Origin of the sequence: Streptomyces sp. NBC_01077, from assembly GCF_045162855.1 — a bacterium.
Classification (GTDB): domain Bacteria; phylum Actinomycetota; class Actinomycetes; order Streptomycetales; family Streptomycetaceae; genus Streptomyces.
The window spans coordinates 2,752,733-2,809,551 of record NZ_CP108669.1; the positions used below are offsets into that span (position 1 = coordinate 2,752,733).

48 protein-coding genes and 1 riboswitch (1 of these 49 cut by a window edge) are annotated in these 56,819 nt (G+C 73.9%); of the genes, 30 read left to right on the forward strand and 18 right to left on the reverse strand.

Features of this window, described 5'->3' with window-relative positions; all coding sequences use genetic code 11:
- Positions 1 to 18 precede the first annotated feature (18 nt).
- On the reverse strand, positions 19 to 1,146 hold the full coding sequence (locus OG462_RS12290) for an alpha/beta hydrolase (protein ID WP_406057275.1): 1,128 nt from the start codon (positions 1,144 to 1,146) through the stop codon (positions 19 to 21).
- Between the two features lie 419 nt (positions 1,147 to 1,565).
- On the opposite strand from OG462_RS12290, the gene OG462_RS12295 reads away from it, so the two are divergent.
- The 7 genes from OG462_RS12295 to OG462_RS12325 all read left to right on the forward strand — a co-directional run bounded on the left by OG462_RS12295 (position 1,566) and on the right by OG462_RS12325 (position 10,071).
- Positions 1,566 to 2,834, forward strand: coding sequence for an anion permease (locus OG462_RS12295; RefSeq protein WP_406057277.1), 1,269 nt, complete (start codon positions 1,566 to 1,568; stop codon positions 2,832 to 2,834).
- A 12-nt stretch (positions 2,835 to 2,846) separates the two neighbouring features.
- Positions 2,847 to 3,068 (forward strand): hypothetical protein, encoded by a 222-nt coding sequence (locus OG462_RS12300; protein ID WP_406057279.1) that lies wholly within the window; start codon positions 2,847 to 2,849, stop codon positions 3,066 to 3,068.
- A 146-nt stretch (positions 3,069 to 3,214) separates the two neighbouring features.
- A riboswitch (cobalamin riboswitch) is annotated at positions 3,215 to 3,347 on the forward strand.
- 33 nt (positions 3,348 to 3,380) lie between these two features.
- Positions 3,381 to 4,364, forward strand: a complete 984-nt coding sequence (locus OG462_RS12305; RefSeq protein ID WP_406057281.1) for a cobalamin biosynthesis protein — start codon at positions 3,381 to 3,383, stop codon at positions 4,362 to 4,364.
- Entirely contained in the window at positions 4,361 to 5,869 is a 1,509-nt protein-coding gene (locus OG462_RS12310) for a cobyric acid synthase (RefSeq protein ID WP_406057283.1), read from the forward strand. The genes OG462_RS12305 and OG462_RS12310 overlap by 4 nt, the downstream gene beginning before the upstream one ends.
- A gap of 199 nt (positions 5,870 to 6,068) precedes the next feature.
- Positions 6,069 to 8,114, forward strand: a complete 2,046-nt coding sequence (locus tag OG462_RS12315) for a putative cobaltochelatase (protein ID WP_406057285.1) — start codon at positions 6,069 to 6,071, stop codon at positions 8,112 to 8,114.
- Positions 8,114 to 8,722, forward strand: coding sequence for a cob(I)yrinic acid a,c-diamide adenosyltransferase (gene cobO, locus OG462_RS12320; protein ID WP_317594120.1), 609 nt, complete (start codon positions 8,114 to 8,116; stop codon positions 8,720 to 8,722). The genes OG462_RS12315 and cobO overlap by 1 nt, the downstream gene beginning before the upstream one ends.
- The gene (locus OG462_RS12325) at positions 8,716 to 10,071 is read left to right on the forward strand and encodes a cobyrinate a,c-diamide synthase (protein WP_406057287.1); all 1,356 of its coding nucleotides are present in this window, start codon (positions 8,716 to 8,718) and stop codon (positions 10,069 to 10,071) included. Before cobO ends, OG462_RS12325 begins: the two co-directional genes overlap by 7 nt.
- Before the next feature lie 2 nt (positions 10,072 to 10,073).
- Here the strand turns inward: OG462_RS12325 and OG462_RS12330 are convergent, their stop codons facing one another.
- On the reverse strand, positions 10,074 to 10,802 hold the full coding sequence (locus tag OG462_RS12330; RefSeq protein ID WP_406057289.1) for a ZIP family metal transporter: 729 nt from the start codon (positions 10,800 to 10,802) through the stop codon (positions 10,074 to 10,076).
- A 21-nt stretch (positions 10,803 to 10,823) separates the two neighbouring features.
- Between OG462_RS12330 and cobC the strand changes: the two genes are divergently transcribed.
- Positions 10,824 to 12,500 carry an Rv2231c family pyridoxal phosphate-dependent protein CobC gene (gene cobC, locus OG462_RS12335; RefSeq protein WP_406057291.1) on the forward strand — a complete coding sequence of 559 codons (1,677 nt, stop codon included), beginning with the start codon at positions 10,824 to 10,826 and terminating at the stop codon, positions 12,498 to 12,500.
- Positions 12,501 to 12,648: 148 nt separating this feature from the next.
- On the opposite strand, the gene OG462_RS12340 is transcribed toward cobC, so the two are convergent.
- Together OG462_RS12340 and OG462_RS12345 are read right to left on the reverse strand one after the other, a co-directional pair.
- Positions 12,649 to 13,659, reverse strand: coding sequence for an SCO1860 family LAETG-anchored protein (locus OG462_RS12340; protein ID WP_406057293.1), 1,011 nt, complete (start codon positions 13,657 to 13,659; stop codon positions 12,649 to 12,651).
- Positions 13,660 to 13,970: 311 nt separating this feature from the next.
- Positions 13,971 to 14,690 (reverse strand): siderophore-interacting protein, encoded by a 720-nt coding sequence (locus tag OG462_RS12345; protein WP_406057295.1) that lies wholly within the window; start codon positions 14,688 to 14,690, stop codon positions 13,971 to 13,973.
- A 103-nt stretch (positions 14,691 to 14,793) separates the two neighbouring features.
- Between OG462_RS12345 and OG462_RS12350 the strand changes: the two genes are divergently transcribed.
- Both OG462_RS12350 and OG462_RS12355 read left to right on the forward strand, forming a co-directional pair.
- Entirely contained in the window at positions 14,794 to 16,935 is a 2,142-nt protein-coding gene (locus OG462_RS12350; RefSeq protein WP_406057296.1) for a penicillin acylase family protein, read from the forward strand.
- Entirely contained in the window at positions 16,932 to 17,501 is a 570-nt protein-coding gene (locus OG462_RS12355) for a GNAT family N-acetyltransferase (protein WP_406057298.1), read from the forward strand. Before OG462_RS12350 ends, OG462_RS12355 begins: the two co-directional genes overlap by 4 nt.
- A 108-nt stretch (positions 17,502 to 17,609) precedes the next feature.
- On the opposite strand, the gene OG462_RS12360 is transcribed toward OG462_RS12355, so the two are convergent.
- Positions 17,610 to 18,695, reverse strand: coding sequence for an amidohydrolase family protein (locus tag OG462_RS12360; protein ID WP_406057300.1), 1,086 nt, complete (start codon positions 18,693 to 18,695; stop codon positions 17,610 to 17,612).
- Positions 18,696 to 18,759: 64 nt separating this feature from the next.
- Positions 18,760 to 20,304, reverse strand: a complete 1,545-nt coding sequence (locus OG462_RS12365) for an FG-GAP repeat protein (protein ID WP_406057301.1) — start codon at positions 20,302 to 20,304, stop codon at positions 18,760 to 18,762.
- Positions 20,305 to 20,530: 226 nt separating this feature from the next.
- Between OG462_RS12365 and OG462_RS12370 the strand changes: the two genes are divergently transcribed.
- Positions 20,531 to 21,631 (forward strand): pyridoxal-phosphate-dependent aminotransferase family protein, encoded by a 1,101-nt coding sequence (locus OG462_RS12370; RefSeq protein ID WP_406066489.1) that lies wholly within the window; start codon positions 20,531 to 20,533, stop codon positions 21,629 to 21,631.
- Between the two features lie 79 nt (positions 21,632 to 21,710).
- Here OG462_RS12370 and OG462_RS12375 read toward each other — a convergent pair whose 3' ends face one another.
- Positions 21,711 to 22,778, reverse strand: coding sequence for an alkene reductase (locus tag OG462_RS12375; RefSeq protein ID WP_406057303.1), 1,068 nt, complete (start codon positions 22,776 to 22,778; stop codon positions 21,711 to 21,713).
- A gap of 116 nt (positions 22,779 to 22,894) precedes the next feature.
- On the opposite strand from OG462_RS12375, the gene OG462_RS12380 reads away from it, so the two are divergent.
- Positions 22,895 to 23,449, forward strand: a complete 555-nt coding sequence (locus OG462_RS12380) for a MarR family winged helix-turn-helix transcriptional regulator (RefSeq protein WP_406057305.1) — start codon at positions 22,895 to 22,897, stop codon at positions 23,447 to 23,449.
- Positions 23,450 to 23,474: 25 nt separating this feature from the next.
- On the opposite strand, the gene OG462_RS12385 is transcribed toward OG462_RS12380, so the two are convergent.
- From OG462_RS12385 to OG462_RS12400, 4 genes are all read right to left on the reverse strand, one after another.
- Positions 23,475 to 24,533, reverse strand: a complete 1,059-nt coding sequence (locus OG462_RS12385) for an aminotransferase class V-fold PLP-dependent enzyme (protein ID WP_406057306.1) — start codon at positions 24,531 to 24,533, stop codon at positions 23,475 to 23,477.
- A gap of 209 nt (positions 24,534 to 24,742) precedes the next feature.
- Positions 24,743 to 25,450: a DsbA family oxidoreductase gene (locus OG462_RS12390; RefSeq protein ID WP_406057308.1), complete on the reverse strand. Its 708-nt coding sequence runs from the start codon at positions 25,448 to 25,450 to the stop codon at positions 24,743 to 24,745.
- Between the two features lie 63 nt (positions 25,451 to 25,513).
- Positions 25,514 to 25,990: a GNAT family N-acetyltransferase gene (locus tag OG462_RS12395; protein ID WP_406057310.1), complete on the reverse strand. Its 477-nt coding sequence runs from the start codon at positions 25,988 to 25,990 to the stop codon at positions 25,514 to 25,516.
- Between the two features lie 6 nt (positions 25,991 to 25,996).
- Positions 25,997 to 27,013, reverse strand: coding sequence for a GlxA family transcriptional regulator (locus OG462_RS12400; RefSeq protein WP_406057311.1), 1,017 nt, complete (start codon positions 27,011 to 27,013; stop codon positions 25,997 to 25,999).
- Positions 27,014 to 27,085: 72 nt separating this feature from the next.
- On the opposite strand from OG462_RS12400, the gene OG462_RS12405 reads away from it, so the two are divergent.
- Positions 27,086 to 28,459 carry an MFS transporter gene (locus OG462_RS12405; RefSeq protein WP_406057313.1) on the forward strand — a complete coding sequence of 458 codons (1,374 nt, stop codon included), beginning with the start codon at positions 27,086 to 27,088 and terminating at the stop codon, positions 28,457 to 28,459.
- Positions 28,460 to 28,469: 10 nt separating this feature from the next.
- Here OG462_RS12405 and OG462_RS12410 read toward each other — a convergent pair whose 3' ends face one another.
- Positions 28,470 to 29,381 carry an AraC family transcriptional regulator gene (locus tag OG462_RS12410; RefSeq protein ID WP_406066491.1) on the reverse strand — a complete coding sequence of 304 codons (912 nt, stop codon included), beginning with the start codon at positions 29,379 to 29,381 and terminating at the stop codon, positions 28,470 to 28,472.
- A 100-nt stretch (positions 29,382 to 29,481) separates the two neighbouring features.
- Here OG462_RS12410 and OG462_RS12415 point away from each other — a divergent pair, with 100 nt between their 5' ends.
- Complete coding sequence (locus OG462_RS12415) at positions 29,482 to 30,501, forward strand: zinc-dependent alcohol dehydrogenase family protein (protein WP_406057315.1); 1,020 nt, start codon at positions 29,482 to 29,484, stop codon at positions 30,499 to 30,501.
- Positions 30,502 to 30,577: 76 nt separating this feature from the next.
- Here the strand turns inward: OG462_RS12415 and OG462_RS12420 are convergent, their stop codons facing one another.
- Positions 30,578 to 32,080, reverse strand: coding sequence for an aldehyde dehydrogenase (NADP(+)) (locus OG462_RS12420; protein ID WP_406057317.1), 1,503 nt, complete (start codon positions 32,078 to 32,080; stop codon positions 30,578 to 30,580).
- 149 nt (positions 32,081 to 32,229) lie between these two features.
- On the opposite strand from OG462_RS12420, the gene OG462_RS12425 reads away from it, so the two are divergent.
- Entirely contained in the window at positions 32,230 to 33,000 is a 771-nt protein-coding gene (locus OG462_RS12425) for an IclR family transcriptional regulator (RefSeq protein WP_266890473.1), read from the forward strand.
- Between the two features lie 17 nt (positions 33,001 to 33,017).
- Here OG462_RS12425 and OG462_RS12430 read toward each other — a convergent pair whose 3' ends face one another.
- Entirely contained in the window at positions 33,018 to 33,515 is a 498-nt protein-coding gene (locus OG462_RS12430) for a cupin domain-containing protein (protein WP_406057319.1), read from the reverse strand.
- A gap of 187 nt (positions 33,516 to 33,702) precedes the next feature.
- Between OG462_RS12430 and OG462_RS12435 the strand changes: the two genes are divergently transcribed.
- From OG462_RS12435 to OG462_RS12485, 11 genes are all read left to right on the forward strand, one after another.
- The gene (locus OG462_RS12435) at positions 33,703 to 34,698 is read left to right on the forward strand and encodes a hypothetical protein (RefSeq protein ID WP_406057321.1); all 996 of its coding nucleotides are present in this window, start codon (positions 33,703 to 33,705) and stop codon (positions 34,696 to 34,698) included.
- Positions 34,695 to 35,963, forward strand: coding sequence for a sensor histidine kinase (locus tag OG462_RS12440; protein WP_406057323.1), 1,269 nt, complete (start codon positions 34,695 to 34,697; stop codon positions 35,961 to 35,963). Before OG462_RS12435 ends, OG462_RS12440 begins: the two co-directional genes overlap by 4 nt.
- Positions 35,960 to 36,622, forward strand: coding sequence for a response regulator (locus OG462_RS12445; RefSeq protein WP_406057325.1), 663 nt, complete (start codon positions 35,960 to 35,962; stop codon positions 36,620 to 36,622). The genes OG462_RS12440 and OG462_RS12445 overlap by 4 nt, the downstream gene beginning before the upstream one ends.
- A gap of 112 nt (positions 36,623 to 36,734) precedes the next feature.
- Complete coding sequence (locus OG462_RS12450) at positions 36,735 to 38,183, forward strand: peptidoglycan D,D-transpeptidase FtsI family protein (protein ID WP_406057327.1); 1,449 nt, start codon at positions 36,735 to 36,737, stop codon at positions 38,181 to 38,183.
- A 234-nt stretch (positions 38,184 to 38,417) separates the two neighbouring features.
- On the forward strand, positions 38,418 to 38,825 hold the full coding sequence (locus OG462_RS12455) for a hypothetical protein (protein ID WP_406066493.1): 408 nt from the start codon (positions 38,418 to 38,420) through the stop codon (positions 38,823 to 38,825).
- Entirely contained in the window at positions 38,822 to 40,780 is a 1,959-nt protein-coding gene (locus OG462_RS12460; RefSeq protein ID WP_406057329.1) for a hypothetical protein, read from the forward strand. Before OG462_RS12455 ends, OG462_RS12460 begins: the two co-directional genes overlap by 4 nt.
- 34 nt (positions 40,781 to 40,814) lie before the next feature.
- Positions 40,815 to 42,050 carry an MFS transporter gene (locus OG462_RS12465; RefSeq protein WP_406066495.1) on the forward strand — a complete coding sequence of 412 codons (1,236 nt, stop codon included), beginning with the start codon at positions 40,815 to 40,817 and terminating at the stop codon, positions 42,048 to 42,050.
- 102 nt (positions 42,051 to 42,152) lie between these two features.
- Positions 42,153 to 44,219, forward strand: coding sequence for a SpoIIE family protein phosphatase (locus OG462_RS12470; RefSeq protein ID WP_406057331.1), 2,067 nt, complete (start codon positions 42,153 to 42,155; stop codon positions 44,217 to 44,219).
- Entirely contained in the window at positions 44,216 to 47,002 is a 2,787-nt protein-coding gene (locus tag OG462_RS12475) for a SpoIIE family protein phosphatase (RefSeq protein WP_406057333.1), read from the forward strand. Before OG462_RS12470 ends, OG462_RS12475 begins: the two co-directional genes overlap by 4 nt.
- A gap of 75 nt (positions 47,003 to 47,077) precedes the next feature.
- Positions 47,078 to 48,367 (forward strand): amidohydrolase, encoded by a 1,290-nt coding sequence (locus tag OG462_RS12480; protein WP_406066497.1) that lies wholly within the window; start codon positions 47,078 to 47,080, stop codon positions 48,365 to 48,367.
- Positions 48,368 to 48,537: 170 nt separating this feature from the next.
- The gene (locus OG462_RS12485; protein ID WP_406057335.1) at positions 48,538 to 49,269 is read left to right on the forward strand and encodes a GntR family transcriptional regulator; all 732 of its coding nucleotides are present in this window, start codon (positions 48,538 to 48,540) and stop codon (positions 49,267 to 49,269) included.
- Here OG462_RS12485 and OG462_RS12490 read toward each other — a convergent pair.
- The gene (locus tag OG462_RS12490) at positions 49,266 to 50,408 is read right to left on the reverse strand and encodes a hypothetical protein (RefSeq protein WP_406066499.1); all 1,143 of its coding nucleotides are present in this window, start codon (positions 50,406 to 50,408) and stop codon (positions 49,266 to 49,268) included. The genes OG462_RS12485 and OG462_RS12490 overlap by 4 nt on opposite strands.
- 23 nt (positions 50,409 to 50,431) lie before the next feature.
- A complete protein-coding gene (locus OG462_RS12495) occupies positions 50,432 to 51,364 on the reverse strand; it encodes a 5-dehydro-4-deoxyglucarate dehydratase (RefSeq protein ID WP_406057337.1) in 933 nt (310 codons plus the stop codon).
- 260 nt (positions 51,365 to 51,624) lie between these two features.
- Here OG462_RS12495 and OG462_RS12500 point away from each other — a divergent pair, with 260 nt between their 5' ends.
- Positions 51,625 to 52,434, forward strand: a complete 810-nt coding sequence (locus OG462_RS12500; protein ID WP_406057339.1) for an NAD-dependent epimerase/dehydratase family protein — start codon at positions 51,625 to 51,627, stop codon at positions 52,432 to 52,434.
- A 129-nt stretch (positions 52,435 to 52,563) separates the two neighbouring features.
- Positions 52,564 to 53,334: an SDR family oxidoreductase gene (locus OG462_RS12505; protein WP_406066501.1), complete on the forward strand. Its 771-nt coding sequence runs from the start codon at positions 52,564 to 52,566 to the stop codon at positions 53,332 to 53,334.
- Positions 53,335 to 53,599: 265 nt separating this feature from the next.
- Here the strand turns inward: OG462_RS12505 and OG462_RS12510 are convergent, their stop codons facing one another.
- A complete protein-coding gene (locus OG462_RS12510; RefSeq protein WP_406057340.1) occupies positions 53,600 to 54,574 on the reverse strand; it encodes an AraC family transcriptional regulator in 975 nt (324 codons plus the stop codon).
- Positions 54,575 to 54,683: 109 nt separating this feature from the next.
- Between OG462_RS12510 and OG462_RS12515 the strand changes: the two genes are divergently transcribed.
- Positions 54,684 to 54,923 (forward strand): hypothetical protein, encoded by a 240-nt coding sequence (locus tag OG462_RS12515; RefSeq protein WP_406057341.1) that lies wholly within the window; start codon positions 54,684 to 54,686, stop codon positions 54,921 to 54,923.
- Positions 54,924 to 54,959: 36 nt separating this feature from the next.
- Positions 54,960 to 56,189, forward strand: coding sequence for a TerD family protein (locus tag OG462_RS12520; RefSeq protein WP_406057343.1), 1,230 nt, complete (start codon positions 54,960 to 54,962; stop codon positions 56,187 to 56,189).
- A 21-nt stretch (positions 56,190 to 56,210) separates the two neighbouring features.
- Here the strand turns inward: OG462_RS12520 and OG462_RS12525 are convergent, their stop codons facing one another.
- Positions 56,211 to 56,819: the 3' portion of a 1-aminocyclopropane-1-carboxylate deaminase gene (locus tag OG462_RS12525; protein ID WP_406057345.1), read on the reverse strand. The gene runs 411 nt beyond the window's last position; only the last 609 of its 1,020 coding nucleotides appear in the window; its start codon lies beyond the right edge, outside the window; the stop codon is at positions 56,211 to 56,213.

Below are 56,819 nucleotides of genomic sequence, written 5' to 3' on the forward strand. Positions count from 1 at the left end.
GGCGCCCCCTGCGGGGCCCTAGAGGAGCGGGGTGAGGAAGCGGCGCAGGGCCTCCTCGTAGCGGACCGGGTCGGCGTTCCACATCGACGCGTGCGGTGCGTGCCGCACGGTCTGGAGGGTGACCAGGCCGGGGCGGCGGGCGGCGAGTTCGACGGACGGCTCGTAGGGGGCGATGGTGTCGTCGGGCCCGTGGAAGAGGAGGACGGGGACGCGCAGGGCCTCCGGTGCGGAGGCGGCCCGGAGCAGGTCGCCGTGCGGTCCGGTCCTGCCCTGGGCGGCGCGGACGGCGAGCGGGAGCAGGGGGCCGGGGACGTGGTGGGCCGCGGCGAGGTTGCGGAGGGTGGCCTCCCAGTCCAGGACCGGCGAGTCGAGGACGAGGCCGCTGATCCGGTCGCGCACCCCCGACTCGGCGGCGGCGCGCAGGGCCATCGAGGCCCCGGTCCCCCAGCCGTGCAGCACGACCTTGGCGGCGCCCCGGTGGACGGCGTAGCGGATGGCGGCGTCGACGTCGCGCCATTCGGAGTCGCCGAGGTGGGCGAGACCGTCCGGGGAGGCGGGTGCTCCCTCGTCGCCGCGGTAGGCGGGGACGAGGACGGGGATCTTGCGGCGGTTGTAGAAGGAGACGAGGTTCAGCGGGTGCTCGCGGGTGGTGCCGAGGCCGTGCAGGGCGATCACCCAGGTGGTGCGGGGAGCTGCCACCAGCCAGGCCGGCAGGGGGCCGAGCTCGCCGGGGATCTCGACGTCCTCATGGGCGAGCCCGAGGGCGCTGATCGGCGTGCCGATGTGCAGCTGGGGGGTGAGGCGGACGCGGGTGCCGGGGCCGAGCACCCCGCGCTCGACCCGTTCGAGGCGCCGGACGACGGTGTCGGCGGTGTGCGGGACCCGGTCGAGGACGGGGCCGACGACGGCGTGCTGGCCGTGGCCCTCCATCCCGTACGTACCGGGGCGCAGCGAGGCGAGGCTGCGGGTGAGGGTGATCCGCTCAGGGCCCGTGACGTGCACGGTGAGTTTGGGATCTCCGGGCAGGGGACGTCCGGACGGCGCCCTGAGGGCGACGTCGCTGGCGTACCGGCCGACCGCGAACGCGGCCGCGCCGACACCGAGCAGGGTGGTGACGGCCGCTGCCGTCGCTGTAGCCGGGCGCACGTTCCCAGTCTCGGCAGGGTGGGGACGGACTGCCACCGGTGGGACCCGTACGGCCCCGGACGGGAGGTCGGACAGGAGGGTACGGACGGCTCCTGCACCCGAGGCCTCCGGGGCACTCCTGCGCACTCCGCGGAGTGACGTGGGTCTCGTCCGCGGGGTCCCCCGGTCGGATGGTTCCGTCCAGGGAGCGGAACCGGGTGGCGGAGGAGGAACCGGGGCAGGTCGCATGTGCCCGGTGTTGGCCGGTATTACCCGAGGTTGCGGGGTGCCCGCATCGTGGACAGTTCGCGTGCCGGGACCACAAGCGGAATCTGTTGACACCGGTTCGGGACACCACACCGCCCGACCCAGTTCACCTTCCGTTCATCCAGGTTGCTTACGTTCGTCCAGCCACTGACGTCAAACGATTGCCTGGGTAAATGGAACACATCACGCTGCTGCTCGCCATTGTGGTCGTGACAGCTCTCGTGTTCGATTTCACGAACGGTTTCCACGACACCGCGAACGCGATGGCCACGACCATCTCGACCGGTGCACTCAAGCCGAAGACGGCGGTGGCCATGTCCGCCGTGCTGAACCTCGTCGGCGCGTTCCTGTCCGTGGAGGTCGCCAAGACGATCTCCGGCGGGATCATCAACGAAGAGGGCATCCGTACAGAGGTGATCTTCGCCGCGCTGGTCGGCGCCATCCTCTGGAATCTGCTGACCTGGCTGCTCGGACTTCCGTCCAGCTCCTCCCACGCCCTCTTCGGCGGCCTCATCGGCGCCGCGGTCATGTCGGCCGGCTGGTCGGCCGTGAACGGCCCCACCATCGTCACCAAGGTCCTCATCCCGGCCGTCGCCGCTCCGATCGTCGCCGGTCTCGCCGCGATGCTGGCCACCCGGCTGACGTACAGGATCGGCGCCAAGACCGACGAGAAGCACACCGCCAAGGGCTACCGGGTCGGCCAGATCGCGTCCGCCGGTCTCGTCTCCCTCGCCCACGGCACCAACGACGCCCAGAAGACGATGGGCATCATCACCCTGGCCCTGGTCACCGGTGGCGTCCTCGCCCCCGGCTCCAACCCGCCGATGTGGGTCATCGTCTCCGCCGGTATCGCGATCGCCCTCGGCACCTACCTCGGTGGCTGGCGCATCATCCGCACCATGGGCAAGGGCCTCACCGACCTCCGTCCGCAGCAGGGCTTCGCCGCCCAGACCAGCGCCGCGACGGTCATCCTGGCCTCCTCGCACCTCGGCTTCTCCCTCTCCACCACCCAGTCCTGCTCGGGTGCCGTGATGGGCGCCGGTCTCGGCCGCAAGGGCGGTGTCGTCCGCTGGTCGACCGCGACCCGGATGTTCGTCGCCTGGGGTCTGACCCTGCCCGCCGCGGGCCTGGTCGGCGCCGGTGCCGAGTTCCTCACCAAGCAGGGCCCCTGGGGCATCGCCGCCGTCGCGGTCCTGCTGGTCGCCGGCTCGGGCGTCATCTGGTCGCTGTCCCGCCGCAAGCCGGTCGACCACAACAACGTCACCGCCGACGACCTCGACGCCGAGCCCGCGGGCGTCGTGACCACCGCCATCGCGGCCGTCACCCCGCCGCCGGCCGCCGGTACCGTCGCCGCCGTCGCGGACGAGGACCTCAAGACCACCATCCCCGCACCGGCTCCCACCGACCCGGCCGCTCCCTCCGCCCCCGCCGCAGCGGTGTAAGGAACGAACGACATGAAGATCGACTGGGCAGCTCTCGGCTCCGTCTTCGGAGTCAGCCTCGTGGCGACCGTCGCGCTGGTGGGCCTCTTCACCCTCGGCGTCATCGGCCTCTCCAAGCAGGAGCAGGCCGCCGCCCAGGGAGGCTCCGCCACCCTGGCCCGCACCGGCGCCTACGCCTGCTTCGCCCTCTGCCTCTCGGCAGTGGCGTACGGCATCTATCTGATCGTCGCCTGAGGCCCCTCCGACGGTCCACGGCACACCGGCCGGGCGGTCCGCACCTTCGGGTGCGGACCGCCCGGCCGTCGTCGTCACGGCGGCGTGTCTGTGGTGCTTCGCACAGTGACCCGACGCAGGTCAAGGGTGAGTTGACGGGTGTTCTCGGGCCGTGGTGGACTGCCGAGGCCATTACGGCGGCAGTAGAGGAAGTCCGGTGCGAATCCGGCGCGGTCCCGCCACTGTGACCGGATCCGAAGGGTCCGGGAGTCAGGAACTCTCGCCGCCGGTCACGTCGATCCAGGGCGCGGACCCTGAGTGAGGACATGCGCCATGCCCGGCCGCAGCAGTACCAGCCGCCTCTCCCCGGACGGATTCGCGTACGGCGCGGCCGCGGGTCTCGCCGTCGACCTGCTCATCGGCGACCCCCGCCGCGGACATCCCGTCGCCGCGTTCGGCCGGGCGGCCGCCGCGGTCGAGAACCGCCTCCACCACGACCACCGCGGCTGGGGTGCCCTGCACACCGCCGTCTGCGCCGGCTCCACCGCCGCCCTCGGAGCGCTCGCCGCCCGGGCCGTACGGAACCGGCCGGCCGCCACCGTCGCCCTGACCGCCGCCGCCGTGTGGGCCGTCGTCGGCGGTACGAGCCTGGGGCGGGAGGCCCGCGCGATCGGCGGGGCGCTCGCCGCCGGGGACCTGGACGTCGCCCGGGAGCGGCTGCCGCATCTGTGCGGGCGCGACCCGCAGTCCCTGGACGGGCCCGCGATGGCGCGCGCCGTCGTCGAATCGGTCGCCGAGAACACCTCCGACGCCGTGGTCGGCGCCCTGTTCTGGGGCGCGGTCGCGGGCGTACCCGGCCTGGTCGGCTTCCGGGCCGTCAACACCCTCGACGCGATGGTCGGCCACAAGTCGCCCCGCCACCGCCGCTTCGGCTGGGCCTCGGCCCGGCTCGACGACGTGGCCGGCTGGCCCGGCGCCCGGCTGACCGCCGTACTCGCGACCGTCGCCGGAGGGAACCCGCGGGGTGCGCTGAAGGCCTGGCGGGCGGACGCGGGGAAGCATCCCAGCCCCAACGCGGGCCCGGTCGAGGCCTCCTTCGCGGGCGCGCTCGGCGTACGGCTCGGGGGCACCCTGTCGTACGGCGGACGGGTCGAACACCGGCCGGTGCTCAACGGGGAGGGGCGCGCCGTCGAGGTGACCGACATCGACCGGGCCGTACGGCTGTCGCGCCGGGTCACCGGACTCACTCTGGCCGCCTGCGTGGGCGGCCGCCTGATCATCGGCGCCCTGGGGGCCCGGAAGCGGAGGAACGCATGAGGGGTGGGGGACTGCTCGTCGCCGGGACCACGTCCGACGCCGGAAAGAGCGTCGTGACGGCCGGCATCTGCCGCTGGCTGGTCCGAAAAGGACTCAAGGTGGCGCCGTTCAAGGGGCAGAACATGTCCCTCAACTCCTTCGTCACCCGCGAGGGCGCCGAGATCGGGCGTGCCCAGGCCATGCAGGCCCAGGCGGCGCGGGTGGAACCCACCGCGCTGATGAACCCCGTCCTGCTCAAGCCCGGCAGCGACCGGTCCAGCCAGGTCGTCCTGATGGGGAAGCCGGTCGGTGAGCTGAGCGCCCGCGGCTACCACGGGGGCCGCCAGAAGGAGCTCTTCGAGCCGGTGATGGCGTGCCTGGAGGAGCTGCGGAGCACGTACGACGCGGTGATCTGCGAGGGCGCGGGCAGCCCGGCCGAGATCAACCTGCGGCGCACCGACATCGTGAACATGGGCATCGCTCGGGCCGCGCGGCTGCCCGTCGTCGTGGTCGGCGACATCGACCGGGGCGGGGTCTTCGCCCAGTTCTTCGGGACGACGGCGCTCCTCGCGCCCGAGGACCAGGAGCTGATCGCGGGCTATCTCGTGAACAAGTTCCGCGGCGACGTGACCCTGCTCGAACCGGGGCTCGACATGCTGCACGGGCTCACCGGGCGGCGGACCTTCGGCGTCCTGCCGTACGCGCACGGGCTCGGCATCGACGAGGAGGACGGCCTGCGGGTCTCGCTGCGGGGTGCGGTCCGTGAGTCCGTCGTCGCGCCGCCGGTCGGCGAGGACGTGCTGCGGGTCGCGGTCTGCGCGGTGCCGCTGATGTCCAACTTCACCGATGTGGACGCGCTGGCGGCCGAGCCGGGTGTGGTCGTGCGGTTCGTGGACCGGGCGGAGGAGCTGGTCGACGCGGACCTCGTGATCGTGCCGGGCACCCGGGGCACGGTGAAGGCCCTGTCCTGGCTGCGCGAGCGCGGGCTCGCCGACGCGCTGCTGCGGCGCGCCGCCGAGGGGCGTCCGGTACTCGGCATCTGTGGCGGCTACCAGCTGCTCGGCGAGCACATCGAGGACGAGGTCGAGTCCCGGGCCGGGGCCGTCGACGGTCTCGGGCTGCTGCCCGTACGGGTCCGGTTCGCGCCCGAGAAGACGCTTGCCCGGCCGGTGGGGTCGGCGCTCGGCGAACGGGTGGAGGGGTACGAGATCCACCACGGGGTCGCCGAGGTGCTGGGCGGGGAAGCCTTCCTGGACGGGTGTCGGGTCGGCGCCGTGTGGGGGACGCACTGGCACGGCTCGCTGGAGAGCGACGGGTTCCGGCGGGCGTTCCTGCGAGAGGTCGCCGCGGCGGCGGGGCGGCGGTTCGTGCCGGCGCCGGACACGTCGTTCGAGGCGCTGCGGGAGGAACAGCTGGACCGGCTGGGGGACCTGATCGAGGAGCACGCGGACACGGACGCGTTGCTGCGGTTGATCGAGGAGGGGGCTCCGAAGGGGCTGCCTTTCGTGCCGCCGGGTGCGCCGTGAGCGCGGTCGCGCCGGGCGCGGGGCGGGGGTGTCGCCCGGGTGCGGGACGGCGGGGGTGTGCACGGCCTTCGGCCGTGCCGGGGTTCCCACCCGTGCGACGTGTCGAGAAGAGTGCGGGTGGCCCCCGTGAGGGGTTGCTCGCCGTTGGCGGCCGCAGGCTGTCATTCGAGCATCAGCGATCTGAAGGAGTGACCACCCGATGAGCACCCGGTATCCGTTCACCGCCGTCGTCGGTATGGACGACCTGCGGCTCGCGCTGCTGCTCAATGCCGTCAGCCCGGCCGTGGGCGGTGTGCTCGTCCGGGGGGAGAAGGGGACCGCCAAGTCCACCGCCGTGCGCGCGCTCGCCGAGTTGCTGCCCGCCGTGCCCGTCGTCGCGGGGTGCCGGTTCAGTTGCGATCCAGGCTCGCCCGACGCGGGCTGCCCCGACGGGCCCCACGAGGTCGCTCCCGGGGCCGAGCGGGCCGCGCGCATGGTCGAGCTGCCCGTCGGCGCCTCCGAGGACCGGCTCGTCGGCTCGCTCGACATCGAGAAGGCGCTCAGCGAAGGGGTCAAGGCCTTCGAGCCCGGGCTTCTCGCCGCCGCCCATCGCGGCATCCTCTACGTCGACGAAGTCAATCTGCTGAGCGATCACCTCATCGATCATCTGCTCGACGCCGCCGCCATGGGATCCTCCTACGTCGAGCGTGAGGGTGTCTCCGTACGGCATGCCGCCCGCTTCCTCCTCGTCGGCACCATGAACCCCGAGGAGGGCGAGCTGCGGCCCCAGCTTCTCGACCGGTTCGGTCTGACCGTCGAGGTGGCCGCGTCGCGCGACCCGCAGCAGCGGGTCGAGGTCGTCCGCCGGCGGCTCGCCTTCGAGGACGACCCCGCCGCCTTCGCCACGCGCTGGGCCGACGAGGAGACCGCGCTGCGCGGCCGGATCACCGCCGCCCGCGCCCTGCTGCCCCAGGTGACGCTCGGCGACGCCGTACTGCTCCAGATCGCCGCCACCTGTGCCGCGTTCGAGGTCGACGGCATGCGCGCCGACATCGTCATGGCCCGCACCGCGACCGCGCTCGCCGCCTGGGCCGGACGCACCGAGGTCACCTCCGAGGACGTACGGCAGGCCGCGCTCCTCGCCCTCCCCCACCGGCGGCGCCGCTCCCCCTTCGACGCCCCCGGCCTCGACGAGGACAAGCTCGACGAGACCCTGGAGGAGTTCAAGGGTGAGGAGCCGGACCCGGACCCGGATCCGGACCCCGAGCCCGACGGGCCCGGCGACGGCGGTCCCGGTGACGGTGGCCCCGGCGGGGGTGTTCCGCCGCAGAGCGACGGGCCCGCCGCCGAGAACTCCCCCGCTCCCGAGGAGACTTCCGCTCCCGCGCCCGCTCCCCAGGGCGCCGGTTCCGGGGAACGCGCGGCCGTCGCCGCCTCCGAGCCCTTCCGTACGAAGGTGCTCAGTGTCCCGGGTCTGGGCGAGGGCGCGGCCGGGCGCCGTTCCCGGGCCCGTACCGAGCACGGCCGTACCACCGGATCCGTACGCCCCCGTGGCGCGCTGACCAAGCTGCACCTGGCCGCCACCGTGCAGGCCGCCGCCCCGCACCAGAAGGCCCGTGGGCGGACCGGTCCCGGGCTCGTGGTCCGCCGGGACGACCTGCGGCAGGCGACCCGGGAGGGGCGCGAGGGGAACCTGGTGCTCTTCGCCGTCGACGCCTCCGGTTCGATGGCGGCCCGGCAGCGGATGAGCGCCGTCAAGGGCGCCGTCCTCTCCCTGCTGCTCGACGCCTACCAGCGGCGCGACAAGGTCGGCCTCATCACCTTCCGGGGCCGTGACGCCGAGGTCGCGCTGCCGCCGACCTCGTCCGTCGACGCGGCCGCCGCCCGGCTGGAGAAGCTCCCGACCGGTGGTCGTACCCCGCTGTCGGCCGGGCTCCTCAAGGCCCACGACGTCCTGCGCGTCGAGCGGCTGCGGGACCCCTCGCGCCGTCCGCTGCTCGTCGTCGTGACCGACGGGCGCGCGACCGGCGGCGGCGCCGACCCGGTGGCGCTCGCCGCCCGCGCCGCGCGGCTGCACGCGGCCGACGGCACGGCCTCCGTCGTCGTGGACTGCGAGACCGGACCGGTACGGCTCGGCCTCGCCCGTGAGCTGGCGCGTGAACTCGGCGGCACCGCCGTCACCTTGGACGAGCTGCGCGCCGATTCGATCGCCGGCCTCGTCAGAGACGTACAGGCAGGACAGACAACCACCAGGAGGGCCGCTTAATGCCGCAGGGACAGCCGACCGTCGTTCCCGACGACGGTCTCACCACCCGTCAGCGCCGCAACCGCGCACTGGTGATGGTGCACACGGGCGTCGGCAAGGGGAAGTCGACCGCCGCGTTCGGCATGGCGCTGCGCGCCTGGAACCAGGGCTGGCCGATCGGGGTGTTCCAGTTCGTCAAGTCCGCCAAGTGGAAGGTCGGCGAGGAGAACGCCCTCAAGGCGCTCGGCGAGACCGGCAAGGGCGGCACCGTCACCTGGAACAAGATGGGTGAGGGCTGGTCCTGGATCCAGCGCGAGGTCGCCGAGGGCGAGCAGTCGCACGAGGAGAAGGCCCGCGAAGGCTGGGAGCAGGTCAAGCGGGACCTCGCCGAGGAGAAGTACAAGTTCTACGTCCTCGACGAGTTCGCGTACCTCCTGCACTGGGGGTGGATCGACACCAAGGAGGTCGTCGAGGTGCTGCGCGACCGTCCCGGGCACCAGCACGTCGTCATCACCGGCCGCAACGCCCCGCAGGAGCTCGTCGACTTCGCGGATCTCGTCACCGACATGTCCAAGGTCAAGCACCCGATGGACGCCGGTCAGAAGGGCCAGCGGGGCATCGAGTGGTAGCACGTCTCGTCATCGCCGCGCCCTCCTCGGGCGCGGGCAAGACCACGGTCGCGACCGGTCTGATGGCCGCGTTCGCCGGCCGTGGTCTGGCGGTCTCGCCGCACAAGGTCGGACCGGACTACATCGACCCGGGCTATCACGCCCTCGCGACGGGGCGGCCGGGCCGCAACCTCGACGCGTACATGTGCGGTACGGGGCTGATCGCGCCGCTCTTCGAGCACGGGGCGCGCGGGTGCGACCTGGCGGTCGTCGAGGGGGTGATGGGCCTGTACGACGGGGCCGCCGACCAGGGCGAACTCGCCTCCACCGCACAGGTGTCGAAGCTGCTCAAGGCGCCGGTGGTGCTCGTCGTCGACGCGTCGTCGCAGTCGCGGTCGGTGGCGGCGCTCGTGCACGGGTTCGCGTCCTGGGATCCGGAGGTGCGGATCGGGGGCGTGATCCTCAACAAGGTCGCGACGGATCGGCACGAGCATTTGTTGCGGGAGGCGCTCGGGGAGTCGGGGGTGCCGGTGCTGGGGGTGTTGCGGCGGGCGCCTGCTGTTGCGACGCCGTCGCGGCATCTGGGGCTTGTGCCGGTTGCCGAGCGGCAGGCCGCGGCGGTGTCCGCGGTCGCGGCGCAGGCGGAGCAGGTGTCGGCCGGGTGCGACATGGAGGCGCTCCTTGCGCTTGCGCGCAGCGCGCCCGAACTGCACGCCGAGCCGTGGGACGCCCACCGGTCGGCGGACCGGCCCGGCCGCAGGCCGGTGGTGGCGATGGCCGGTGGAGCCGCCTTCACGTTCTCGTACGCCGAGCACACGGAGCTGTTGCGGGCCGCCGGCGCCGAGGTCGTCACCTTCGATCCGCTGCGGGACGAAGCGCTTCCCGAGGGGACGAGCGGGCTCGTCATAGGCGGTGGGTTCCCCGAGATGTACGGGAACGAGCTCTCCGCCAACGAGCCCCTGCGGAAGGCCGTCGCCGCGCTTGCCGCCTCCGGGGCGCCCATCGCCGCCGAGTGCGCCGGGCTGCTGTATCTCGCGCGGTCGCTCGACGGCACCCCCATGTGCGGGGTGCTCGACGCGGAGGCGCGGATGTCGGAGCGGCTCACGCTCGGCTACCGGGACGCCGTCGCCGTGAGCGACAGCGTGCTCGCGCCCGCCGGGGCGCGGATGCGGGGCCATGAGTTCCACCGGACCGTCATCGAGCCGGGCGCCGGGGCGTCGGCCGCGTGGGGGCTGCGGCAGCCCGAGCGGCGCGTCGAGGGCTTCGTACAGCAGGGGGTGCACGCCAGTTACGTGCACACCCACTGGGCGGGCGCTCCCGAGGTGGCCGCGCGGTTCGTCGAGCGCTGCGCGGGCGGTCCGGTCGCATGAGTTCAGCCGCCGGAGACTCCCACCACGAGCCAGATGAAGCCGACGCCCGCCACCGTGCACAGCAGGGTGGAACGGGCGGGGTGGTCGTGGTGGGCCTCCGGCAGGATCTCGGCGGCGGCCAGGTAGAGCAGGGCGCCGCCGAAGAAGCCCAGATAGCTGCCGAGGAGTTCCTCCGGAAGGGTGAACAGCAGGGTGGAGGCGGCGCCGACCAGGGGGGCGAGGGCGTCGGCGACGAGCATCCCGAGGGCCTTGCGGCGGGCGTTCCCGTAGAGGCTGGTGATCGTGTACGTGTTGAAGCCGTCGGCGAAGTCATGGGTGATGACGGCGAGGGCGACGGTGGCGCCCATGCCGCCGCCGACCTGGAAGGCGGCGCCCAGCGCGATGCCGTCCATGAGGCTGTGACCGACCATCGCGGCGGCCGCCGTCATGCCGACCTGCGGGACCCGCTCGTCGGCCGCCACCCCGTGCGCGGCCTGGCGTACGGCGAGGAGTCGCTCCACGACATGGGCGAAGAGGAAGCCGCCGACGAAGAGCAGCAGGGCCTCCGGGACACCGAAGACCTTGTCGCCCGCCGCCTCCAGGGCCTCGGGCAGCAGGTCGAGTCCGACGACGCCGAGCATGAGTCCGCCGGCGAGGCCGAGGACGAGGTGGCGTCGGTCGGTGACGCGTTGCGCGACCCAGCCGCCGAAGAGCGTCATGAGGAACGCGCCGAGCGCGACGACTACAGCCATGGGCCTTTGGTATCGGATGGGGTGGCGTCCGCGCACCTCGGCGTCGGCGCCCGGGCGGGGGTCCCGGTGGACGAAGTGCTCGCCCTGGTCGAGGCGGTTCTGCGGGAGGCGGGTCTGACGCGCGCGGACGTCCGGTCGCTCGCCACGCTCGAAGCGCGGGCGGCGGAGCCGGGCGTCACGGGGGCGGCGGCGGAGCTCGGCGTCCCGGTGCGGGCGTTCACGGCCGGGGAGCTGGCGGCCGTGCCCGTACCGCATCCGTCCGCGCTGCCGCTGGCCGCGACGGGCACGGCGTCCGTGGCGGAGGCGGCCGCGCTGCTCGCGGCGGGGGCGCTGTTCGGGGCGGAGACGGCGGGCCCCGGTACGCGGGCGCGTGCGGAGACATGGATCGGCCCGGGTACGCGGGCGCGTACCGAGGCGGAGGCCGACGGGGGTACGCGTGCGCGTACCCCCGCCCGCCGTGCCGTACTCCTCGTGCGGAAGCGGAAAACCCGGCGCGTAACGTGCGCTCTCGCCGCTTCTGTCCCGGTTCGTCCGAACGAAGACGCCCCAGGCGTACGGTTGTTGCCCCCGGCTCACGGGTACATCGCTGGCGAGCCTGGCTCACCCCCCACCATCCCCACCCCCCACACGACGGCGGCCATGGACATGCATCTGCATACCGACGCCCACGACCTGCGCCACCACGGTGACGCCGAGGTCCGGGACGAGAAACTCATCGATCTGGCGGTCAACGTCCGGACGAACACCCCTCCGGACTGGCTGCGGGAGCGCATCGCCGACTCCTTGACCGGACTCGCCGCCTACCCGGACGGCCGGGCCGCTCGGGCGGCCGTCGCCGAGCGGCATGATCTGCCCTCGAACCGGGTGCTGCTCACGGCCGGCGCGGCGGAGGCCTTCGTGCTGATCGCGCGGGCTCTGCCGGTGCGCCGGCCCGTCGTCGTGCATCCGCAGTTCACCGAGCCGGAGGCGGCGCTGCGCGACGTCGGCCACGAGGTGGGCCGGGTGCTGCTGCGCGAGGAGGACGGTTTCCGGCTGGATCCGGCGGCCGTCCCCGAGGACGCGGACCTGGTGGTGATCGGCAATCCCACGAACCCCACGTCCGTGCTGCATTCCGCCGCCTCGATCGCCGCCCTCGCGAGACCCTGGCGGACCCTGGTGGTCGACGAGGCCTTCATCGACGCGGTGCCGGGCGAGCGCGAGTCGCTGGCCGGGCGGACCGATGTGCCCGGGCTCGTGGTGCTGCGCAGCCTCACCAAGACCTGGGGGCTCGCCGGCCTGCGGATCGGGTACGTGCTGGCCGAGCCGGAGACGGTCGCGGCCCTGGAGCGGACGCAGCCGCTGTGGCCGGTGTCCACGCCGGCCCTGGTGGCGGCGGAGGCGTGCATGTCGCGGGCGGCGCTCGCGGAGGCCGAGCACGCGGCGCACCGGATCGGGGTGGAGCGGGCCCATCTGCTCGCCGGGCTGGCGGAGTTCGACGAGGTGCGGACGGTGACGGAGTCGGAGGGCCCGTTCGTGCTGCTGCGGATCGACGGGGCGGACGCGATCCGGGAGCGGCTGAGGTCGCTGGGCTTCGCGGCCCGCCGGGGCGACACGTTCCCGGGACTCGACCGGAACTGGCTGCGGATCGCGGTCCGGGACCGGGTGACGACGAACCGCTTCCTCCAGGCCCTCGACCAGGCCCTGTTGATGGGTGGCTGAGCGGCCGCCGACGGGCGGCTGAGCCCGTCCGACGCACACGGGTCCGGGGAGGGCGACGTCGTCACCGTCGCCCTCCCCGGACCCGCATTCCCCCATCGAGGCTCCCCCCGGAGCCTTCGGCGCCCCCCGGCGCGTCCCCCTCGGGCCGTCAGCCTCGGGAGCGGGCGCGCGAGCGGGTCAGCGCGAGGGCGCCGCCGCCGGCCACGAGAAGTGCGAGCGCCCCGCCCGCGATGTACGGGGTGGTGGAGCTGCCGCCGGTCTCGGCGAGGTTCTGGGTGGGCGTGGTGCCGCCGTTGTTCGTCTTGATGCCGCCGGCGTCGCTCGGCTTGACCGAGGGCTGCTGTGTGGGCTGCTCGGAGGGCCGCTCGCTGGGCTCCCGGGTGGGCTGCTCGGTCGGCTTCTCGGTGGGCCGCTCCGTGGGCTTCTCCGTCGGGGCGGTGCCCTTGGGCGTCTCACAGGTGGCCTCGGCGAGCGTCACGGTGCCGTTGACCTCGGCGACGCCGAGCTTCAGCGGGTCGACCTCCACCCTGAGTTCGAGGGCGGTCGCCGCCGCCGTGCGCGAGGTCGTGGACGTACGGGAGAGGTCGAGGGTCACGGCACCGACGCCGGGGACGCTGACCTGGGTCCGGCCGCCGGTGGAGAGGGTCGTCCTCTTGCCGAAGACGGTGACGTGACCGAGGACGTTGGACTCGGCGACCGGCTTCCTGCCCACCTCGCACAGCGCCTTGGAGGTCACCTTCTCGACCTCGATGAGCGAGAGCAGTGGGATTCCGGGGACGTGGACCCGGGCCTTGACGAGGTTCACGTACCCCTCGGCCTTCTCCTCGTCCACGGTGGCCTTCGAGGTGGCGACGTCGGCGGCGAGGATGTCGATCGGCCTGCCCTCCTCGGCCCCCTGCACCTTCACGGAGAGCGCGGTCCGGTTCTCGGTCTCCGGCGCCTTCACCTCGTTGAGGGAGACCCGCAGCGGCACGTCGACCGTCTTGCCGAGGAGGGAGACGTCGAGGCCGGTCCGCAGGACGACGGCGGTGGCGCGCCCTTCGCCGCCCGTGGCCTGCGCCGCCGGGGCCACGAGGAGGACCGGGCCGACGGTCAGGGCGGCGACGGTCGCGGCGGCGGCGGTACGGCGTACGGGCATGCGGAAGGTGTTGCTGTTCAAGATGGTGGAACCCCCACAGGAGACATGGCGTCGCCGGCCGCTCACCACGGGGACGGTGGGTCGGCGCGGCCTCGGCGACTTGAGACACCGGAATCTTTACGCACGGAGAGTGAACCGGCAGTCGCCTGACGTGAGTTCACTCCAAAGGGGGGTTTCCGTGTTCATATTCGATTTTTTTCGGCACAACCGTCCCCCGGTGTCCCGCGTCTTTCACACGCGCGGGTACACAGCGGGCACACGCGGGAAGGGTGTGAACGATCCGCTCCGCGCCGAAGTAACGGATCGTCAACCCGGCGCGTCGCCCGACGGGTTCAGCTCGCGCGCCAGTACCCCAGGGCGTGGACGCGCTCCTTGGGCAGGGCCAGCTCCTTGCGCGCGTACGTGGCGAGGGTGCGGGTGGTCGCGGTGTCGCAGGCGATCCAGACGTACGGGTCGGAGTCCGCGAGCCCGGGAAGCTCGGCCTTCACGCGGGCGACGAGGTCGGCCCCGCCGTTCCGGCGCGGCACCCGGCGCAGTTCGTGGTGCTCGGGGTCGAGCCGGACCGGCAGCTCCTCGTCGGAGGCGTGCCGGGTCTCGAACCAGACCGTGGCGGGGACGCCCGGCAGTGCGTCGAGCAGGGAGTTGACGGCGGGCAGGGACGCCGGGTCGCCGACCACGAGGAGACGCCCGGGCACCGGCTCCGGGGCCTCGAAGCCGGTGCCCTGGAGGGTCGCGTCCACGGTGTCGCCGGGGGTGCAGGTGCGGGCCCAGCGGCTGGCGACGCCGTCATGGAGGGCGAACTCCAGGCTGAAGGTGCCGGCCTCCGGGTCGGGGTCGACCAGGGTGTACGCGCGCTGGTGCGGCTTGCCCGCGTTCTCGAACCAGATGCGCACCCACATCGTCGGGTGGACTCCGGCCGCGGCGAGCAGACCGCCGTCCGTGAAGTGCACCCTGCGGTAGTCCTCGGTGACCTGCTCGGCCCCCGTCACGGTGAACGTGAAGTCCTTGCCCCGCATCAGCTTGAGAACGGCACCCTGCCAGCCGTGACCCACCGCAATCCCCTCCCCTGAACTCCTGTAGATTAATTTAGGTCAGCCTAACCTAAGAAAACGGCGGACGGCGTGGCGGAAGACCATGTCAGGACGTGGCAGAGACATGGACGGGATCGGGGTCTCCGTGAGCATCGAGGTCTACCGGGACGCCTGGGGCGTCCCTCATCTGCGCGCCGCGGACCCGGACGAACTCGCCTTCGCCCAGGGCCGGGTCACCGCCCGCGACCGGGCCTGGCAGCTGGAGGTCGAGCGGCACCGGGCCCAGGGCACCACGGCCGCCTTCCTCGGCCCAGCCGAGCTCGGCTGGGACATCTTCGCCCGGCGGTCCCGGCTCGCCGACACCGCCCGCCGCTGCTTCGAGCGGCTCGAACGCGACGCCCCGCGGACGGCGGCATGGGTACGCGCGTACGTGGACGGGGTCAACGACGGCCTGGAGGAGGGGGCCGGGCGCGCGCCCGAGTTCGCCGGGACCGGCCTCGCGCCCGGTCGGTGGGAGCCGTGGACCCCGCTCGCCGTCTGGCTGACGACCCACGTCCTGTTCGCCGGCTTCCCCACCAAGCTGTGGCGCGAGGAGGTCGCCCGGCGGCTCGGCGAGGAGTGGACGGAGCTCTTCGCGACCGACGGGCCGGGGACCTCGGGCTCCAACGGCTGGCTCGTCGCCGGCGAGCGGACCTCGAGCGGGGCGGCCCTGGTCGCCGGGGACCCGCACCGGTTCATCGAGGCGCCCGGTGTCTACCAGCAGATCCGGCTCGCCTGCCCCGCGTACGACGTCGTGGGCATCGCCGTGCCCGGCATCCCCGGACTCGGCCACTTCGGCCACACCGGGCCGGTGGCCTGGGCGATCACCAACGCGATGTCGGACTACCAGGACCTCTACCGGGAGCGGCTGCGGCGGCTCCCGGACGGCGGGGTGGAGGCGTACGGCCCCGCGGGCTGGCGCCCGGCGACGACGCACACCGAGACGGTCGAGGTCGCGGGCGGGGAGCCGGTCGTCGTCGAGGTGATCGAGACCGACCGGGGCCCGGTGATCATCGGGGTGGACGGCGAGCCCGAGGGCGGTGCGCCGGAGGACGCCTCGCAGGGCGAGCCGACGGCCTGGGAGGCCGTCAGTCTGCGGTACCCGCCGCGCGTCACCGGGCAGCTCGGGTTCGAGGTGCTGCCCGCGCTGCTGCGCGCCAGGACCGTCGCCGATGTGGACGCGGCCCTCGACGGCTGGGTCGAGCCGGTGAACGTCGTCCTGGCCGCCGACACCCGGGGCGGTCTGCTGCACCGGGTCGCCGGCCATGTGCCCGTACGGCACCGGGCCAACTCCCTGCGCATCGTGCCCGCCTGGGACCCGGCGCACGCGTGGGAGGACGCTCCGGCGCCGCTCCCCCGCGCCGGGGTGGACGGCCACGCCGTGATGGCCAACGCCCGGGGACTGGCCGCGCCGCTGGGCATCGAGTTCGCCCCGCCGCACCGGGCGGCCCGGATCGACGCGCTCCTCGGCGCCTCGGCCGACTGGACCCCGGAGACCGTCACCGCCGTCCACCGGGACACCGACAACCCCTCGGCGGCCCGCCTCCTCGCGGCGGTCGCGCGGGTGGGCGGGAGCGGCTCTGCCGCCCTCTCCCCCGCTGCCTCCGCCGTACGGGACCGGCTGCTCGCCTGGGACCGGCGGATGGACGCCGCGAGCACCGACGCCGGTCTCTACGCCGCCGTGCGCGGAGCCGTCGTACGCCGGCTCGCCGCGCACGAGGCCTTCGCGGCGCTGCGCGAACCCGCCCCGTACCCCGAGGTGTTCCGGCCCTGGCTGGCCCTCGGGCCGCGCGTCGCCTACGCCCTGGAGACCCTGCTGGTGGCCGGGCCCGTGCCCGCCGGGGACGTCGACCGGATCGTGCGCGAGGCGCTCGACGAGATCGGGGCGGGCGAGCCGCCGGCCGCCTGGGGCGTGACGCACCGGCTCGCGCCCTGGCAGGCACTGCCCGACCCCGACGACGCGCAGTGGCCGGGGCTCGGCGGGGACCACGACTGTGTGCTCTCCACGTCCAGCGTGCCCGGGTGGACCGACCGCAGCGCCCGGGCCTCCGCCGCCCGTTACGTCTGGGACCTCGCCGACCGCGAACGGAGCGGCTGGATCGTGCCGTTCGGCGCGTCCGGCGTGCCCGGCGACCCGCACCACCGCGACCAGCTTCCGCTGTGGCTGAGGGGCGAACTCGCCCCCGTCACCACCGACTGGCAGTACCTCACCAAGGAGCAGGGATGACCACCGCCACCGCCGCCTACGTCCAGAGAATCGAGGGCTTCGGCACCGTCACGGTCCGGCCCGTCGAGCCCGAGCACGACGCGCCGCTCCTGCACGCCTGGGTCAACGAGGAGCGGTCCCGCTTCTGGGGCATGGTCGGCACCACCGTCGAGCAGGTCCGGGACGTCTACGCGCACCTCGACTCGCTCACCACTCACCACGGCTTCCTGGTGAGCCTCGACGACGAGCCGGTCGCGCTCCTCCAGACGTACGACCCCGAGGCCGACCGCGTGAGCGAGTGCTACGAGGTGGAGCCCGGGGACATCGGCGCCCACTTCCTCATCGCGCCGAACGCGGCCCCGCAGCCCGGCTTCACCGGCACGCTCCTGTCCGTGCTCATCGCCTTCACGCTGCAGGACCACACCCGCGTGGTCGTGGAGCCGGACGCCGCCAACGAGAAGGCGATCGCCCGCATGGTGCGGGCCGGGTTCGAGCTGGGCCCGGAGGTCGTGCTGCCCGAGGTGGACCTGCCGGAGGTCTTCATCCCGGAGAAGAAGGCCCGGCTCGCGTTCCTGAACCGGCGCTAGTCTCCCGGGCCCGGTGCCGGTCTCCCCGGGCCCGGCGCCGGTTCTCCCGGTCCCGGCTCTGGTCTCCCGGTCCCGGTGCGCCGGTCTCAAGGTCCCCAGGGACCTGCTCTACCCCACGACCCGCCCGTTGACGACGACCCGGCGCGGCGCCGCGAGGACGCGGACGTCCGCGCGCGGATCCTCGCCGTAGACGACGAGGTCGGCCGGGGCACCCTCCTCCAGCGCGGGTCGGCCCAGCCAGGACCTGGCTCCCCAGGCGGTGGCGGAGAGCGCGTCGAGCGGCGGGATGCCGGCCTTCGTCAGCTCCTCCACCTCCTCGGCGACCAGGCCGTGGGCGAGGGAGCCGCCCGCGTCGGTGCCGACGAAGACCGGGACGCCCGCGTCGAAGGCGGCGCGCACGGTGTCGTACCGGCGCTCGTGCAGCCGGCGCATATGGGCCGACCAGCGGGGGAACTTCTCCTCGCCGCCGTCGGCGAGGTGCGGGAAGGTCGCGATGTTGACCAGGGTCGGGACGATCGCGACGCCCCGCTCGGCGAAGAGCGGGATGGTGTCCTCGGTGAGGCCGGTGGCATGCTCGATGCAGTCGATGCCGGCCTCGACGAGGTCGCGGAGCGAGTCCTCCGCGAAGCAGTGCGCGGTGACGCGGGCGCCGAGCCGGTGCGCCTCGGCGATGGCCGCCTCGACCTCGGTGCGGGGCCAGCAGGCGGTGAGATCACCGGCCTCGCGGTCGATCCAGTCGCCGACGAGCTTGACCCAGCCGTCGCCGCGCCGGGCCTCGCGGCCAACGTACGCCACGAGGTCGGCGGGCTCGATCTCGTGGGCGTAGTTACGGATGTAGCGGCGGGTGCGGGCGATGTGCCGGCCCGCACGGATGATCTTCGGCAGGTCCTCCCGCTCGTCGATCCAGCGGGTGTCGGAGGGCGAGCCGGCGTCCCGGATCAGCAGGGTGCCCGCGTCCCGGTCGGTGAGGGCCTGCTTCTCGCTGGTGGCCTCGTCGACGGGGCCGTGCCGGTCGAGGCCGACGTGGCAGTGGGCGTCGACGAGTCCGGGCAGTACCCAGCCCTCGACGGTGACCGCCTCGGCGGTCGGCCGGTCGAAGGTGATCCGCCCGTCGACGCACCACAGTTCGTCCCGTACGTCCTCGGGGCCGACCAGCACCCGTCCCTTCACGTGCAGCACCGCGTGATCGCTCATGCCTGCACTGTACGAGGACGGGTGCCCCGGCCGGGAGCCCGGTCGGGAGCCCCCGCCCGGAGGGTCACTCGTCGATCGCGGCCCCCAGGCGGGCGTCGAGGTACGGGCCGCCGAAGCTGCCGACGCTGAAGGTCCACGAGCCGGTGGCGGTCGGCCCGGCCGTACCGGCGGGGAAGACCCACACGTGGCCGTCCTCGGTGTTCTCCCCGGGGGCGGCGGCGAGCAGGCCGAAGCGGCCGTCGGCGTCGTCGTCGGAGAGCCGGACCTGGCCGCCGAACCTGTCGCCCTTCTCCACCGCGCCGGGCACGGACGGCGAGTCCTGGGTCCAGTACAGGGCGCCGGTGCCGGTCAGGCCCCGGGCCGTACCGCGCAGGACGGTGACCATGCCCGCGTCGGCGACGCTGCCGATGTCCTCGCCGGGGGCGCCGATCGCGAGGTCCGCGTAGCCGTCGTGGTCGGTGTCGCCGAGGGAGAGGTCGGCGCCCCAGCCGTCTCCGCGCTCGTCGGCGCCCGGCACTCCCGGGGAGTTCTGGGTCCACCACTGCGGCGGGGTGCCGACGCCGGTGGCGCCCGCGAGACCGCGCGCGCTCCCCCGGTAGACGCCGACGAGGCCGCCGGTCATGCTCTCGCCGCCGTCGTCGGGGCTGTGCGGCTCGCCGGTGACGAGGTCGTCGTAGCCGTCGCCGTCGATGTCGCCGGAGGCGGTGACCGGGCCGCCGCGCAGGTCGCGCTGGTGCACGAGGTAGTCGCTCTGTCCGGCGAGGTACCAGGACCAGCCGTGGCCGGGTTCGGCGCCGGTGCTGACTCCGCCGATCACCAGGTCCGCGAATCCGTTCCTGTCGTAGTCGCAGGTGGTGAGGGACTTCGCGACGAGGTCGCGGAGCGGCGGCTCGGCGGCGGCCCGCGCACCGCTCCGCTCGACGGCGGCACGGTTCAGCGCCTGGGCGCCGTGCGCGCGGGGGCCGGTGCCGGTGCGCCGCTCGCCCGGCTGCGGCGCGGCGCCGAACAGGTGCCGCTCCGCGGACCGGCGGTCGAGGGCGATGAGCTGGTCCCCCGGCGTCTCGGCGGTGAACCGCGCGGCGGCGAGGGCAGAGCCGAAGCGGTTCCCGGCCACCGGGCCGAGGAGGCTTTCGACCCAGCGGCTGTCGGTGCCGACGAGTCCGTGCGGGGAGCCCCACAGGACGATCGCGCCGCCGGCGTCGGCGAGGGTGCCGATGTCCTCGCCGGGGGCGCCGATCACGGCGTCGTCGTAGCCGTCGCCGTCGAGGTCGCCGGTGGCGACGGCGGCGCCGAAGGAGTCGCCCGCCTCGGCGTCGCCGGGGACTCCGGTGGTGTTCTGGCTGATGATCGTGGCGGCGCGGGTGTCGATGCCGTCGGGCGAGCCGTACTGGACGGTGACGAGGCCGGCGCCCCGCCTCCCGCCGACGGTGGCGTCGGGCGCGCCGACGAGGACGTCGTCGAAGCCGTCGCCGTCGAAGTCGCAGTTGCGGTCGTCGGCGCGGGTGCTGCCGGGCACCCCGGCCCAGGCGGCCGGTGCGGTCGCGATCCCCGCACCGGTCAGAAGGAGGAGCGTCGCCGCGGCGAGGGCGGCGGAGCGGTGCTTGCGCATGGAGCGACTCCTGGAGTCGGAGGGTTCCGGGCGGCTGCGGGGGTCTGCCGGACGGGGCCCGTGCCCGGTCCGTCGTCCTGTTGGACACCTGATGTCCCTTGACGGTTACACCGGGACGAAGATCCCTTTTGTACGGGTGGGCCAAGGGGCGGTACGGGGTGCCTCGGTACCCTGATCCGGAGTTCCGCCCGCACCGCACCGAGTCGAAGAAGGCACCGTCGTGACCGTGACACATCCGCTCCTGGACCTTGCCCCGCTGACCGCCGCGCATTTCGCGTCGATCGAGCGGCGGGTGGCCGCGCTGCTCTCCACGGAGCAGGACGTGGTGATCACCCAGGGCGAGGCGCTGCTCCCCCTGGAGGGGTGCATCCGCAGCGGGGCGCGGGCCGGTTCGACCGCCCTGAACGTGGTCACGGGACCGTACGGGCAGACCTTCGGCAACTGGCTGCGGGACTGCGGCGCGACCGTCGTCGACCTGGAGGTGCCCTTCCACACGGCGGTGACGGCCGCTCAGGTGGAGCAGGCGCTCGCCGCGCACCCGGAGATCGACTTCGTGTCCCTGGTGCACGCGGAGGCGGCGACCGGCAACACCAACCCGGTGGCGGAGATCGGTGAGGTCGTGCGGGCGCACGGCGCGCTGTTCTACCTGGACGCGGTGGCGTCGATCGGCGCCGAGCCGGTGCTGCCGGACGCCTGGGGCGTGGACATGTGCATCATCGGCGCGCAGAAGGCGATGGGCGGGCCCGCGGGTGTGTCGGCGGTGTCGGTGAGCGCGCGGGCGTGGGAGCGGTTCGCCGCCAACCCGGCCGCCCCGCGCCGCTCGTACCTCTCCCTGCTGGACTGGAAGGAGCGCTGGATCGACGGCGGCCGGAAGGCGCTGCTGCACGCTCCGGCGCAGCTGGAGATGCTGGCCCTGGAGGCCTGTGTGGAGCGGATCGAGGCGGAGGGGCTGGACGCCCTGATGGCGCGGCACGCCTCCGCGGCGGCCGCGACCCGCGCGGGCGCGCTGGCCCTGGGCGGCGGCCTGGAGCCGTATGTGTACGAGGCGAAGGACGCGGCCCCGGTCGCGACGACGCTGCGCGTGCCGGCCGGGGTGGACGCCTCGGAGCTCGTGGCGAAGGCGCTGGCCGCCGATCCGTCGCTGCCGCTGATCGCGGGCGGCGGGGCGCTGGCCGAGGAGATGATCCGGGTCAACCACTACGGGGTGGACGCGACTCCGGGCGCCGTGCAGTCCTCGCTGGCCGCCCTGGGCGCGGCGCTCGGCGAGACGGGTCGCGCGGTGGACCTGGAGGGCGCGCGCCGGGCGGTCACGGAGGCGTGGGCCTGATCCGGCCGCCGGTACGGGGAGGGGGCGGGGGTCCGGCACCGGACCCCCGCCCCCTCCCCGTACCGGGACCGGCGTGTGACTACAGCGCGGGGTAGTCGGTGTAGCCGCGGTGGTCGCCGCCGAAGAAGGTCGTGGCGTCGGGGGTGTTGTACGGGCCGCCGGCCTTCAGCCGGGCGGGCAGGTCGGGGTTGGCGAGGAACAGCGCCCCGTACGCGACGAGGTCGGCGGTGCCGTCCTCGATCAGGGTCAGGGCGTCGACACCGGTCGGCCCTTCGGTGGACGGGTTGAGGATGAACGTGCCGGAGAACGCCTTGCGCAGCGCAAGGGTCAGCTCGCGGATCTCGGGCGCGGGCTCCGTGACGTGCAGGTACGCGATGCCGACCGGGTCGATCGCGGCGACGAGGGCGGGGTAGAGCTCCTCGGTGTCGGTCTCCGCGATGTCGTTGTAGGTGTTGGCCGGGGAGATGCGCAGGCCGGTGCGCTCGGGGCCGATCTCGGCGGCGACGGCCTTGACGACCTCGACGGCGAAGCGGATGCGGTTCTCGACGGAGCCGCCCCACTCGTCGGTGCGGTGGTTGGAGCCGGAGGCGAGGAACTGCTGGATCAGATAGCCGTTGGCGCCATGGATCTCGACGCCGTCGAAGCCGGCCTCGACCGCGTTGCGGGCGGCGGTGGCGAAGCCTGCGATCGCCTCCGGCACCTCGTCGGCGGTGAGCTCGCGCGGGGCGACGAAGTCGATGAGTCCGGTGCCGGCGAAGAGCTGGCCCTTCGGGGCGACGGCGGAGGGGCCGACGGGGTGGAGGCCCTCGCCGAGGACGACGGGGTGGCTGATCCGGCCGGCGTGCATCAGCTGCGCGAAGATCCTTCCGCCGCGCTCGTGGACGGCGTCGGTGACCTCGCGCCACGCGGCGATCTGTTCGCGGCTGTGGAGTCCGGGGGTGAAGGGGTAGCCCTGGCCCTCGGGGACCGGCTGGACGCCCTCGGTGATGATCAGTCCGGCGGAGGCCCGCTGGGCGTAGTACTCGGTGACGAGCGCGGTGGGGGTGCGGCTCTCGGCCTCGGCGCGGCTGCGGGTCATGGGCGCCATGGCGATGCGGTTGGCGAGCCGGGTCCCGGCGAGGTCGATGGGGTCGAAGGCGGTGGTCATGGCTGTCCCCTTCACGGATTTATGTGGTCGGCCAAGTATCTGGCCCGGATGCCACTGTAACCCATTGATTGGCCAGCCAAGGTAATCTGTGGGGAGAGCCTTCCCGAGGAGCCCCGATGTCAGGAACCGACCCCGTCTGTACCGAGTCGACGCCGTCCGCCTGTACCGAGTCGACGCCGTCCGCCTGTACCGAGTCGGCGCCGTCCGCCGCCCGGGGCGGCCCCGTCAGCATCGCCCTGGCCCGGGTGGCCCGGATGCACCGGATCGCCGCGGGGCGGCGGCTGCGGGAGCTCGGCCTCTACCCGGGCCAGGAAATGATGATGATGCGGCTCTGGGACTGCGGGCCGGTCCGCCAGTCCGAGCTGATCCAGTCCCTGGGCCTCGACGCCTCGACGGTGACCAAGATGCTCCAGCGCCTGGAGCAGTGTGGTCACGTCCGCCGCGGCCCGGACCCGGCCGACCGGCGCGCCGTCCTGGTCGAGGCGACGGACGAGGGGCGCTCGCTGCGCGCCGGCGTCGAGGGCGTCTGGACGGACCTGGAGCAGGCCTCCCTGGGCGGGCTCGGCCCGGACGACCGGGCGGAGCTGGCCCGGCTCCTCGGCCTCGTGGCGGAGAACCTGCGCGAGGAGGCGGGCGAGGCGGGCGAGTGCCCGCCGCCGGGCAGGTTCTGAGAGCGGCGGACCCGGGCGGGCCCGCTCAGCCCGCCAGGACGTCCAGGGCGCGGTCCACGTCCGCCGCCGTGTTGTACAGGTGGAAGGACGCCCGCAGGTTGCCGGCGCGGGCGGAGAGCAGGACGTCGGCCTTGGCCAGCGCGTCCGCGCGGTCCCCGAGGCCGGGGACGGCGACGACGGTCGAGTCGTCCATGACCGGCGCGTGGCCGAGGGCGAGGAGTCCGGAGCGGAAGCGGGCCGCGAGCCCCTTGTCGTGGGCCTCGATCCGCTCGATGCCGATCTCCTCCAGGAGCGCGAGCGAGCGGGCCGCCCCGTGGTACGAGAGGAAGGCCGCGGGCTCGTCGAACCGGCGTGCGGTGCGGGCCAGTTCGCGGACCGGGCCGTAGCTGTTGACCCACAGCTCCTCGCCGGTGACCCAGTTGGCGTGGATCGCCAGGAGCGAGTCCTGCGCCTCCTCGGTGACGGTGAGGAAGGACGCCCCGCGCGGGCAGAGCAGGTACTTGTAGCCGCCGGCGACCGTGTAGTCCCACTCCCCCGCGCGCAGCGGCAGCCAGCCGGCCGACTGCGTGGCGTCCAGGAGCGTACGGGCGCCGTGCGCGGCCGCCGCGGCCCGGATCGCCGCGAAGTCGGCCGTCCGGCCGTCCGCCGACTGCACGGCGGAGAAGGCGACGAGCGCGGTGTCGGGGCGGACGGACTCGGCCAGCCGCTCCAGGGGCACGAACCGGGTCTTGAGGTCGCCGCGGATCGTGAAGGGGGTGATGACGGAGGAGAACTCGCCCTCGGGGAAGAGGATCTCGGCTCCGGCGGGCATCGACTGGGCGATCATGCCGCAGTGCACGGCGACGGAGCTGCCGACGGCCACGCGCTCGGGCGCGACGGCGGCGAGCCGGGCGAAGGCGGCGCGGGCCTCGTCCACGATGTCGAAGCTTCCGGCGCCGTCGGGACGGCCGGCGGCGGTCTCCTCGGCGAGGAGCGTGACCGCCTCGATGGTCCGGCGGGGCAGCAGCCCGCACGCCGAGGTGTTGAGATAGGTCTTCTTGGGCGCGAACTCGGCGCCGCCGAGCGGCTCTTCCAGGGAATCCATGCTCCCACCCTGGGTTCCCCACGATCACCCGTCAATCGGGTTCGATCGTGGGGAAACCCCAAGCCGCGCTTATCTCCGCAGGTGGGCGTGGGTGCGGGCGGTCAGGGCCCGTTGCCGCGCGGGGGCGGTCAGGCGCCCCTTCCACGTGCGAGCAGCCAGGCGCCCGTTCCGCGTGCGGGCGATCAGGCGCCTGTTCCGGTTGCGGGCGATCAGGCGCCCGGGACCTCGCAGCTGCCGTCCGTGTCGCAGACCGCCGCGTCGCCGCCGACGGTCTGGAGGGCCCGGCCCTGCCAGGCCTGCTCGAGGGCCTGGGTGAAGACCTCGGCGGGCTGGCCGCCGGAGATGCCGTAGCGGCGGTCGAGGACGAAGAACGGCACGCCGTTCGCCCCGAGTTCGGCGGCCTCGCGCTCGTCCTCGCGTACGGCGTCGGCGTAGGCGGAGTCGTCGGCGAGGACGGCCCGCGCCTCGGCCTCGTCGAGACCGGCCTCGACGCCCAGCGTCACCAGGGTCTCGGTGTCGAAGACGGAGCGCTCCTCGGCGAAGTTGGCGCGGTAGGCCAGGTCCAGGAGCTCGTTCTGCAGCCCGCGGTCCTTGGCGAGGTGGAGCAGCCGGTGGATGTCGAAGGTGTTGCCGTGGTCGCGGCCCTCGGTGCGGTAGCCGAGGCCCTCGGAGTGCGCGTTGGACGCGACGTGCGCCTCCATGGCGCGGGCCTCGTCGAGGGTGCGGCCGTACTTCTCGGCGAGCATCTGCAGGACGGGGCCGGTGTCGCTCTTGGCCCGGTTCGGGTCGAGCTCGAAGGAGCGGTGCACGACCTCGATGTCGTCGCGGTGGGCGAAGGCCTCAAGCCCCTTCTCGAAGCGTGCCTTGCCTATGTAGCACCAGGGGCAGGCGATGTCGCTCCAGATCTCGACGCGCATGTGACTTCTCTCCGAGGGTTGCCGGTGGGGTGTTCGTCCTGGGAACGCCCCCACCGGCCCGGATCATTCCGTTTCCGTCCCCAGTGTGAGCCGGAGCACGACGTGGTCGCCGTCACGCGGGTTCTCGGGGTCGGGGGTCCAGCCCTGGGCGGCGTAGAAGGCCTGGGCGCGCTCGTTCTTGTCGAAGACCTCCAGGCGGGCCGTGGTCACCCCGGCGGCGCGCCAGTTCGCCACGCAGGCCGCGTGGAGCTCGGCGCCGACGCCCGCGCGCCAGCGGGCGGGGAGGACGTGGAGCTGGGTGAGGTGCATGAGGCCCTCGCGCTCCCCGTACGCGGCGATGCCCGCGACCTCCCCGTCCCGTACGGCGCAGAGGACCGCCCCGCGGTCGATGGCGCCCGCCCAGCCCGTGCGGGAGCGGGCGACCTCCTCGGCGCCGAGGAAGTCGGCGTCGGGGATGTGGCCGCGGTAGTAGGTGGCACGGGCCTCGGTGTGAAGGGCGACGACGGCGTCGAGGTCGGCGGCAGTGGCAAGTCTGATCATGAACTGTCAGGACGCACGGAAGGACGGGACGGTTTCACGCCCGGCGGGTGTCGTCGTGTGGCTGAAGGAGGACCGGTACGCGCTCGGGGTGAGGCCCGTGCGGCCCAGCAGGTGCCGGCGCAGGGAGTCCGCGGTACCGAGCCCGCTGGCGCGGGCCACCCCGTCCATGGCGAGCGAGGTGGTCTCCAGGAGCTCCTTCGCCCGCTCCACGCGCTGGTGCAGCAGCCATTGGAGCGGGCTGACGCCGGTCTCGGTGTGGAAGCGGCGGGAGAGGGTGCGGACGGAGACGCCCGCGTGCCGGGCGAGGTCGGTGAGGCCGAGCGGTTCGTCGAGGTGTTCCATCGCCCACGCGCGCGTGTCGGCGAACGAGACCCCGCGCTCGGGCGGCAGCGGGGTCTGGGTGAACTGGGTCTGGCCACCGGGCCGTACGGGTGCGACGAGGGCGAGCCGGGCGACCGTGTTGGCCACGGCGGCGCCGTAGTCGGTGCGGATGACGTGCAGGCAGAGGTCGATGCCCGCCGCGTATCCGGAGGAGGTGAGCACGGGCCCGTCCTGGACGAACAGCACGTCGTCCTGGAGGTCGACGGCCGGGTGGCGGGCGGCGAGCAGCGAGCGGTACGCCCAGTAGGTCGTCGCCGCCCGGCCGTCGAGCAGTCCGGCCTCGGCGAGCGCGAAGGCGCCGGTGCAGATGGAGGCGATCCGCTTGCCCGCGGCGGCGGCGCCGCGCAGGGCGTCGAGGATGCGCGGGTCGGGGTCGGCGGAGGAGCCGCCGCCCGCGAGGACCACGGTGTCGGCCTCCGTCACGGCGTCGAGGCCGCGCGGGACGAGCAGGTCCAGACCCCCGGCGGTGGTGACGGGCCCGGGGTCGGGCGCGCAGATGACCGTCTCGTACCCGGGTGCGCCGTCGATCTCGACCTTGCCGAACAGCATCTCGGGGATGGCCAGGTTGAACATCGAGACGGGCGGGGCGGCGATCACGGCGACGCGGCGGACGCGGGGCGGGGCTGCGGACTCGGCTGTCATGTGGCCAGAACCTCCGGGCATATGGCATTCAGGCCACTACTGTACGGCTCCGCCGATCACGAAGCTGGGGGCATGTCCTCAACCGACCTCGCCGAAGCCCCTGTTGTCTCCCCCTCACCTCCTCCCGCACCCTCTCCCGCCCCGGGCCCCGCTCTGGCCGCCGCGATGCTCGGGTTCGCCCTCATCACCCTCGACACCTCCGTCGTGAACGTCGCACTGCCCGCGATCGGCGCCGATCTGCGGGCCGGGATGTCCGGACTCCAGTGGGTGGTCGACTCGTACACGCTGGCCTTCGCCGCGCTGCTGCTCTCCAGCGGGGCGCTCGCCGACCGGGTCGGGGCGAGCCGGGCGTACGGGATCGGGGTCGTCGTCTTCGTCCTCGCCTCGGCCGCCTGCGGTCTGGCCCCGGGCCTTCCGGCGCTCCTGGCTGCGCGGGCGGTGCAGGGCGTGGCGGCGGCCGTGATGCTGCCGGCCTCGCTCGCGCTCGTACGGGAGGCGTACGGGGATCCGGGGCGGCGGGCCCGCGCGGTGTCGCTGTGGGCGGCGGGCGGCACGGTCGCGGTGGCGCTCGGCCCGGTCGCGGGCGGAGCGCTGACCACGGCGTGGAGCTGGCGGGGCATCTTCTTCGTCAACCTGCCCCTCGGACTGCTCGCGCTCGCGCTGCTGACGCGGGTGGCGCGTTCGGAGCGCCGGCCGGCCCCGCTCGACCTGCCCGGGCAGCTGACGGCGATGACGGCGCTCGGGGCGCTGACCTTCGCCGCCATCGAGGGCGGCACGGAGGCCTGGTGGGCGCTGGGGCTCGCGGGGGTCTCCTTCGCCGCGTTCCTGGTGATCGAGACGCGGCGGCGGCACCCGGTGGTGCCGCTCGGGCTCCTCCGGAACACGACGGTGGCGGTCGCGGTGGCGGCGGGTTCGGCGAACAGCGTGGCCTTCTACGGGATGCTCTTCGTCTTCAGTCTCTTCTTCCAGCAGGTGCTCGGCCTCTCCCCGCTGGCCGCCGGGCTGATGTTCCTGCCGATGACGGGGCTGCTCGCCGGGGTGAACATCCTGTCGGCGAGGGTGGCGGCGCGGTACGGGGCGAGGCTGCCGATCGTCCTCGGCCAGTCGGTCGCGGTGGCGGGCCTGCTCGGGCTCCTCACGGTGGACGCGGACACCTCGCGCCCGGTACAGGCCCTGCTCCTGGTCCCGCTGGCGCTCGGGGCGGGCTTCTCGCTGCCGCCGCTGATCGCCTCGATGATGGAGGCGGTCCCGGCGGAACGGGCGGGCACGGCGGCGGGTCTCCTGAACGCAGTGCGGCAGACCGCGGGCGCCCTCGCGATCGCGGTCTTCGGCTCCTTGGCGGCCGCGTCGATGGAATCGGCCCTCCGCGCGAGCCTCCTGATCAGCGCGGCCCTGCTGACCCTGACGACCCTGGCGTCCCTCCGGCTGCCGGGCCGCGGGGCCTGAGCGGGCGGGCTCAGGCACCCTTGCGGTACTGACCCGGCGCCACCCCGTACTCCCGCTTGAAGGCCTTGGCGAAGGCGAACTCCGAGGAGTAGCCCGAGCGTTGGGCGACCGCGCGGAGCGGGAGGTCGTCGGAGCGGAGCAGCCGGCCCGCCGTGGTCATGCGCCACCAGGTGAGGTACGCGAGGGGTGAGCGGCCGACCACGGCGGTGAACCGGCGGGCGAAGGCGGCGCGGGAGAGGCCGCCGAGAGCACCGAGCTCCTCGACCGTCCAGGCCCTGGCCGGGTCGCCGTGGAGGGCCCGGAGGGCTCCGGCGACCACCGGGTCGCTCAGGGCGGCCGCCCAGCCCGTGGAGCGGTCGGCGCAGACGCCGAGCCACCACGTGCGCAGCAGGTAGAGGAGCAGGGTGTCGAGCAGGGCGGGCACGATCGCGTCGGATCCCGGCTGGGGTTCGGCGAGTTCGGCGCCGAGCAGGTCGACGGCGGCGCGCAGCCGGTCGTGGGCGCCGACCCGGGCGGGGAAGTGGACGTACGGGGGGAGCTCCGTGAGGAGCGGGTGGGCGCGGGCCCGGCTGAGCTGGTAGGCGCCGCAGAGGAGCAGGGTCTCCTCCGCGCCGATCGGGCCCCGGTCGGGCAGGGTGGGCCAGGAGCCGTCGGACGCGGGCAGGGCGTCGACGAGCGGGGTGTCCGGCCGGTCGGCGAGGCCGTGGCCGGTGCCGTGGGCGAGGAGGACGACGTCGCCGGGGCCGAGCCTGACGGGGGCGTCGTCCGGGGGCAGGAGCCAGGCGGTCCCCTGGAGGACGACGTGGAATCCGGCGCCCCTGCTCGGGGAGAAGCGGAATCCCCAGGGCGCGAAGCGGACCGTGCGGGAGGAGTGGGGCCGGCCGGTGCGCATGGCGGCGATGGCATCGCTCAGTACGTCCATCCCGGCACCGTACTCCTCGTCGAGGACGGCGAGACGATCAGACATGGACAGGAGTCATGAGGATATGGATCGTCTTGCCGAGCCCTCGTACGGTCGAGGCATGACGACGACAACAGGCAGGACGACCAGGGCAGTTCTCTTCCACGAGCTCGGCGGTCCCGAGGTGCTGACGGTGGAGGAGGTGGCGCTGCCCGCCCCCGGGCCCGGGGAGGTGCTCGTACGGGTCGAGGCGATCGGGCTCAACCGCGCCGAGGCGCTGTTCCGCGAGGGCACTTACTACTACCGGGCGACGCTGCCCGGTTCGCGGCTCGGCTACGAGGCGGCCGGCGTGGTGGAGGCGGTCGGCGCGGGGGTCACCGCGTACGCCCCGGGCGACCCGGTGATGGCGGCGGCCAACTTCGACTTCGGGACGTTCGGCGTGTACGCGGAGCGGGTGGTGCTGCCGGAGGAGTACCTGGTGGCCCGGCCCGAGGGGGTGGACGCGGTGACGGCGGCGGCGGTCTGGCTGACGTACTTCACCGCGTACGGCGGGATGGTGCTGACCGGCGGGCTGCGCCCCGGCGACCACGTGGTGATCACGGGCGCGTCGAGCGGGGTGGGGACGGCCGCGATCCAGACGGCGCTGCGGATCGGCGCGGTGCCGATCGCCACCACGCGCGGCGAGGCCAAGCGGAAGCGGCTCCTGGAGCTCGGGGCCGCGCATGTGATCGTGACGGAGACCCCGGACGCCGATGACCTGGTGGAGGAGGTGCGGCGGATCACCGGCGGGGCGGGCGCGGACCTGGTGTTCGACGCGATCGGCGGGCCCGGTTTCGCCCGGCTCGGGGACGCGCTGCGGCCCGGCGGGACCGCCGTGCTGTACGGCTTCCTGGACCCGCGCCCGGTCGAGCTGTCGATGAACTGGCCGCTGACCACGCACGGGTACGCCAACGGTGCGCTCGCCAGGACCGAGGAGGGGCGCCGCCGCGCGGCCGGGTTCATCGGCTCGGGGCTGCGGGACGGCTCCCTGGCGCCGGTGATCGCGGAGACCTTCGAGGGTCTGGAGCGGATCGCCGACGCCCATCGGCTGATGGAGTCCAACACGCACACCGGGAAGATCGTGGTGCGCGTGCGGCACTGAGGCACGGCCTCAGCCCCGGCCCCGGCCCCAGCCCCAGCCCCAGCCCCAGCCCCAGCCCCAGCCCCAGCCCCAGGGGTCAACGCCTCGGCAGGTCCAGCGGGTTGCCGTCGCGGAGCTCGGGCGGGAGCAGATGGTCGGGGGTCGACTGGTACGTGACCGGTCGGAGCCAGCGCTCGATCGCGGTCGCGCCGACCGAGGTGCTGGTGGAGGTGGTGGCCGGGTAGGGGCCGCCGTGGTGCTGGGCGGCGGCGACGGCGACCCCGGTGGGCCAGCCGTTGACGAGGACGCGGCCCGCCAGCGGGGTGAGTTCGGCGAGGAGCGAGGCCGCGTCGCCGTCCTGCTCGGCGATGTGGAGGGTGGCGGTGAGGTTGCCGGGCAGGCGGCCGAGGACGGCGGTGACTTCCTCGCGGGAGGAGTAGCGGGCGACGACGGTGACCGGTCCGAAGCACTCCTCCAGGAGGAGGTGGTGGTCCGTGGACGCGCCCCCGGTGAGCCGGTCGGCGTCGACGGCGAGGACGCCGGCGCTGACCGTGTGGTCGCCGCCGGCGCCGGGGGTGACGGGGGTCCGGACCCCGTCGAGCGCGCCGCGCTCGGCGACGCCGGTGACGAAGGCGTCCCGCATGCGGTGGTCGAGCATCACGGCCGGTTCGGTCCCGCCGACCCCGGCGGTGAGCGCGGCGAGGAAGCGGTCGCCCGCCTCGCCCCGGGGGGCCAGGACGAATCCGGGCTTGGTGCAGAACTGGCCCGCGCCCAGCGTCATGGAGCCGGCCAGGCCGGCCCCGATCTCCTCGGCCCGCTCCTCGACGGCGGCCGGGGTGATCACGACCGGGTTGAGGGAGCCGAGTTCGCCGTGGAAGGGGATCGGCACGGGCCGGGCGGCCGCGGCGTCGAAGAGCGCCCGTCCGCCGCGTACCGAACCGGTGAAGCCCGCCGCCGCGACGAGCGGGTGGCGGACGAGTTCCACGCCCGCGTCGAAGCCGTGGACGAGGACGAGGACGTCCTCGGGGAGGCCTTCCTTGGCGGCGGCGCGGCGCAGCAGTGAGGCGCAGAGTTCGGAGGTGGCCGGGTGGTCGGGGTGGGCCTTGACCACCACGGGGCAGCCGGCTGCGAGGGCGCTCGCGGTGTCGCCGCCGGGGACGGAGAAGGCGAGCGGGAAGTTGCTGGCGGCGTAGACGGCGACGACGCCGAGCGGGATCTTCCAGCGGCGCATGTCCGACCGGGGCGGGGTGGCGTCCGGGTCGGGCAGGTCGATCCGGATGTCGAGGAAGGAGCCCTCCTCGACGACCTCGGCGAAGGCCCTCAACTGCGCGGTGGTGCGCGCGAGTTCTCCGGTGAGGCGGACCGACCCGAGGGCGGTCTCGGCGTCGGCGGTCTCGACGATCCGCTCACCGGCCTCATCGAGGAGGTCGGCCGCGGTACGGAGGAAGGCGGCCCGTACAGTTCGGTCGGCGAGGGCCTCGCGGACCTCGTACGCGGCCCGCACGGACCGGTCGACGTCCTCCGCCACGGCCTCCACCGCAACCTGCTCGCGCGGCTTCCCCGTCCGGGGGTCCACACTCCACACTGGTTCTGCCGCCACTGCCACGCCCCTGTTCGCTATTCTGAACACAGTTCCCGTAGATGAACGCATCCGTACGGGACTTTAGGGACGGCCCGGCCGTCTCCACAAGGGCCCCGTTCAGCCAGGTGGCCACGGGACGACCGGACGACGGAAAAGGGGCGAGGGTCATGGCGACTGCCGACGCGGGCGGAGCGCAGGTGAAGTCCGCTGTGCGGACCGTGGAGCTGCTCGAGTACTTCGCCGGGCGCCCGGGGATGCACTCGCTCGCCGCCGTCCAGGAGGCCGTCGGCTACCCCAAGTCCAGCCTGTACATGCTGCTGCGCACCCTGGTCGAGCTGGGCTGGGTGGAGACGGACGCGACCGGCACGCGGTACGGCATCGGGGTACGGGCGCTGCTCGTCGGCACCTCGTACATCGACGGCGACGAGGTGGTGGCCGCCTCCCGGCCCACCCTGGACCGGCTCTCCGACGACACCACCGAGACCATCCACCTGGCGCGGCTCGACGGCACCAACGTGGTCTACCTGGCGACCCGTCAGTCCCAGCACTATCTGCGGCCGTTCACCCGGGTCGGGCGCCGGCTGCCGGCGCACTCGACGTCGCTCGGCAAGGCGCTGCTCGCCACCCACACCGACGAGCAGGTGCGCAAGCTGCTGCCGGAGACCCTCCCGGCGCTGACCGAGCACACGATCACCGACCGCGAGCAGCTCATCGAGGAACTGCGCGTCATCCGCGAGCAGGGCATCTCGGTGGACCGCGAGGAGAACACGCTGGGGCTGCGCTGCTTCGGCGTCGCGATCCCGTACCGGACGCCGGCGCGGGACGCGATCAGCTGCTCGGTGCCGGTGGCGCGGCTCACCCCGGCCCACGAGCAGATGATCAAGGACGCGCTCTTCGACGCGCGGGACCGGCTGACGCTGGCGACCCGCCGTCTCTGATCCTCCCCACCAGGAGGTCAGCCGCGCTCGGCGAGCGCCTTCTGCCAGACCGGGCTGTCCACGTAGTGGTTGTCGTACTGCTCCGAGGACGCCTTGATCTCCTCGAAGCTCGCCTCGCCGCGCATGACGCGGCCGAGGAGGCGCAGGTAGTCGAAGCGGGCCATGCCGGGCGTGAAGGCGAAGAGGACGTCGGCCTCGGCACCGGGCGCCGCCGCGAAGGCGTGCGGAGTGTGCGGCGGGACGAGGAGGAAGTCGCCCTGCTCCAGGACGGTCAGCTCCTCGTTCACGAGGACCTGGAGCGAGCCGCCGAGCACGAAGAACATCTCCGAGGCCTTGGTGTGGAAGTGCGCCGGGGCGCCGACCGCGCCCTTCGCGAAGGTGGAGCGGTAGCTGGTGAGCTGACCGCCGGTGGTGTCGGAGTCGGCGAGCAGGGTCATCACGCTGCTGGGGTCTGCCGTGGTCTCGGCGGTGACGGCGCGGGTCAGGAGCGGGGCGAAGGGCGCGTTCTCGTTCATGATCACTACTTTAGAGCGTCATTGACCCGCACCACAGGTGCAATTGATCTTAGAAATCATGGGTCAATCGGGCCTGTGGGGGCGAGCGCCACGCGGCCCCCGGAGGAGGCCGCCTCCCCCGCGCGGCGGAGGCGGATCACCGGTGCGCAGGAGGTGGTGCCGGGGGCGCACGCGCGAGCGTGGGGCCATGACACAGACCGCGCACCTCCCCGCCCCGGCGCCCGGCGCCGACCACCGCACGAGCGGCGCCCGCCGGGCGCTGCGCGGCCTCGCGATCCTCGCCTGCGTCCCGTACGTCTCGCTCAAGACCGCCTGGGTGGCGGGCAGCGAGATCGGCATCCCGGCCGGGAGCGTGCTCCTGGAGCACCGGCAGGCGATGATCGTCGGCAACTCGATCACGCTGGTGGCCGACGCCCTGGTGGTCGTCCTCGCCCTGCTCCTCACCCGGCCCTGGGGCCTGCGGGTGCCCGCCTGGCTCCTCGCCCTCCCGATGTGGGCGGCGACCGGGCTGCTCACCCCGATCATGACCGGCTTCCCCGCCCAGCTCGCGGTCGCCCTCCTCACCGGCGACGACCGGGCGGCCGCACCCGCCGAACCCTTCCTGGAACCCTGGGTGTTCGGCGTCGTCTACGGCGGCTTCATCCTCCAGGGGCTCTCCCTCGGCACCCTCTTCGCCCTGTACGCGCGCGACCGCTGGGGCCACCTCTGGAGCGGCCGGCTCGGCGAACTCCCCGCGCGCACCGCCCCCCTGTGGGTGCGGGCCACGGCCCTGGGCGCCGCGGCGCTGGCGCTCGTGTCCTGCGTCCCCCACCTGATGTGGGCGGCCGGTGCGACGGCGGGCCTGTCCGACCTCCGGACCGCCGAACGCGACCCCGACTTCTACGTCCTGGAGGCCCAGTGGCTCGGCTTCCTCGTCGTCGCCGTGGTCTCCACCCTGCTCCTCGTCCTCCGCCGGCCCACCCGCCTCCGGGTCCGCCCCGTGCTCGCCCTCGCCTGGATCGCGCCGGCCGCGACCGGCTGCTGGGGCGCCTACATGTCGCTCGTCGCACTGCTGCCGGTGTCGAATCCCGACCAAGAGGTCACGGCCGCGATGCGGCTGTCCTACGCTGGCGACATGATCACCGGGTTCCTGCTCGCCGCGTGCGTGGCCGCCTTCCTGCGGCGGCGGAGCGTCGAGGCGTGAGACGGAGCGCGGTCGCCCTCCTCGGGCAGCGGGCCAGGCGGCGCTGGCTCCATCTCATCGTGGGCGGCGCGCTGTTCATGCCGTTCTGGATGGTCGGCACCCTGGTCATGGGACCCCTGCTCGACGACGGCGGCATGTTCACCGGCGGGCTCGGGGTGCAGTTCGGGGCGTACGCGGTGGCGCTTCCGCTCGTCGCGGTCGCCGCGCTCTTCCCGCTGGCCCGGCCGATGTCTGTGGCGGCGGCGCGGGCGCTGTGCGGGGTTCCGGCGGACCGGTTCGCGGACGGCCCGGCCCGGGGCCGGGAGGCGAAGGCACGGACGGCCGGCTGGTTCGCCCTGCACCTGGGCGCCGGGGCGCTGATCAGCGGGGCGACGCTCGCCCTGCCGCCGTTCGCGGTGTCCTTGATGGCGCTGCCGTTCTCGCCGTCGCTGCGTGCGTCGGAGCTGGGCCGGTTCTGGGGTCTCGACCGGCCCTGGTGGGCCTGGGCGGCGCTCCCGGCGGGCCTCCTGATGCTGCTCGCGCTCGCCGCCGTGGCCGCCGCGACCGGCGCCCTGCTCGCCCGGGAGGCACCCCGGCTGCTCGGGCCGAGTCCGGCGGACCGGCTCGCGGCGGCCGAGCGGCGCGCGGCGGAGGCGGAGTCCCGCAACCGGCTGGCCCGGGAGCTGCACGATTCGGTCGGCCACGCGCTGAGCGCGGTCACCCTGCAGGCGGGTGCGGCCCGCCGGGTCCTGGACGGCGGCGACGGGGCGGATCTGGCGTTCGTCCGGGAGGCGCTGACCGCGATCGAGGAGACCACCCGGCGCACGGTGGGCGAGCTGGACTGGGTCCTCGGCCTGCTGCGGCGCGACGAGGACACCGGGGGCGGTGAGACCGGGGAAGGATCGGGGCCCGGGCCCGGGCCGGGGCTCGATGCCCTGGAGGCCCTGGTGCGGGGCGCGGGACCGAAGGTGGCGCTGGCCGTCTCCGGTGACCTGGCCCCCGTACCGGAGGCGCTGTCCCGGGAGGCGTACCGGATCGTTCAGGAAGGGCTGACGAACGCGGCCCGGCACGCGGGCGGGGAGCCCGTCGCCGTACGGCTCGACGCCCGTACCGAGGAGTTGGAGATCACCATGGAGAACCCCCTGCCCGCGCGGCCGCCGGTCGCCCGCCCGAACGGCGGTCGCGGCCTCCGAGGGATCACCGAACGGGCCCGGCTGCTCGGCGGCACCGCCGAGGCCGGCCCGGCGGACGGCGTCTGGCGCCTCGCGGTCAGGATCCCCCGATGAGCGCCGCGGCGATCCGGGTGGTGGTCGCCGACGACGAGCGGATGGTGCGGACGGCCCTGCGGGTCATCCTGGACGCGGAGCCCGACCTGGAGGTCGTCGGCGAGGCGTCCACCGGCGCCGAGGCGGTGTCGGTGGTGCGGGCCGAGCGGCCCGACGTCGTCCTCATGGACGTCCGGATGCCGGAGATCGACGGGATCCGGGCCACCGAGCAGATCCTCGCCGGGATGGCGGAGCCGCCCCGGATCGTGGTGGTGACCACCTTCGAGAACGACGCGTACGTGTACGACGCGCTGCGCGTCGGCGCGGCCGGCTTCCTGCTGAAGCGGGCGGCGGTGGAGGAGCTGGTGAGCGCGGTCCGGCTGGTCGCCCGGAGCGACTCGCTGCTCTACCCGGCGGCGGTACGGCGCCTGGCCGCCGAGCACGCCCGCCACCGGGCGCCGGTGGCACCGCCCTGGGTGGCGCGGCTCACCGAGCGGGAGGCGGAGGTGCTGCGCCTGGTGGCGACCGGCCTCACGAACGCGGAGATCGCCGGCCGGATGGGCGTCGGCGCGGCCACGGTCAAGACGCACGTGGCGTCGGTCCTGGCGAAGTCGGGCGCCCGGGACCGCACGCAGGCGGTGATCCTGGCGTACGAGTCGGGGTTCGTACGGGCGGGGTGAGCCGGCGACCACGGCGGAAGACGTGACCCGGCACACATCGACATGAAGGTTCGCTGAGAAACCGGCCACATCCGGAACGTCCCCCACCGGGTCGTTCGTCCCCACAAGTGCGATGAACAAGACGATCAGGCGCACCTCGGTCTTCGTGCTGCTCCTGGTGCTCGCCCTGCTGGGCCGGGCCACCTGGGTGCAGGCGTACGAGGGGAAGGCGCTCGCGGACGACAAGAAGAACCGGCGGAAGACGATCGCGCAGTACGCGCAGCCGCTCGGGAACATCGTCGTGGCCGGTTCGCCGGTCACCGGCTCGAAGAAGACGGAGGAAACGGACCTCGAGTACCGCCGTACGTACACGGACGGCGAGCTGTACGCGGCGGTGACCGGCTACAGCTCGCAGGCGTACGGTGCCACCCAGCTGGAGGGCATCTACTCCGACGTCCTCGACGGCACCGACGACCGGCTGAAGAACCCGATCGACGCCGTCACCCGCAAGCAGCAGGAGCCGGGCACGGTCGTCACCACGATCGACCCGGACGTGCAGAAGGCCGCCTACCGGGCGCTGGGCGGCAAGAAGGGCGCGGCCGTCGCCGTCGACCCGGCCACCGGCCGCATCCTCGCGATGGTCTCCACCCCGTCCTACGACCCGTCGAAGATCGCCGGGACCTCGGACGGCGACGCCTGGAAGTCGCTGACCACCGACGAGGACAAGCCTCTGGTCAACCGGGCGCTGCGCCAGCCGCTGCCGCCCGGATCCACGTTCAAGCTGGTCGTCGCGGCGGCGGCCCTGGAGGAGGGTCTGTACGGCTCGGTGGACACGGCGACGGAGAGCCCCGACCCGTACACCCTGCCGAACACCCGGACCGTGCTGAAGAACGAGAACGCGTCCGCGCCCTGCGAGAACGCCACGATCCGGACCGCGCTCCGCTACTCCTGCAACAACGTCTTCGCCAAGATGGCGGCCGACCTGGGGCAGGACACGGTGAAGGCGATGGCGGAGAAGTTCGGCTTCAATGACGACGAGCTCGACGTCCCGGTCCGCGCCTACGCGAGCGTGTACCCGTCCGGCATGGACAAGGCGCAGACGGCCCTCACCGGCATCGGCCAGTTCGACGTGACCGCCACCCCGCTGCAGATGGCGATGGTGTCGGCGGCGATCGCCAACGACGGTCTGCTCGCAGCCCCGCACATGGTGTCGGAGGTCGTCGACTCCGACGGCGACGCGCTCACGACGTTCAAGGACGGCGACAGCGAGCGGATCGTCTCCTCCTCGACGGCGGAACAGCTGCGCAGCGCGATGCGGACCGTGGTGGACGAGGGCACGGGCACCAACGCGGCGATCAGCGGGGCCGAGGTCGGCGGCAAGACGGGTACGGCGCAGCACGGCGAGAACAACAGCAAGACGCCGTACGCCTGGTTCACCTCGTACGCGAAGGACCCCTCGACCGGGAAGCAGGTCGCCGTCGCGGTGATGATCGAGGACTCGGGCGCGGCCCGCTCCGAGGTCAGCGGCAACGGTCTGGCGGCCCCGGTGGCGCAGAAGATGATGGCAGCGGCACTGAAGTGAGGTGACGAGGGGCCCGGTCCGTACGAGGCGGTCCCGACCGTTGTCGGTCGGCGGCGAAATCCCTTCGGCCGTGCACCGATTGGCCGTCGGGGCCCGTCACGCGATATGCAGGGTCACGCTCGCGTCCGAGCACGCATTCGAACCCTGGATGCGCACCGTGGATGCGAACCACTGATCCTGCTCACCTCGCGGAGGACCGCCGTGCGTCTGCCCCGTTCCCTGTCCGGCTGGACCATGGCCGTGTTCGGCGTCCTCGCCGCCGCGCTGGGGGTGGTGGGCCTGGTCGTACCGGACGCGCTGCTCACGGTGATGGGCTTCGAGCCGGTGCCCGACGGCGGACGCGCGGACGGCGACCACACCCTCGTCTTCCTGACCGCCTCCTCGATGGCCGCACTCAACATGGGCGTCTACTACGTGCTCGCCGCCCTCGCCGACTGGAAGCCCTTCTTCCGTTGGACGGTCCCCTTCCGGCTCCTCACCTGCGCGGTCTTCACCCTCGCGGTCGTCTCCGGCCGCGCCCCGGCCGGTTTCCTGGGCGTGGGTCTGTGGGAGGGGCTCGGTGCGGTGGTGACGGGGGCTGCGCTGCGGTACGAGAAGGCGCACGCGAAGCCCCCGTTCGAGGAGCAGGGAGCCGGCGCGTGACGAACGACGGTATCGACGCCATCTCCTGGAACACCCTGGAGCACGCGTACGGGCCCGCCGGGGACGTACCGGGGCACCTGCGGGCCCTGTACCGGCCGGAGGAGGCGGTCGAGGCCGCCGACGAACTCCTCACGAAGGTCTACCACCAGGGCGGCGGCATCTTCTCGTCCGCCGTGGCGGCGCTGCCGTTCGTGGTCCGTGCGGCCGCCGACCCCGACGTGACGGTACGGCCGGACCTCCTGGAACTGGTCGAGTGCCTCGCCTACGACGGGAACAGGACCGAGCGGCGCTGGGTCGCCCCGGGCTGGCCGGAGGTCTGGGACCTGGCCGTCACGGCGCTGCTCCCGCTGCTCCACGACCCCTCCCCCGAGGTACGGGCGGGGGGCGCCGGCGCCCTCTCCGAGGCCCAGGGACGAGCCGACGAGGTGCTGGCCGCCCTGTGGACCCGCTGGCCCCTGGAGACCGTCCCCGACGTCCGGCACAGGATCGTGGAGGCGGCCGGCGAACTCGCCGAGCACGCCGCCCGGGAGCAGGCCGACACCGTGCGCCGACTGTGGGAGCTGACGGAACCGGCGGCGTACCCCGGGGAGCGGCTGCGGGCCGTGGAGGCGCTGCGGTCCGCCGTCCCCGACGGCGACGACCCCCGCTACGCGCGCGTGGTCGCCGAGGTCCTGAACGGCGGCGACCTCGGCGGGCGTTCGGTCGCCGGGGCGGTCGCCCTCCTCGGCGACGACCGGACCGGGCGCGTCGACCTGATCGGGACACTGCTCGCGAACGCCGACGCGGCGGTCCGGCGCGGTGCCCTGGAGGCGGCAGCCGCGGAGCTGGGCCGTTGGCGTTCGGCCGTACCGACGCTGCTGCCCCCGGTGGCCGCCTGCCTCGACGACACCGAACCCGACAACCGGCTCTTCGCCGCGCGCGTCCTCGGCATGTGCGGGGCCGCCGCCCGGCCGTGGGCGGACCGGCTCGCCGGCATGGTCACCGACGAGGGCGAGCCGTATCTGCCCGCACAGGACCACGCCCTGTGGGCACTCGCCCGGATCGGCGACCCGCGCTGCGCGGCCCCGCTCGCGCGGCGTCTCGCCGGGGAACGCCTGGGGTTCTCGTACTTCGGCGTCCACTCCCCCAGCTGGTGGACCCACGAACTCGGCCTGCTCGCGACACTCGCCCCGCTCGCCGCGCACGCCGGGGTGCTGCTTCCCCCGCTGCGGGCCCGGCTCACGGCCGTGCGCTCGGTCGACGAGGCCCGGGCGCTGTGCCAGGTCCTGACGGCCTGGGGTCCGGCGGCGGCTCCCGCGGTCCCCGAGCTGTGCGCGCTCCTGGAGACCCTCGGAGCCGTGTGGGCGGGGGAGGCGCTCGCGGCGATCGGCCCGGAGGCGGCGGCGGTCGTGGACCGGGCGCGGCTGCGGGCGCTGATCGACTCCCCGCCGGAGGGGCAGGCGTTCGCGCCGCGCTCGCTCGCCCTGGCGTACGGCAGGCTGACCGGCGACATGGAGCCCGCGCTCGCGCTGTTCCTGCCGCGCCTGGGCGAGTCGTACGGTGACGACAACCCGGCGGTGGTGCTCGGCGAGCTCGGCGCGGCAGGCGCCCCGTACGTCGAAAGGCTGCGAGAGTTGCTGCGCGCGGACGCGACCGGGTGGCTGCCGCTGCGGGCCGGCGAGGCGCTGTGGCGGATCACCGGCCGCGCGGACGAGGTGGTGCCGGCGCTCGTGAGGGCGATCGAGCCGTTCACCGCGGGCGGTGTCCTGCCCGCGGTCACCGGGGCGGTCCGGCTGCTCGCCGAGATCGGCCCGGCCGCGGCCCCCGCCGTACCGGCCCTTCGGGCCTTCCTCGACGCGGACGAGCGGCCGGTCGAGCACGGCAGCTGGCGGTCGGTGCCGGACGACGACGAGCTGTGCGAGGCGGTCCGCGCCGCGCTGCTCGCGATCGAAGAGGGCTCTTCTCGGCTTCTCTGAGAGGTCTTCTCGGCCTCTCTAGGGAAGATGACCGATCCGTCGGGACCCCCTCAGACATCAGCCTGAGGCCATGCGCTGGTATCTGACAGGTGTCGTCGTGTCCGGATTCGGTACGACGGCGATGTGGCTGGTCTCCGGGATCTGGGTCAAATCGCTGACCGGCTCCGACAGTCTGGCGGCCCTGGCCGCCTTCGCCCTCTGGGCGCCCGTCCTCCTCGGGCCGCTGCTCGGCACGCTCGCGGACCGGGTGCGGCGGCGGCCGCTCCTGGTCGCCCTCGACGTGGCGATGGCCGCGCTCCTCCCGCTGCTCCTGTGGGTGGACTCGGCGGACCGGGTGTGGCTTCTCTTCGCCGTCCTCGTGCTCTACGGGACGCAGGGCGCCGTCCACGAGGCGGCGGAACAGGCCCTGGTCGCGACCGTCATGGACGAGAAGCGTCTGGGCACCTTCAACGGGCTGAGGATGACCGCGAACGAGTCGATGAAGCTGATCGCCCCGCTCGTGGCGGCGGGGCTCTTCGCCCGGTACGGGGGCGGGTCCGTCGCCCTCGTCGACGCGGCGAGCTTCGCGCTCGCGGCCGGCGTGTTCGCGCTGATGCCCGTACGGGAGGAGCGCCCCGCGCGGTCGGAGTCCCGGCACTGGTGGCGGGAGACCGGCGAGGGCGTACGGCTGCTCCGCGCCTCGCCGGTCCTGCGGCCGCTGGTCGCGACGGGCGCGTTCACGATGCTGCTGGCCGGGGTGAACGGGGCCGCGATCTACGCGGTCGTCGACCGGGGGCTCGGACACGCCCCCGCGTACGCCGGTGTGCTCTACGCGGTACAGGGCGTGGGCTCGGTCCTCGCGGGCCTGGTCACCGGCCCGCTGCTGCGCCGGATCTCCGAGCGGACGCTCGCCGCCGCCGGTCTCGCCCTGTTCGCGGTGGCGGTGGGCGTACGGGCGCTGCCGTTCGAGGCGACGGCCCTGGCGGCGAGCGCGGTGATCGGCCTGGGCCTTCCGTGGGTGCTCGTGGCGGTGGTGACGGCCGTGCAGCGGGAGGCGCCGGCGGAGGCGGTGGGCCGGCTGGCGGCCACCGTGAACACCCTGGTCATGGCGCCGAACGCGCTGGCCCTCGCCCTCGGCGCGGGCCTGGTCGCCCTGGTCGACGTCCGCGTCCTGCTGCCGCTGCTCGCGCTCGCGGGGACGGGATGGGCGGCGGTGGTCGCGGTACGGGGGCGGCGCGAGCTCGGCCGGACGACGAACACCACCCCGGACCCGTCCGTCCCGGTCGGCTGAGATTCCGCTTCCTCCGCGTGGGCGCGGGGCGCTCGCGGTGCGGGGCGACCGGCGTGCGGCGAGCATGGAAGGAAGGCGCGGGCGTGGCGGGAGGAGGGCAGTGTGACGGCCGGTTCCTTCCCTGGGACGACGGGGCGGGTCGGTGTGCCCCTGGAAGGCAAGGGCCTTCTCGACGTGCTGGGGGTCGCCGCCATCGTCGTCGACGCCCACGGCCGGATCGTGCTGTGGAGCCCGCAGGCGGAGGATCTCTTCGGCTTCCGGGCCGACGAGGCCCTGGGCCGGTACGTGGCGCGGCTGATCGTCGGCACGGAGCACCGGGAGGAGGCGGCGCGCCTCTTCGCCGAGGTGCTGCGCGAGGGCAAGACCTGGGCCGGCACCTTCCCCGTACGGCACAAGGACGGCAGCGTACGACCCGTGGAGTTCCGCAACATGCGGCTCACCGACGACCTGGGGGGACTGTACGCGCTCGGGATCGCCGCCGACCGCGCCGCCGTCGAGCGGATCGAGACCGAGCTGGCGCTCTCCGACCGGCTCGTCTCCCAGTCCCCGATCGGCCTGGCCGTCCTGGACGCCGACCTGCGCTACGTCCTGGTGAACCCGGCCCTGGAGCGGATCAACGGCGTACCGGCCGCGCTGCACATCGGGCGGCGGATCAGCGACATGCTGCCGCGGGTCGACGCCGAGGCCCTGGAGGCCGCACTGCGCACCGTACTGGCCACGGGGACGCCACTGCTCGACCATCCGACCATCGGGCGGACCCCGGCCGACCCGGACCGCGACCACGCCTGGTCGGTGTCCTTCTACCGTCTGGAGGGGGCCGAGGACCGGGTCCTGGGCGTGGCGGCCTCGGTGATCGACGTGACCGAGCGGCACCGCGCGGACGCGGACGCCGACCGGTCCCGGCGGCGGCTCGCGCTCATCGCGGACGCATCGGCCCGGGTCGGCACCACCCTGGAGGTGGAGAAGACGGCCGACGAGCTGGCCTCGGTGGTGGTGCCGGAGCTCGCCGACATCGCCGCCGTCGACGTCCTCGACTCCGTCCTCGCGCTGCGCAGGCCGGGCGCGCCCGAGGAGGGGCCCGAGCTGTTCCGGGCGCTCGCTGTGAAGGCCGTGGCCCGGACGGAGGCGCTGCCGGCGGCGGACCCGCCCGGGGCGATCACCATGTACGGGGCGGACCGTCTTGTCACCCGGTGTGTGCACACCGGTCTGCCGGTCCTGGTGGAGCACGTCGGCCCCGGCGACCTGTCGCGGATCGCGCGAAGCCCCGAGGCGGCCGAGCTGCTCGCCCGGGCGGGGGTTCACTCGTACCTGGCGGTGCCGCTGATCGCGCGCGGCGAGGTGCTCGGCGCGCTCGACCTCAAGCGGGACCGCAACGCGCTGCCCTTCGACGGGGACGACGTCCTGCTCGCTACGGAGCTCGCGGCCCGTGCGGCGGTGAGCATCGACAACGCGCGCTGGTACCAGAGCGTGCGGAACTCGGCGGTGACGCTCCAGCGCAGTCTGCTGCCGGGCAAGCCCCCGGAACGGGCGGGTCTCGAAGTCGCGACCCGCTACCAGCCGGCGCAGGCGTCGAGCGAGGTCGGCGGCGACTGGTACGACGTGATCCCGTTGCCCGAGGACAAGACGGCGCTGGTCGTCGGGGACGTGATGGGCAGCGGGATCGACGCGGCGGCGGCGATGGGGCGGCTGCGGACCGCCACCTGCGCGTTCGCGGACCTCGACCTGTCGCCCGCCCAGGTCCTGCGGCACCTGGACCGGATCACGGCCGGCCTTGAGCACTACATCGCGACCTGTCTCTTCGCCGTGTACGACCCGGCCCTGGGCCGGTGCCGGATCGCGAGCGCCGGGCATCTGCCGCCCGTGCGGGTCCCGGCGGACGGCCCGGCCGAACTCGTGGACGTTCCGCCGGGGGCGCCGCTCGGGGTGGGCGGCGGCACGTTCCGTACGGCCCGGGTGCCGTTCCGGCCCGGGGACCGGCTCGTGCTGTACACGGACGGTCTGATCGAGACCCGCCACGAGGCCATCGACGAGCGGCTCGCACTGCTCGTGGGCCTCCTCGACAAGGCGCGCGGGCCCCTTGAGGAGACCTGTGACGAGCTGCTGCAGGCGCTGCGCCGGCCGGGTGCGGCGGACGACGTGGCACTGCTCATCGCCCGGAGCACGGGATGACGGCCCGGGGCGGAGAACGGGGAAAGAGCCCCGGGGCGCGGGGGAAGGGCCCCGGTGAGCGCGGGACCGGCCTGCGGAGTGTGGCCGGCCAGGTGTTCGCCCTGGAGGCGCTGATCGCCCTCCTGGTGATCGCGGCGGCCGTGTTCGTGACCTTCTACCAGGCGCGCAGCGACACCGAGCGGGATGCGAAGGTCCGCTCGCTCGCGGTCGCGGAGGCCTTCGCGAAGGCGCCCGGCGTCGACGAGGCCCTCGCCTCGCCCGATCCGACGGCCGTGCTCCAGAAGCGGGCCGAGGAGACCCGGCTGGCGACGGGGGTGGACTTCATCGCGGTCCTGAACCGGGACGGCGTGCGCTACACCGACTCGGAACCGGAGCTGATCGGCCTCAAGGCGACCGGCGACCTCAGCCGGGCGGTGGTGGACGGCGAGTCCTACACCGAGCTGTTCCGGGGCGCGCCCAACGACGCCGTACGGGCCGTGGTCCCCGTCGTGAACGACCAGGGCCGGATCGTCGGCATGGTCACCAGCGGTATCGAGGTGGAGAGCATCACGCACGCGGTGCAGGGGCGGGTGCCGCTGCTCATCGGCGTCGCGGGAGGCGCGCTCGCGGCCGCCGTGGGCGGGGCGGCTCTGGTGAGCCGGCGGCTGCGGCGGCAGACGCACGGCCTCGGCCCGGCCGAGATGACCCGGATGAAGGAGCACCACGAGGCGGTGCTGCACGCGGTACGCGAAGGGGTCCTGATCGTGGGCCCGGACCGTCGGCTGCTGCTCGCCAACGACGAGGCGCGCCGGCTCCTCGGCATCACGGCGGATGCGGAGCGGCGGCACGTCTCGGAGCTCGGCCTCGATGCCCGTACGGTCGAACTCCTGGAATCCGGCCGGGCGGCGACGGACGAGGTGCACCGGGCGGGCGACCGGCTGCTGGCGGTGAGCGTGCGGCCCACGGTCACGGACGGCGCCGAGTCCGGGAGCGTCATGACGATGCGCGACACCACCGAGCTGGCCGCCCTGACCGGCCGGGCGGCGGTGGCCCGCGGCCGGCTCCAGCTGCTCTACGAGGCGGGGGTACGCATCGGGACGACCCTGGAGGTCGTACGGACGGCGGAGGAGCTGGCGGAAGTGGCGGTGCCGCGGTTCGCGGACTTCGCGACGGTGGAGCTGCTCGAACCGGTGCTGCGTGGCGAGGAGCCGCCGGAGTCCGGGTCGGCGGCCACGGAGATGCGGCGGACGGCGCTGAGCGGGCTGCGGCCCGACCAGCCGCTCCAGCCGGTCGGCGACACCGTGCGGTTCGACGTCTCCAGCACCCCGATGGCGACGGCCCTGAGCGCGGGGCACGCGGTGGCGCAGTCGGAGCTGGCCGCGGCGGAGGGCTGGCGGGCGCAGGACCCCGAGGGGGCGGCGCAGGCCCTCGCCTTCGGGATGCACTCGCTGCTCACGGTGCCGCTGCTGGCCCGTGGGGTGGTGCTGGGGATGGCGAACTTCTGGCGCGCGGACACGCCGGAGCCGTTCGGGGAGGAGGACCTGTCGTTCGCGGAGGAGCTGGCGGCGCGGGCGGCCGTCGCCATCGACAACGCACGCCGGTTCACCAGGGAGCACGCGATGGCGGTGACGCTCCAGCGGAGCCTGCTGCCCCGGGTGCTGCCGGAGCAGAGCGCGGTGGACGTGGCGTACCGCTATCTCCCGGCGAAGGCCGGGGTCGGCGGCGACTGGTTCGACGTGATCCCGCTGCCGGGGGCGCGCGTCGCGCTCGTCGTCGGGGACGTCGTCGGGCACGGGCTGCACGCGGCGGCCACCATGGGGCGGCTGCGGACGGCGGTGCACAACTTCTCGACGCTCGACGTGCCGCCGGACGAGCTGCTGGGGCACCTCGACGAGCTGACGGGCCGGATCGACGACCGGGAGTCGGAGGGGCCGGACGGCGAGGGGCGGCGCCGGGAGGAGGGCATCACCGGCGCGACCTGCCTGTACGCGATCTACGACCCGGCGTCCGGCCTGTGCACGGTGGCGAGCGCGGGGCATCCCGGTCCCGCGCTCGTGCGCCCCGACGGGCGGGTCGAGTTCCCCGAGCTGTCGCCGGGGCTGCCGCTCGGGCTCGGTCTGGGCGACGTGCCGTTCGAGGCGACGGAGCTGCAGCTTCCCGAGGGCAGCAAGCTGGTGCTCTTCACGGACGGGCTCCTGGAGGACCGGAGCCGGGACCTCGACACGGGCCTCGGCCTGCTGAAGTCCACGCTCGCACGGCCGGGCCGGAGCGCGGAGCAGACCTGCGCGGACGTGCTCGCGACCCTGCTCTCGCCCTCACCGCGCGACGACATCGCCCTGCTCGTGGCCCGGACCCGGCTGCTCGCACGCGAGCGGATCGCCGAGTGGGAGGTGGCGCGCGACCCGTCGGCGGTCTCGCCGGTACGGAACGCGGCGGCGGCGAAGCTGTCGGAGTGGGGGCTCGACGGCCTGGCGTTCACGGCGGAGCTGGTCCTCAGCGAGCTGATCACGAACGCGGTGCGGTACGGGGCCGACCCGGTCCGGGTACGGCTGCTCCACGACCGGACGCTGATCTGCGAGGTGTCGGACGGCAGCAGCACCTCGCCGCACCTGCGGCACGCGGCGGCGACGGACGAGGGCGGGCGCGGACTGTATCTGGTGGCGCAGTACGCGGAGCGCTGGGGAACCCGTTACGGCCGGCGCGGCAAGACGATCTGGGCGGAGCTGCGGGTGGGCGCGGACGACGCGGAGCCGATCGTGACGGGGGTGCCGGATCTGGACGCGCTGGAGGATCTGGCCTGGTGAGGGGTGGGTCGGGGAGCGTGGCGGGGGCACGACGGGACCCCGTGGTATACCAGATGGGACACTGCTTCCGTCCTTCTGCTTCCGCACTGCCCCCGCAGAGCTTCCCCACTGCTTCCCCACCCCTTCCCCGCTGCCGACGTCGCCCCCGAGGAGACCCCCGTGACCCCTTCCCGGCCCCGCACCGCGACCCTGTTCCACGACGTACGGCCCTTCGGCGGACCGGCCGGCGACCTGATCGCCGTGGACGGCGTGCTGGTGACGGAGGTCCCGGAGGGTGCCGTCGTCGAGCGGATCGACGGGGCGGGCCGCCTGGCGCTGCCGACCCTGGTCGACGCCCACATCCATCCCGACAAGACGTCCTGGGGCGAGCCCTGGCGCAGCAGGCGCCCGGCGGAGGGCATCGCCGAGTACGTCGCGGGGGACGTGGAGCTCGCCCGCGCCCTGCCGACGCCGGTGGGCGAGCGGGCGCTGCGGCTGATGTCGCACGCGGCGGCGCAGGGCACGCGCGCGATGCGGGCCCACGCGGACGTGGCGCCCGCCTACGGCCTCTCCGGTATCGAGGGGGTGGCGGACGCGGCGGCGAAGCTCGCCGGGATCGTGGACGTGGAACTGGTCGCCTTCCCGCAGCACGGGGTGGTCCGTACGCCGGGGGTGGCCGAGCTCCTCGCGGAGGCGGCGGCGAGCGGTCTGGTCACGCACATCGGCGGCATCGACCCGGCGGGCTTCGACACGACGGGCGAGGGCACGGGCGACCAGCTGGGCACCGTCTTCGCCCTCGCCGAGAAGCACGGCCTCGGTCTCGACATCCACCTCCACGACCGGGGCGAGCAGGGACTGGCGCCCCTGCGGGACATCGCGGCCCGCACGCGCGCACTGGGCCTCCAGGGCCGGGTGAGCGTGGCGCACGCCTTCGCGGTGGCCGGCCTGTCCGGCCGGGAGCTCGACGAGACGGCGGACCTGCTCGCGGAGGCGGGGATCGCGCTCACGACGGTCGCTCTGTCGGTGACGACGATCCTGCCGTTCCGGCGACTGGCCGAGCGCGGGGTACGGGTCGGGCTCGGCTCGGACGGGGTCAGGGACAACTGGAGCCCGTTCGGCAACGCGGACATGCTGCACCGGGCATGGCTCGCGGCATGGGCGCTGGACCTGAGGCTCGACGAGGAACTGGAGGCCTGCTTCCGACTGGCCGCCGACGGCGGGGCGGACCTCCTCGGCCTCCCGAAGGCGGACCTCCGCCCGGGCTCCCCCGCCGACTTCATGCTCGTCGACGGCGAATGCCTCCCTCAGGCGGTGGTGGACCTCCCCCGCCGCGACGCGGTGGTCCGCGGCGGCCGGGTGGTGGCGCGGGACGGCCGCCTGGTCTGACGACCGACTCCAGGAGGTCATGTCGGGATCTCCCCTGGTGAGCGCGGTGCGGCATCAAGGTGACTGGCATACCGAATGCCGAACGATGGTTCACGGAGGCCGAATTCTCCGGGCCCAGGGGTCTGCGAAGATCGAGGGAGCACGACATCCACCCGACTGGAGCCGTCCCCATGACCGTCCACCGCCCCGCCGCCCGCAGCACCGCCGGCGGGGACACCCATCAGTCCCTGCGGGAGCGGGTCTATGTGGAGCTGCGTGAGCGGATCATCGAGGGGGAGTACCCGGCGGGCATGCGGCTCGTGGAGCGGGAGATCGCCGACGGGCTACGGGTCTCCCGGGTGCCGGTGCGCGAGGCGATGCAGCGTCTGGAGTCGGAGGGTTTCCTCTCGGTGCAGCCGCGCCGGGGTTCGGTGGTGGCGGATTTCGGCCCGGAGGACGCCGAGTACCTGTTCGACGTACGGGAGAACCTGGAGGGCCTGGCCGCGCGGCTCGCCGCCCGGCATGCGAGCCCCGCGCAACTGAGGGATCTGGAGCGGCTGTTGACGCGGGCCAGGAAGGCGGCGGAGTCCGGACGGCTCCGTGAGGCCGTCTCCCTGAACGCCGACTTCCACCGGCAGATCGTCGAGCTCTCCGGCAACCCGCTCCTGGTAAACCTGATGGCCCCGCTCGACTCCCGGCTGCGCCGGCTCTTCCGGCTCACCTCGGCGCAGTCGGACGGCGAGCCGATGTGCGGGGCCCACGAGCGGCTCTACGAGGCCGTCCGCGACCATGACGAGGACGGCGCGGAGGCGCTGGCCCGCGCCCATGTCGCGGACACCCGCGCCTCCGCCGCGCGTCTGCTCGCCGCGCCGCAGGAACAGCGGGGGCAGCAGGAGCCCCGCGCGGCGGAGACCGCGTCCTAGGAGCTCCCGCCGAGCTTCCGCAGGGCCGTCCGGACGGCGTCCAGATCCTCGTCCGAGGCCAGCCCGGCATGGTAGAGCCGCAGCTCGGTCGCGCCCGCGTCACGGACCCGCTCGGCCTCGTCGGCCAGCCGGTCCGGGGCGCCGCCCATACCGGTGACGACGGACAGGTTTCCCGCGAGGACCGTGTCCACGTGCGCGTGGGCCGCGAACTCCGCGACCCGGGGCGGCCGGGCGACCACCCCGTCCGCGAGGCCCAGGACGTGCGCCGGGTCCGTGCCGGCGTCGGCGCCGCAGCGGTAGGGGGCGGGGTCGGCGTGCAGCAGGACCCGGAAGCCGGGCGGGGCCGCGTCCCGCACGGCGGCCACGGCGGCCTCCTGGAAGGTACGGGCGGTCCCGACGCGCCAGGCCAGGGCCGGGGCCTCCAGGGCGCCGAGCCCGCCCGACGGGCCCGATCCGGCCCATACGGGCTCCAGGGCGCTCCGCACGGCGGCGGCCAGCTCGTCGGGATCGGCGCCCTCGCCCCCGTACCCCTCCCGGCAGGAAGGGCAGAAGCAGAGCGACATCAGGTACTGCTCGCGCTCCCCGAGGGCGACGCCGCCGATCTTGTCGTGGGCGTGCAGATGGGCGAGGCCGTACCAGCCGCAGGATTCCAGCTCGGTGCCGACGGCACCGGGCCGTACGGCGGCCTCGGCGGCCAGCTCGACGAGCAGGGCGCGGACCTCGGGGCGGGCGATGCAGGGCGCCCAGGGGTAGCGGTCGCCGTAGGCGTTGACGACGGAGGTCTCCGGATGCTCGGCGCCGAGGCGGGAGTTGTGCGCGAGCACGACCCAGCTGTGCACCTCGAGGCCGGTGGGCGCGAGGGCCTCGACGGCCCGCCCGAAGGCGTCGCCGGGGGCCCATTCCCCCGCCGGGTACGGGCGGAGCGGGCGGCCCGCCCAGCGGTCCGGGTCCGGCGGGTAGAGCACGGCGGCGTGCTCGGCGGTGACGATCCGGTGGCCGGGGTGGCGGGGGGTCAGTGCCCGGGTGGAGTGGTAGGCGGCGGCGAGCGTGACCTGCGCGAGGCCGAGTTCGGCGAGCAGCCCGGGCGCGGCGGGATCGCCGTCGACGTCCCAGGGGTAGAGGAAGGCCCCTGCCCTCATGCCCCGGTCTCCCGTGCCCCCGCTCACGCGCCGATCTCCTTCAGGAGGGCCCGGCCGCGCTCGACGAGCAGCATGAGGGTGTCGATGTGCTCGGGGGCGGGCTCGCTCAGCGGCGGCCGTACCTCACCGACGTCCAGGCCTCCTCGCCGTACCGCCGCCTTGACGAGCGAGACGGCGTATCCGCGGCCCTGGGCCCGGAGTTCGACGAGCGGCCGGTAGAACTCGTCGACGAGCCGGTTCACGGTGGTGTCGTCGCCGGTGGTGAGGGCGCGGTGGAAGGCGAGGGCGATGTCGGGTGCGAAGCAGAAGACGGCGGAGGAGTAGAGGGTGACGCCGATGCCCCGGTAGGCGGGGCCGGTGAGTTCGGCGGTCGGCAGGCCGTTGAAGTAGAGCAGGTCGAGTCCCTCGGCGCGGACGGCGCTGACGATCCGCTGCATGAGGTCGAGGTCGCCGAGGCCGTCCTTGAGGCCGATGATCCCGTCCGTACGGGCGAGGGCGACGGCGGTGGCCGGGGTGAGGATCGCGTTGTCGCGCTGGTAGACGATGACGTCGAGCGAGGTCGCGGCGGCGAGTTCGGTGTAGTGGCGGAGGAGACCGGCCTGGTCGGCGACGACGAGGTACGGCGGCATGGCGAGGAGGCCGTCGGCGCCGGCCTCCTCGGCGAGCCGGGCGTACTGGACGGCGAGGGCCGTGCCGTAGCCGGCGCCCGCGACGACGGGGACGCGGCCGGCGGCCTCCTCGACGGCGGCTGCGACGCAGTCCCGGAACTCCTCGGGGGTGAGGGCATGGAACTCGCCCGTTCCGCAACAGGCGAAGACGGCGGCGGCGCCCGCGTCGATCCCCGCGCGCACATGGGTGCGGAAGGTGTCGAGGTCGACGGAGCCGTCCGGCGCGAAGGCGGTGACGGGGAAGAAAAGCAGGCCGTCGAGCCGGCCGGCGAGCGGGGCAGTGGTCACGGGCGCTCCCAGGAAAGTCCGTCGTGCAGGGCCATCTCGTGCACAGTTATGACTGTCATCCATATTCTTGAACACTGACGTCCCGCACGCTAGAACAGCACGGAAGGGCCGGTCAAGGCGAGAACGCGCCCTGTCGCACACTCTTGACGCTCCGTCCGGCCGCTCCTTAGCGTGTCCACGGTTGTGAATTCCACTCAGGTGAATGCCACCGCATGCCGTTGAATGCCACTGCATGCCGCTCGACGGAGGAGATCCGCTCCATGGCCGTACCCCGCACCGTCCTGCTCACCGGCGCCGCCGGAGGCGTCGGCACGCTGATGCGGGAGCTGCTGCCCCCGTACGGCTACGAGCTCCGCCTCCTGGACGTCGCCCCCGCGCCGGGGGCGCCGGACGCGATCGTCGCCGACCTCGCGGACCGCGCGGCGCTCCGGGAGGCGGTCCGGGGCGTCGACGCGATCGTGCACCTGGCGGGGATCTCCCTGGAGTCGACCTTCGACAAGATCATGGCCGCCAACATCGCCGGGACGTACAACCTCTACGAGGCCGCCCGCGAGGAGGGCGTCCCGCGCGTGGTGTTCGCCTCCAGCAACCACGCCGTCGGCTTCACCCGGCAGCCGCGCGCGGGCGACCCACTGGTGCCGGTCGACACCCCGCACCGCCCCGACACCTTCTACGGCCTCTCCAAGTGCTTCGGCGAGGACCTGGCGCAGCTCTACTGGGACCTGCACGGCATCGAGACCGTCTCGGTCCGCATCGGCTCCTGCTTCCCCGAACCCACCTCGGTCCGGATGCTGTCGATGTGGCTCAGCCCCGCCGACTGCGCCCGCCTCCTGCACGCCACGCTCACCGCCGAGGACGTGGCCCACACGGTCGTGTACGGCTCCTCCGCCAACACGCGCGCGTGGTGGGACCTCGCCACGGCACGGGCGCTCGGCTTCGAGCCGCGGGACGACTCGGAGGTCTACGCGGAGAAGCTCATCGCCGACAAGGGCTTCCCGCCGGAGGGCAGCGCCGACGACCTCTACCTGGGCGGCCACTTCTGCGTGACGCCTCCGCAGTGGCCGCACTGAACGGCGTGACGCGCCGCCCCGGTGGCCGCACCGAACGGCAGGACCCGCACCGGCGGCCGCACCGAATGGCGTGAACCCGCCCCCGTGGCCGCGCCGGACGACGACAGGAGCGACCCGATGGACCACGCCATGGACGACCGTACGGACCACCGTCCCCTCGCCCTCGTGACCGGCGTCGGCCGTACGGTCGGCATCGGCGCGGGCATCGCCGACCGGCTCGCGGAATCGGGCTGGGACATCGCGTTCACGTACTGGGCCCCGTACGACCGGCGCATGGCCTGGGGCGAGGAGCGGGGCGCGGCCGGGGCGATCACCGAGCGGCTCGCCGAGCGCGGCGCGGCCTGCGCGGCCGTCGAGGCCGACCTCGCCGACCCCGAGGCGCCGGCGCGCGTCTTCGACACGGCCGAGGAACGGCTCGGGCGCCCGGTCACGGCCCTGGTCATGTGCCACTGCGAGTCGGTCGACTCCGGCCTGCTCGACACCACCGTCGAGAGTTTCGACCGCCATTTCGCGGTCAACGCGCGCGCTTCCTGGCTGTTGATCAGGGAGTACGGCCGGCGGTTCACCGGCCCGCCGGGCACCGGCCGCATCATCGCCCTGACCAGCGACCACACCGTGGGGAACCTTCCGTACGGGGCGAGCAAGGGCGCGCTCGACCGCATCACCCTGGCCGCCGCGCGCGAGCTGGCGCAGCTCGGGGTCACCGCCAACGTCGTCAATCCGGGTCCGGTGGACACCGGCTGGATGACGGAGGGGCTACGGGAGGAGACGGTCCGGCAGACCCCGCTCGGCCGCCTCGGCACCCCTCGGGACACCGCGCACCTGGTCGACTTCCTCTGCTCGCCCGAAGGGCAGTGGATCAACGGACAGCTGCTGATGAGCAACGGCGGACTGGCCTGAGGGCGGCGGGCCCGACGAGGAGGGAAATACGCAGGACCCGGCCGGACTGATACGGGGGAGCCGGCCGGGGCCCGGGTCACGGTGCACGCTGGCAGCCGGACCTGCTCACCGTAGGCCCGGACGAAGATCATCGCGAGCCGCGGAACGCGGCACCTGTCCGGAATGCGCGGTGGGTTGACGCACGGAAGCGCGCCGGTCAGCGAAATACGCGCCCCCTTACGCGCCCCGGCGTACGCCGGAGCATCGGCGATCGGCCGAAGGGACCTCAGCGGCACCCGCGCAAGGTCCCCGACGGCGACTCGCCGAACTTCTCCCGATAGCGCGCCGCGAAGCGGCCCTGATGGGCGAAGCCCCAGCGCCAGGCCACCTCGCTCACGCTCACCTCGTCGGGCGCGGCCGCCCGCAGCTCCTCGCGGACCCGGTCGAGGCGGACCTCCCGTACGTACGCCATCGGGGACATCCCCACGTACTCGCGGAACGACTCCTGGAGGCGGCGCACGCTCACCCGGGCCAGGATGGCCAGCTCGGTGGTCGTGAACGGGTGCTCGGGGCGCTCCCGTACCGCGTCCATCACCCGCTTGACCGGGGCCGGCCGCCGCGGCTCCCCCGGGTGGGCGAGTGCCTCGCGCCAGGGGTGCTCGGCGGCCAGGAGCAGCCCGTTGAGCAGGGCCTCCTGCAAGGGTCGGGCCACCAGCTCGTGCTGGGCGAGGCCCTCCCCCGCGAGCGCCTCCGCGGCGATCTGGCGGGCGAAGCGCACCCAGCTCAGACCGGGACCGCGCGTGATGTCCAGGCCCGGCGCGAAGACGAGCGGGCCCCGGGGCGGGCGGCCGATCAGCTGCTCCAGGCGGTCGCGCAGCTCGGCCGCCCCGACCTTCACCGACAGGGTCCGGCAGTCCCCGCTCCAGCGGTCGAGGAAGGTGTCGCCCGCCGGGTCGAGCATGAGGGCCTCGGTGGTCGTCGCGACGATCGAGTGCCCGCCCTGGCGCATCTCCATCCGCCCGCTGAGCGGCGCGTTCAGGTGGTACGCGCCCAGCTCCCCGAAGCTCATCCGCACATCCGCCCCGCAGCTCAGGTCGCCGATGACCAGCGGGCCGAGCGCGACGGTGTCGAAGCGCGCCGCGAAGGGGCGCCGCTCACGGTCGACGACGTCCATACGGTTCGCGTAGTAGCGGGCGTCGAGCTCCACGCGCGCCTCGTCCACGTCCTGCGTCCGGAAACAGCTCCCGTCGACCCTGCTCATCACGCCCCCTGCCCCCGCCGGTCCCACCGGCCCCTCCGCCCCCACTGCACCCATGGGTCGAAAGAATATTCATATGACGGATCTGACCGGGAACGGCAGGATGCCCGGCATGCCACGACCCCATGGATTCACGTACGAGCAGCGCCGTGACGGCTCGGTCGTCCTCACCCACCTGGGACGCGCCGCCGGCGTGCTGCGCGGCGCCCGTGCGGAGAAGTTCCTCGCGGAGGTCGAGTCGGGCGACTCCCAACTCGTCATGGCCCGGTGGACGGGCTCGTACCGCTTCGGCAACGAACGGCAGGCCGGAAACCACCCGCGTAATCAAGGTGGCCGAACCGGCCGAGGGTAAGGGAACGGCAAAGGTACCCGGTTCGTTAGCTCAGGCATGACCGCTATGACCCCCGGCTCGAACATCCCTCTCACCGCCACGCGCGTGGCGGTGGACGTCGCCGCCCCGGTGCGGCTCGACGTCTCGGGCCTGCTGCTCGGCGCCAACGGCAAGGTGCGCTCGGACGACGACTTCATCTTCTACAACCAGCCGTCCGGCCCCGGTGTCACCTACCGCTCCGGCGGCGGTGCCGCCCCCGACGCGATCCTGGTGGACACCGGCGCCGTCCCGGCCGGCATCGAGAGGATCGTCGTCACCGCGAGCCCGGACGCCGCGGGCCAGACCTTCCAGGGCATCGAACCCACGGCCACCCTCCGCAACGCGGACGACGGCAGCGTCCTCGCCACCTTCACCCCGCCGCAGCTGGCCAACGAGACGGCGCTCGTGGTCGTCGAGATCTATCTGCGCAACGGCGCGTGGAAGGCCCGCGCCGTCGGCCAGGGCTATGCGAACGGCCTCGCCGGCATCGCGACCGACTTCGGCGTCTCGGTGGACGACGAGCCCGCCGCCGCCCCGGCCGTCGCCGCTCCGGTCGCGCCCGCCCCCGTCGCCCCGCCCGCGCCCGTCGCGCCCCCGGCGCCGCCCGTCCCCCCGGTGGATCCCCGGATCGCCGCCGCCACGCCCGCTCACCCGGCCCCCGCCCCCTCCGGCAAGATCAACCTCGACAAGGGCCGGGTCAGCCTCCAGAAGAACCAGACGGTGTCCCTGGTCAAGGGTGGCCGCCCGCTGCTCTCCCAGGTCAAGATGGGCCTCGGCTGGGAGCCCGCGTTCCGGGGCAAGGACATCGACCTGGACGCCTCCGTCATCGCGTACGGCCCCCAGCGCAACCACCTGGACAGCTGCTACTTCGGCAAGCTGTCCATCCTCAACGGCTCGGTGAAGCACTCCGGCGACAACCTCACCGGTGAGGGGGCGGGCGACGACGAGGTGATCGTCGTCGACCTCGGCCGACTGCCCGCCGAGGCCACGGGCCTGGTCTTCACGGTGAACTCGTTCTCCGGCCAGAAGTTCACCGAGGTCGCCAAGGCCTACTGCCGGCTGATCGACGCGGCGACGGGCGAGGAGCTGGTCCGCTTCGACCTGACCACCGCCGAGCCGCAGACCGGCGTGATGATGGCCAAGCTCATCAAACAGTTCACCGGCGAGTGGGAGATGACGGCGATGGGCGAGTTCGTGAAGTCCAGGACCGTCCGGGGCATGGTGAAGCCGGCCGCCCAGTCACTCTGAGCGGCCGGCCCCGCCCCGTCGTCAGGCGAACAGGGCGCTGTAGGCGTTGAGGGCGGGCTGGCCGCCGAGGTGGGCGTAGAGCACGGTCGAGTCCCGGCCGATCTCTCCCCGGTCCACCAGGTCGATCAGTCCCGCCATCGACTTCCCCTCGTACACGGGGTCGGTGACCATGCCCTCGGTGCGGGCGGCGAGCTTCATCGCGTCGAGGGTCGCCTCGTCCGGGACGCCGTACACCCCGGCGTGGTAGCGCTCGTCCAGCTCGACGTCGGCCGCCGTCACCGGGTGCTCGACGCCGATGAGGGCGGCGGTGTCCCGGGCGATCCGGGTGATCTGCTCGTGCGTCGGACCGGGCTTCGCGGAGGCGTCGACGCCGATGATCCTGCGGGCCGGCCCGCCCTCCTCGGCGAGCGCGGCGAAGCCCGCGATCATGCCGGCCTGGGTGGAGCCGGTCACCGAGCAGACGACCACGGTGTCGAAGAAGACGCCGAGCGCGCTCTCCTGCTCGGCCACCTCGTAGGCCCAGTTCGCGAAGCCGAGCCCGCCGAGCGGGTGGTCGGAGGCGCCCGCCGGGATCGCGTACGGCTTGCCGCCGCTCTCCTCGACCTCCCGCAGGGCCTGCTCCCAGCTCTC

Coding starts and splice junctions, on each gene's coding strand:
- OG462_RS12295 (WP_406057277.1), top strand. CDS start 1,566: ATGGAACACATCACGCTGCTGCTCGCCATTGTGGTCGTGACAGCTCTC.
- OG462_RS12300 (WP_406057279.1), top strand. CDS start 2,847: ATGAAGATCGACTGGGCAGCTCTCGGCTCCGTCTTCGGAGTCAGCCTC.
- OG462_RS12305 (WP_406057281.1), top strand. CDS start 3,381: ATGCCCGGCCGCAGCAGTACCAGCCGCCTCTCCCCGGACGGATTCGCG.
- OG462_RS12310 (WP_406057283.1), top strand. CDS start 4,361: ATGAGGGGTGGGGGACTGCTCGTCGCCGGGACCACGTCCGACGCCGGA.
- OG462_RS12315 (WP_406057285.1), top strand. CDS start 6,069: ATGAGCACCCGGTATCCGTTCACCGCCGTCGTCGGTATGGACGACCTG.
- cobO (WP_317594120.1), top strand. CDS start 8,114: ATGCCGCAGGGACAGCCGACCGTCGTTCCCGACGACGGTCTCACCACC.
- OG462_RS12330 (WP_406057289.1), bottom strand. CDS start 10,802: ATGGCTGTAGTCGTCGCGCTCGGCGCGTTCCTCATGACGCTCTTCGGC.
- OG462_RS12350 (WP_406057296.1), top strand. CDS start 14,794: ATGGACGGGATCGGGGTCTCCGTGAGCATCGAGGTCTACCGGGACGCC.
- OG462_RS12355 (WP_406057298.1), top strand. CDS start 16,932: ATGACCACCGCCACCGCCGCCTACGTCCAGAGAATCGAGGGCTTCGGC.
- OG462_RS12360 (WP_406057300.1), bottom strand. CDS start 18,695: ATGAGCGATCACGCGGTGCTGCACGTGAAGGGACGGGTGCTGGTCGGC.
- OG462_RS12365 (WP_406057301.1), bottom strand. CDS start 20,304: ATGCGCAAGCACCGCTCCGCCGCCCTCGCCGCGGCGACGCTCCTCCTT.
- OG462_RS12375 (WP_406057303.1), bottom strand. CDS start 22,778: ATGACCACCGCCTTCGACCCCATCGACCTCGCCGGGACCCGGCTCGCC.
- OG462_RS12380 (WP_406057305.1), top strand. CDS start 22,895: ATGTCAGGAACCGACCCCGTCTGTACCGAGTCGACGCCGTCCGCCTGT.
- OG462_RS12385 (WP_406057306.1), bottom strand. CDS start 24,533: ATGGATTCCCTGGAAGAGCCGCTCGGCGGCGCCGAGTTCGCGCCCAAG.
- OG462_RS12390 (WP_406057308.1), bottom strand. CDS start 25,450: ATGCGCGTCGAGATCTGGAGCGACATCGCCTGCCCCTGGTGCTACATA.
- OG462_RS12395 (WP_406057310.1), bottom strand. CDS start 25,990: ATGATCAGACTTGCCACTGCCGCCGACCTCGACGCCGTCGTCGCCCTT.
- OG462_RS12400 (WP_406057311.1), bottom strand. CDS start 27,013: ATGACAGCCGAGTCCGCAGCCCCGCCCCGCGTCCGCCGCGTCGCCGTG.
- OG462_RS12405 (WP_406057313.1), top strand. CDS start 27,086: ATGTCCTCAACCGACCTCGCCGAAGCCCCTGTTGTCTCCCCCTCACCT.
- OG462_RS12410 (WP_406066491.1), bottom strand. CDS start 29,381: ATGGACGTACTGAGCGATGCCATCGCCGCCATGCGCACCGGCCGGCCC.
- OG462_RS12415 (WP_406057315.1), top strand. CDS start 29,482: ATGACGACGACAACAGGCAGGACGACCAGGGCAGTTCTCTTCCACGAG.
- OG462_RS12425 (WP_266890473.1), top strand. CDS start 32,230: ATGGCGACTGCCGACGCGGGCGGAGCGCAGGTGAAGTCCGCTGTGCGG.
- OG462_RS12430 (WP_406057319.1), bottom strand. CDS start 33,515: ATGAACGAGAACGCGCCCTTCGCCCCGCTCCTGACCCGCGCCGTCACC.
- OG462_RS12435 (WP_406057321.1), top strand. CDS start 33,703: ATGACACAGACCGCGCACCTCCCCGCCCCGGCGCCCGGCGCCGACCAC.
- OG462_RS12445 (WP_406057325.1), top strand. CDS start 35,960: ATGAGCGCCGCGGCGATCCGGGTGGTGGTCGCCGACGACGAGCGGATG.
- OG462_RS12450 (WP_406057327.1), top strand. CDS start 36,735: ATGAACAAGACGATCAGGCGCACCTCGGTCTTCGTGCTGCTCCTGGTG.
- OG462_RS12455 (WP_406066493.1), top strand. CDS start 38,418: ATGGCCGTGTTCGGCGTCCTCGCCGCCGCGCTGGGGGTGGTGGGCCTG.
- OG462_RS12475 (WP_406057333.1), top strand. CDS start 44,216: ATGACGGCCCGGGGCGGAGAACGGGGAAAGAGCCCCGGGGCGCGGGGG.
- OG462_RS12485 (WP_406057335.1), top strand. CDS start 48,538: ATGACCGTCCACCGCCCCGCCGCCCGCAGCACCGCCGGCGGGGACACC.
- OG462_RS12490 (WP_406066499.1), bottom strand. CDS start 50,408: ATGAGGGCAGGGGCCTTCCTCTACCCCTGGGACGTCGACGGCGATCCC.
- OG462_RS12500 (WP_406057339.1), top strand. CDS start 51,625: ATGGCCGTACCCCGCACCGTCCTGCTCACCGGCGCCGCCGGAGGCGTC.
- OG462_RS12505 (WP_406066501.1), top strand. CDS start 52,564: ATGGACGACCGTACGGACCACCGTCCCCTCGCCCTCGTGACCGGCGTC.
- OG462_RS12510 (WP_406057340.1), bottom strand. CDS start 54,574: ATGAGCAGGGTCGACGGGAGCTGTTTCCGGACGCAGGACGTGGACGAG.
- OG462_RS12515 (WP_406057341.1), top strand. CDS start 54,684: ATGCCACGACCCCATGGATTCACGTACGAGCAGCGCCGTGACGGCTCG.
- OG462_RS12520 (WP_406057343.1), top strand. CDS start 54,960: ATGACCGCTATGACCCCCGGCTCGAACATCCCTCTCACCGCCACGCGC.